Genomic DNA, 57671 nt, shown 5'->3' on the forward strand with positions numbered 1-57671 from the left:
AGACACAGACTCATCCCGACGGTCAGGGCCGCGACGACGCGGACCACCGGTTGACAGGATCTCGACACAAGCGCGGTCAAGGACATGGTTGTCTCCGTTCTTCTGGGTGGGTAGGGAAAGTCAGGCTTGCAGCAATATTATTAGAGATCTAATATTATCCGTATCCGCGTTTTCCCGTAGGGAGGAGATTTGTCATGACAATGCCCAAGAGCGACGACGAGCGCCTGCGCCTGAAGGTGGCGGACATCCGCGAGATCGCCCGGGACATCCACCTGATCGAGCTGCGGTCGCCCGACGACGCCCCGCTGCCACCCTTCACGGCGGGCTCGCATCTGGTCGTGGACACACCCGCGGGCGCGGTGCGGCGCTATTCGCTGTGCAATGATCCGGCCGAAGACGATCGCTACGTCATCGCCGTCAAGGTCGATGCCCAGGGCCGCGGCGGCTCGGTGAGCATGGCCGGGCTCAAGCCGGGCGACACGCTCAGCGTGTCGCCACCCGACAACGCCTTCGCGCTCAGCCCCAAGGCCAGGCGTTCATTGCTGATCGCCGGTGGCATCGGCATCACGCCGGTGCTCGCCATGGCGCGGCACCTGCATGCCAACGACGCCCCCTTCAAGCTCGTCTATTGCACCCGCGATGCGGCAGGCACGGCCTTCCTGGACGAATTGCGGCAATCGCCATTCAGCCAGAACGTGGTGATCCATCATGACGAGGGAAACCCGGATGCCGCCTTCGATTTCTGGCCGCTGCTGGAAACCCCCAAAGGGACGCACGTCTACTGCTGCGGGCCGCGCGGCCTCATGGAGGCCGTGCGAGACATGACCGGCCACTGGCCATCGGATGCGGTTCATTTCGAGAGCTTTGGCGTATCGGCCGAGCTCACCCGTACCAATGTGCCCTTCGACGTCGTCCTGCAGGCATCCGGCCAGCGGGTACACGTGGATGCCGACACCTCCATCCTGGAGGCGGTGCGGGCGGCCGGGGTGAGCGTGGCCAGTTCCTGCGAGAGCGGCACGTGCGGCTCCTGTCGCACGCGCCTCGTCGCCGGCGAGGTCGAACACCGCGACATGGTGTTGCTGGACGAGGAGAAGGCCGACAACATCATGATCTGCGTCTCGCGCTCCTGCGGCGGCGAACTCGTGCTGGGGCTTTGACATGGCGCCCGTGCCGCTTCGACTCGGCGTGGTGGGATTGGGCCGCGCGTTCAGCCTGCTCTTGCCCACCTTCCTGCAGGATCCCCGACTGCGCCTGGTGGCGGCCACAGATCCCAACCCTGCCGCCTGCGCGCGCTTTGCCGAGCAGTTCGGCGGACGCGTCCATGCAGACGTGGCGGCGCTGTGCACGGATCCTGAGGTCGAGGCCGTGTATATCGCCACCCCCCACCAGATGCACGCCGAGCATGTCTGCTGCGCCCTGCACCACGGCAAGCATGTGCTGGTGGAAAAGCCCATGGCGATCACGCTCGAGGCGTGCCTGGCCATGGCCGAGGCGGCCGAGGCTGCGCAGCGCGTGCTGATCGTCGGCCCCAGCCACAGTTTCGACGGCCCGGTGCTGCAGGCCTGGCAGCGCATCCGCAGCGGCACCTACGGCCGCGTGCGCATGATCCACGCCTTTAACTACACGGATTTCCTGTACCGGCCCCGTCGCCCGGAAGAGCTCGACACGGCCCAAGGCGGCGGCGTGGTGTTCAGCCAGGGGGCACACCAGATCGACATCGTCCGGTTGCTAGGCGGCGGGCGCGTGCGCTCGGTGCGCGCCCACACCGGCGCCTGGGACCCGGCCCGCCCCACGGAAGGGGCCTACAGCGCCCTCCTCCAGTTCGAGGGTGGCATCTTCGCCAGCATCACGTACAGCGGCTACGCGCACTATGACAGCGACACGCTGCACGACGGCATCGGCGAGATGGGGCAACGCAAGGCGGCCGACACCTACGGCGCCGCCCGGCGCCGGCTGGCGCACCGCCCCGCGCCCGAAGAGGAAGCCCGGCTCAAGGCCGAAGGCAATTACGGCGGGCACGCGCACCGCCTGCCGACCCCGCCCGATGCCCACGCGCACTTCGGACACTGTCTGGTCAGCTGCGACCGGGCAGACCTGGAGATCACGCCCCACGGCGTGATGGTGCATGACGACGCGCGTCGCTGGCTTGATCCGCTGCCGCTGCCCGACGTCCCCCGCGCGGAAGTGATCGACGAACTCTGGGGGGCTCTGCGCGAGGGCGCGCGCCCTTGCACGACGGGCGCTGGTCTGCGGCCACCACCGAGGTCTGCCTGGCCCTGCTGGCATCGGCCCGGGAGGAACGCGATATCATCCTGGAGCACCAGACGGCGCCCTCATCCGCATGAACCGGGGCGAGCCGTCCGCCGCACCCGCGCACTCGCCGGGCGCCGTCCCGCCACCCGAACGACCCCGCGCATGAAAGCCGACGATGACACCCGCGTTCTCCTGAAGCACTGGCACGAGGCCGTTCCTGAAGACCGTCTCGCCCACTTGGTCAAGGACGCCACGCGGGCGCTCGTGCGCGCGCTGCAGATCCGCCTGACGGAACACGCCGTATCCTTCGGGCACTGGACTTTCCTGCGCATCCTGTGGGAGCAAGACGGTGTCACGCAACGTGAGCTCAGCGCACAGGCGGGCGTCATGGAGCCCACCACGTTCGCTGCCATGAAGGCGATGGAAGCCCTGGGCTACGTGGAGCGCCGGCGCCGTCCGGACAACAAGAAGAACGTGTACGTCTACCTGACGCAGGCGGGGCGTGCGCTCAAGGACAAGCTGGTGCCGTTGGCCGAGGAAGTGAACCAGATCGCAGTGGATGGCACGACGGCACGCGACATCGCCACGACGCGCAAGGTACTGCTCGCGATCATCGAGAATCTGGCCCGCGACGAGGCCCGCTTCGAAGCGCTGGATCGGCGCATGCCATCGACTCAGCACGTGGCAAGGCTGGTGGCCGAGCCGCGCTGAGGGCGTTGACAAAGGCACGGGATTTGCTCTTGAGTGCCTCCTGCACCTGCGTTCGCCACAGGGTGCCTGCCTGGAGTCTGCCCCCATGAAAGTGCTTCTCACCGGTTCGACCGGCTTCATTGGTTCACGCCTGCTGCGCGCACTGAATGCCGCCGGGCATGAGGTCGTGTGTCCCGTGCGCCGCGCCAGCAAGCGGGAGACGCACGCACCAGGGATTCACCTCATCGAACTGGATTTCGCCAAGGCCACGCGAGCGGCCGATTGGCAGGCCGCGCTGGCTGGGGTCGACGTGGTGATCAACGCGGTCGGGATTCTTCAGGAGCGCGGCCCGCAGCAGTTCGAGACCCTGCACTATCTGGCGCCTTGCGCCCTTTTTCAGGCAGCGAAGGAAGCCGGCGTGCGCCGAGTGATCCAGATCTCGGCCCTTGGCGCCGATGCACAGGCCGAGAGCGCCTACCACCTGAGCAAGAAAGCCGCGGACGACTGCCTTGCCGGGCTGGACGTGGACGCGGCCATCGTGCAGCCCTCGCTGGTATTCGCGCCGGGCGGTGCCAGCGCACGGATGTTCACCTTCATGGCGGGCCTGCCCGTGATCCCGCTGCCAGGGCGTGGCGACCAGCGCGTACAACCCGTCCACCGGGAAGACCTCGCGGCCGGGGTCATGGCGCTGGTCGAGGGCGCGCCCGTGACGTCGTCCGACCGTCGCGTGCCATTCGTCGGCCCGGCTCCCATGACCCTGCGCGAATTCTATGGCCGCCTGCGTCTGGCGCTCGGCAAGGGCCGGGCGCGGTTTCTGTCCATCCCTGCCCCCATCATCGCGGCCAGCGCCTCGGCCGGCTCGCACGTCCCCGGCATCCTGCTCGACAAGGACACCTGGGGCATGCTGCAGCGGGGCAATACGGGCGATCCCACCGCGCTCACGGCGCTGATCGGGCATCCGCCTCGCGCTGTGGCAGCGTTCTTTGATTGACGAGATCGACACTGGGCGACTCCAACGTCGCTTGCGTGTGCTGCGCGCCAGCCTGGGCGCGCTATGGATCGGCACGGCCCTCGTCTCGTTCGGCCTGTACCCCGTCCAGGCGAGCTATGACCTCCTCGCGCGCGCAGGCGTGCCGCCCGAACTTCAAGGTGTCGCGCTGTACGGGGCCGCCACGCTGGATCTCGTGCTGGGTATCCTGACCTTCGTGCGTCGCGGACGATCCTGGGATTTCCTGCCTTCATCGCGTTTCCTGACCATTTTCTATCTGATGGTCTTTCGGTCCGCGTGAAGACGGTAAGTCGACGCGGACATGACGTCAGCGCGTGGAATTGCCGGTAGGCACGTCGGCTTGCTGCGCGTTGCCCGAGTTCGAGCCTGATGCGCCTGTTGCCGGACTCGTGGAATGGGCCTTGCCCCCGCTCGTGTCGGCGCTGTTGCCCGCGCGGCTGGCGTCGGCTTCGGTGGACCGCATGCCCTGATGCTGATCCCGGCCCTGCTCGCCGCCGGGTTGCGCGTGGCGACCCGCTGCCGCGCCCATCCCCTCACCGCCCTGCATGCCCGGTTGCGTGTCCGTGGAACCCGGCCCTGCTGGAGCCATGGCACCCGAGCCGCCCGTGGCGTCGTTCGCGGTGCCGGTCGCGGCAATGGCGATACCGCCCAGCAACACGGTGGCTGCCATGAGCGCTCCCCCGGCCCAGCGGCGGGCACGATGTGTATCTTGCGTTTGCGTCATCGATCCTCTCCTGTGGAAGGCTGGCGTTGCGCCAGCGCCGTTTGCGCCGCAACCCCTGTTCCACCCCGATCCGGCGTCATTCCTGGTGCCAATACGCCCGATTTGCCGTCAGGCTTGCAACGGCAGAGCAGGAATCGGTGCACAGGTGCGGTCAATTCGCGCCGTGGCCGGGCCCGTGCGCCTGCTGGCCAAGGAGATGTCGCTGGACGAAGTGCGACGCGTGCCCATCGCTGCGGCACTGGAATTTTGACGAAGCGGCGCACGAACCCTTAGTTTTGGCCGGAATTGCCGTTATAAATGGTGAGGTGCGCCCGTTGCACTTCCATTCACTGACCCCCATGGCACCCGACCGCGGCTTTCCCTCGGTACATCCCTCGTCGCCCACGGCGCTGCTGGCGGCACTGCATCAGACCATGGCCATGGCCGAGTTCCTGGCCGATGGCAGCCTGGTGATCGCCAATCCGCGGTATCTGGAACTTCTCGGCTACACGGCAGAGGCTGCGGCGCTTCTCACCCACGAGGATTTCTGCGACCCGGCTTTTGCCCGTTCGACCGCCTATCGCAGCTTCTGGGCGACGCTGATGTCCGGCCAACCGGTTTCCGGCGTGTGCGAACGACGGCGCCGTGATGGCGGCACGTGCTGGCTGCAGGCCACTTACTCGCCACTACGCAGCGCGCAGGGCGAGATCATCCGGGTGCTGGTCGTTGCCACCGACATCACCCAGCAGCGGCTGCGCCAAATGGCGCTGCTGGAACACACCCGCCGGCTCTCGCTCGTGGCCGACACCACCGATACCGCCGTCGTCATCGGCAGCGGCGGCTGGCGCATCGAGCACGTCAATCCCGGCTTCACGCGGCTTTTCGGCTGGCGCGCGGACGAGCTGCCCTACCCGGGCCCGCTCGGTCTGCCTGCGCCGCACGTGTCCCCCACGCAGTGGGATGCCGTACGTGCGGAACTCAAGGCGGGGCGACCCGTGCGCCATGAAGACATCCTGGTCGGCAAGAACGGGCAGCGCTACTGGGTCAATGCGATGACCAACCCCGTCATCGACGAGAGCGGGCAACTCATCAACACGGTCTCCGTGCTCACCGACGTGACCCAGACCAAGATGTACGAGGTGCTGCAGCACCGGGCGCTGGAAGCCATGGCGCGCGAACAGCCGCTCACGCAGGTGCTCGACACGGTATGCCGGGAAGTCGAGCGCATCGTGCCCGAGATCACCGCCTCCATCCTGAGCCTGGACGAGCATGGCTGCCTGCAGCCCCTGGCAGCCCCGGGCCTGCCCGAATCGTATTTGATCGCGGTGCGTGGCCTGGCCATCGGGCCAGCGGTAGGTGCATGTGGCACGGCGGCCTACCGCAACGCGCCCGTGCTATCCCGGGATATCGCCACTGATCCGTCATGGCCGGCAGACTTTCGGGCCATTCTGGTGCCCCTGGGCTTCGTGGCGTGCTGGTCCACCCCGATTCGCTCAAGCGAGGGCGGCGTGGTCGGCACGTTCGCCTTCTACTTTCGGGACGATGCGCGCCCCGACACTTTCCTGCGCAAAATCGTCAATGCCTGCGCGCATCTGTGCGGCCTTGCCCTGGAGCGCGAGCGCCAGCGTGTGCGCATCCGCCAGCTGGCGTTCTACGACACGCTGACGGGCCTGCCCAATCGAAGCCTGCTCTTTGCGCAGGCCGATCAGGCCGTGCGCGCGGCGCGCCATGCGAACGATTCGCTCGCCGTGCTCTTCCTGGATCTGGATCGCTTCAAGCAGGTCAACGATTCGCTCGGTCATCCGGCGGGAGACGCCCTGCTGCGTACAGTCGCCACCCGCCTGGGCGAGTTGCTGGGCGCGGCGGATTTCGCCGGCCGGCTCTCTGGCGATGAGTTCGTCATCGTGCTGCCGCAACGCACGGCGCCGCAAGCCGAAGCCATCGCCGCGCGCATCGTGGCCTTGTTGGGCGAACCCTCGGCCATTGCTGGCATATCGCTCGCCTGCTCCGGCAGCATCGGCATCGCCATGTTCCCCACCGACGGCGAGGACATGGAAACCCTGCTGCAATCCGCGGACATGGCCATGTACCAGGCCAAGTCGGCGGGACGCGGGCAGGTGGCGTTCTTCAGCCCTGGCATGAACGAGGCTGCGCAGGAACGCCTGGCACTGGAGACCGCCCTGCGCGAAGCGCTGGCTCAGCGCACGCTGGAGCTGCACTACCAGCCGCAGATCCTGATGGACGCCGGGACGCTGCATGGCGTGGAGGCGCTGGCCCGCTGGCCGCGCTCACGCTGGGGTAACGTGCCGCCATCGCGCTTCATCCCGCTCGCCGAAGACGCCGGCATCATGGGCGCCTTGAGTGCCTGGGTGCTGGACGAAGCCTGCCGGCAGCTGGCCGCGTGGCGCGCCGACGGGCTCGCGGTGCCTGCGATGTCGATCAATCTGTCGCCCACGAGCTTCCAAGACCTGGACCTGCCGGCCAGTATCCGCAACGCTCTCACGCGACATGGGTTGCAGGCTGCGGACCTCACGCTGGAGATCACCGAAGGCATCATGCTCAACGCGAACGCCAGCACGCTGCGCACCATGGCAGAGATCCGGGCCCTGGGGGTGCAGCTGTCGATGGATGACTTCGGCACGGGCTATTCGAGCCTGAGCTATCTGCGACGGCTACCCGTGAACGAACTCAAGCTGGATCGCAGCTTCGTGGCGGAGCTCGAGCAGGATGCCACCGCACGCACGCTGAGCGCGGGGATCCTGGGCCTGGCCCACAGCCTGGGGCTCAAGCTGGTGGCCGAGGGGGTAGAGACCCCCGCGCAACGCCGCGTGCTGCAATCGCAGGGCTACGCGGTGGCTCAGGGTGCGATCTACACGATGCCGCTGCCGGCAGCCGCGCTCGTCGCCTGGCTGCAGGCGCACGGCGTCTGCATGGCGCCCATGCGAACGGGGCGGGCGTCTGCACGCACCGCCCTGTCTTCGGATCACGGTCTGCCGGGTTGACGTCAGCGGGCGGCTGCGCCGCCTGCCGTGCCGTTCTCCTTGGTATCGCGGCCGGCTTCCATGCGATCGGCCGAGGAGGCACCGAGCTCGTCACGGCTCGGGGCGCTGCGCAGCGTCTCGGGCACGTCCGCCACGGCGCCGCTCCCCTCGGGCGCCTGGGTCGGGCCGTCACGGTGCGTGTCTTTCGCGTTGGGCAGGCGCGGTTGTTCGGCTTGGGCCGGCGTCGCAGCTGGCTCCTGGGAGGGATCCGTCGCCGTCGGCGTGGCCGCCATCGCAGCGCCTGCGCCCAGGACGAGGCTGGAGAAAGCGGCCAAGGCGATGCGCTGGACGGAAGTAGACGTGGTCATCAAAAAGCCTCCAGAGATATTCACAGGACGGGCCGGAGTTCAGCAACCGGCGTTCCCATGCGAGGCGTAGAATCGCCAGGGTTCACTGCCGTGCGTCTGTGCTTTTCCCCATGAACCTGCTCGCCCTCGTCGGCACGATGATCACCCTGGTGTCCGTCCTGGGCTATGTGAACCACCGTTTCATCGGCCTGCCCGATACCACCGGCATCGCCGCCATCGGGCTGGTGGCCTCGCTGCTCATCGGCACGCTGGGTCAGGGCACGCCGGTCATGGATGCCGCGCAGGCCTTGTTCGCCGGCATCGACTTCGCCGATCTCCTGCTGCATGGCATCCTGGGGCTCCTGCTCTTTGCGGGCGCACTGCACGCGAGCGTGGCGCAGATCCATCAAGAGCGCTGGCTCATCCTCATCCTGTCTACCGCCAGCGTGCTGATGTCCACGTGTCTGGCGGGCCTGGGCTTCTGGGCGGTGACGTGGCTGATCGGGCACCCGCAGCCCCTGCTCTACTGCCTGATCTTCGGCGCCCTGATCTCACCTACCGATCCCATCGCTGTGCTCGGCATCCTGCGCCGCGTGGGCGTGCCCCCCAGCCTGGAGGCTCGCATCACCGGCGAGAGCCTCTTCAACGACGGCACGGGCGTGGTCATCTTCCTCACGCTGCTGTCGCTGGCCATGGGCGGGCCCGTACCCAGCGCCACGGACGTGGCCTTGCTGCTGGTCAAGGAGATCGGAGGCGGCGTGCTGTTCGGCCTGGCGGCCGGCATGGCCGGCGTGTTCCTCATTCGTACGATCGATTCGTATGCCATCGAGACCCTGATCACGCTGGCGCTGGCCACGGGCGGCTACGCCGCAGCCGAAGCCTTGGGTGTGTCCGCGCCGATCGCGGTGGTGCTGATGGGGCTGATCGTCGGCATGCGCGGGCGCAACGACATCATGTCGGCGCACACGCAGACGCGGCTCTTTGGATTCTGGGAGGTGGTCGACGAACTGCTCAACCTGATGCTCTTCGGCCTGATCGGGCTGGAAGTCATCACGCTGGAACCAGGGCCCCGGGAGTTCATCATTGCAGCGCTGGCCGTGCCGGTGGTGCTGATCGCGCGGTACTTCAGCGTGGCGGTGCCGATCCTTGCCACGCCGAGACTGCGCCACTATGGCGGGCGCGTCGCGCTCGTCATGACCTGGGGCGGGCTGCGTGGGGGCGTGTCCATCGCCCTGGCATTGTCGTTGTCAGGCCGCCTGGAGAGCGAACTGCTGATCGCCGGCACCTATGGCGTCGTGATCTTCAGCATTCTCATCCAGGCGCTCACGCTCAAACCGGTGATTCGACGAGCGCTACCCGCTGCCGTGCTCACCGGCCCACCCGAGCCTCCGGGCAACGGCTGACCTTATCGGGGCGACGGGGGCGTGTTGGGGGCATCCTGCGCGCCTTCGCGCCCAGGGCGCGCGGGCGTCTGGTCCTTCTTGGCCCAGTCGGCGTTTTCCTTGGCATCCTGTCGAGCCTCGGCGCCCGAATGCCGTTGGGTCTGGCCGCCTTGCTCGCGCTCCACGGCCTGGCCCATGTCGCGGTTGCCGCCGGCCGTGTTGCCGGCTTCGCGCGGCACGGAGTCGAGCATGCCCTCACCCTTGCGCTCCGGCATCTCGCGGCGCCACACGGGCTCGTTGCTGCCGGATTTCGGGCCGTCCGGCGTCATTTGTACGCCGCTCGCGCCGCCGGCGGCGCCGCGTGTTTCGGCCGCCGACACGACGGCGCTCGCGCCCAGGGCCGTCAAAGCCATGATGCCTGCGTGGATCCAGGTTGCCTTTGCCATTTCATCACCTCCGCTGTGCATGGACGACATGCGCCAGGGCAACGCAACCGGCGTTCCCGCGCGCGCCGCAGCGCGCGCTGGGAGCGGGCCACTACTCGGGCTGAGCCTGTCGGGCGTTCGCGATGGCGTCGTACAACGATTCCAGCGACACAGGCTTGCTCACATGGGCATTGAAACCGGCAGCGAACGCGCGCTCCGCATCGCTCGGGCGTCCATAGCCCGTGAGCGCCACGGCAGGCGTCTGGCGATGCATCGGCAGCTCGCGCAACTGCTGCATCATCTCCAGCCCGTCCATGCCCGGCATGCCGATGTCAGACAGGATGAGATCGAAGGGCTCGTTGCGAGCGCGTGCCAGTGCTGCCATGCCGGAGTCCGCCTGCACCACCTCGGCACCTTCCGCACTCAGCAGCTCGGCGAACGCTTCCCGGGTCTCGGGTGTGTCCTCCACCAGCAGCAGACGGCAGCCCGCCAGGCCGACGGGGTCGCTGGCCGCGGCGGGCGCTTCGCTCTCGCCACCGGCGTGCAGCGGCAACCACACCGTGAAGGTGGCACCCCGGCCCTCGCCCTCGGAAGCCGCCTGCACCCAGCCGCCATGGGCTTCGGCCACCTGCCGCACGAGCGCGAGGCCAATGCCCAGCCCGCCTGTGCGCCGCGTGGTGCGGGAATCGGCCTGCCGGAACATGTCGAAAACGCGCGGCAGGAAATCCGAGGCGATGCCCTGCCCGGTATCCTGCACGCGCAGCAGGCAGTACCGGCCTTCCTGGATCACCGAGAACGACACCGAGCCTTCATTCGTGAACTTCAGGGCATTGCTGAGCAGGTTCCACGCGATCTGCTCGATGCGCACGGGATCGCAATACACCTCCAGATCGCCCGTCTCGATCTTGGCCTCGAGCGTGAGGCCGCGCTGCAAGGCCTCGGCCTGCGCGGCCTGGGCGATGGGCGTGAGCAGACGCGCGAGCGGCACGCGGCGCGGGTGCAGCGAGAACTTGCCGGTCTGCATGCGCGACAGATCCAGCAGATCGTCGATGATCTTCGCCTGGCCGGCCACCGTCTGGCAGATGGTGTCGGCCGCGCGCGCTACGGCCGGCACGGCACGCGCCTCGGGCAGACGACGCAGCAGCTCGGCGTTGACGTGGATGAGGTTGAGCGGGTGCTTCAACTCGTGCGACATCACCGCAAGGAACTCGTCCTTCATGTCGCGGGCGGCCTCGGCCGCATGGCGCACGCTCTGCTCATGGCGCAGCATGGCCTCGCGCGCGGCCTCGGCCTGCCGTGCCTGCGTGGCGTCCTGGCAGATCTTGGCGTAGCCCGCGGTGTCGTCCGTTTCCAGGCGCGTGGTGGCCACCGCACCCCAGAAGCCCACGCCGTCCTTGCGCACGCAGGCGTACTCGGCTTCCACGCGGCCCTGACGGCGCGCCTCGGCAAGCTCCCAGGCCGGGCGTCCGGCATCGCGCTCGTTGCCCGCGAACAAGGCGTCGTGGTGCATGCCCACCGCCTCGTCCTCGCGCCAGCCGTACACATTCACCGCCCCCGCATTCCAGCTGGTGATGATGCCGGCGTCGTCCAGCGTGATGATGGCGTAGCTGCGCGCGCTGTCGATCACCGCGCGCAAGAGCTTCTCGCTGCGCTGCACGCTCGCCTGCGCGGCACGGTGCTCGGTCACGTCGATGAACGTCATCACCGCGCCTTCGACCTGATTCTCCGTGGTGCGGTAGGGCAATGTTCGTACAAATAGGCAGCGTCCGTTCACCGTCGTGATGTCACGCTCCACCACGTGGCGCGCGGCCACGGCGGCGGTCACGTCCTCGGCCAGCGTCTCGTAGTTCAGGCGATGGGTGATGTCCAGCAGCGGGCGGCCCACGTCCTGCGGCAGCAGGTTGAACCAGTCCGTGGCGCGTGGCGTGAAGCGCTTGATGCACAAGGCGCGGTCCACGAAGATGGTCGGGATCTCGGTGGAGGCAATGAGATTCTGCAGATCGTCATTGATCTTGCTGATCTCCTCCACCTTGGTCTTCATCTCGTGGTTGACGGTGACGAGCTCCTCGTTGAGCGACTGGAGCTCTTCCTTGCTGGTTTCGAGCTCCTCGGAAGCGCTGCGTAGCTCCTCGTTGGCAGACTGCAGCTCTTCGTTGGACGCGCGAGTCTCTTCGTGGAAGGTCTCGGAGCGCTCCAGGGTTTCCTGCAGCTGCTGGCGCGTGCGCTGCAGTTCTTCCTCGAGCTGCGCAAGCACGCGGTCATGGCCATCCTGCCCGTCGTCCTGATCGCTCTCACGCGATACCGGATCGGCCTCCTCGAAGCTCACGAGCAGATAGCCCAGGCCCGTGGTCTCGTCACGGTAGGGCTGGGCCGCCACCGATACGGCACGGGCCGAACCTTCGATCTCCATGACGACGGCCGGCGCATGCGCGCGCTGGCCGGTACGCTCGGCCTGAAACAGCACGCTGCGCACGCCCGGGCGCAACGGCTCGGCCACGAGTTTCAGCAGCTCGTGCGAGGGCTCGCCGCTCGAGAGCCGCAGAAAGCGCCCCGCGCCGCGCGCGGTATGTACCAACATGCCGTTCTCGTCCACCAGCACACTGGGAGGCGAGCTCTGCTGCTGCGCATAGAGATGGATGTCGGCAAACGAGGGCCGGGGCGCGCTCACGCCCACGGGCTTGATGCCGCGCTCTGTGAGCGGCGCATCGCCCAGGCGCATCGAGGGCGCCGAGCGCGCCTTGGTGGTGGTCTTGACCGCCCGGTAGATGCGGTTCTTGCGATCGACCAGCGTGAAGCGGTGCGGCGCGGCATCCGCCGATTCGGAGGTGCCCAGGATCAGGTGCCCGCCCGGGCGCAACGAGAAGTGCAGCGTCTCCAGGATCTCGCGCTGGACGTCGCGCTCCAGGTAGATCAGCAGATTGCGGCAACTCACGATGTCCAGTCGCGAGAACGGGGCATCGCGCAGGATGTTGTGCGTGGCAAAGAGAATCTTGTCGCGCACGCCCTTGCGCACCTTGTAGTGCTCGTCCTCGCGCACGAAGAAACGGCTCAGCCGCCCAGGCGGCACGTCGGTCACGATGGATTCCGGATACAGGCCGGTGCGCGCGATGGCGATGCCGCGCTCGTCGATGTCCGTGCCGAAGACCTGAATGTTGGGCGGACGCGGATGACGATCGGCCTGCTCGCACAGCAGCATGGTGAGCGAATAGGCTTCCTCGCCGGTGGCGCAACCCGGCACCCACACCCGCACGGAATCCTCGGCCGTGGCGTTGCGGAACAGCGGCACGATGACGTCGCGCTCGATCGTCTCGAAGGCCTCACGATCCCGAAAGAAGTTCGTGACGCTGATCAGCATGTCCTGCAGGAGCGGCTGGGCTTCCGCGGTGTGGGCCGCGAGGTAATCCCGGTACGCCGCCAGATCGGCGGTGTTCGTCACCTGCATGCGCCGCTCGATCCGGCGCAGCACGGTGGCCCGCTTGTAATGGCGAAAATCGTTGCGGGTCTCGCGGAACAACATCTCCAGGATGTCTTCCAGCGCCTGCTCGGTACCGGCCGAGCGCTCAGGCGGCGGCGGATCGGGGTATTCCATCGGGTCCTCGCTCGCCTGCGGCATTTCCATGTCCTTGGCATTGCGCCAGATATCCATGACCTTGGCGGCGATCTGCGCCACCGGCAGCACGATGTCGACCAAGCCCGTGGCGATCGCCGCCTGGGGCATGCCGGCGTGTTCCGCCTCCTCGGGGGATTGGGCAATCGTCACCCCGCCTTGTTCCTTCACCCGCGCAATGCCGACCGAACCATCCGCGCCCGTCCCCGAGAGCACCACCGCGATCGCCCGCTCGCGATGCACCGTGCCCAGCGAGCGAAAGAACAAGTCCACGCTGGCATGCCGCTCGCCGTGCGCGCGCGCGAGCGGCGACAGGCGCAGATAGCTGTCGTTCATCGTCAGCATCTTGCTGGGCGGGATCACATACACGTGATCCGGCTCGACGATCACCGGCCGGGTCACCTGCAGCACCTTCATGTTCGTATGCCGCTGCAGGATCTCGGCCGCCTGGCTCACGTGCCGGGGCGACAGATGCAGGATCACCACGAACGCCATGCCGGTGTTGTCCGGGCAGTGCGCGAGGAACTGCGTGACCGCGCGCATGCCGCCTGCCGAGCCGCCCAGGCCCACCACGGGAAACCCGAGCCGACTCTGGATCAGCGTGGATTTCTCCTCCGGGTCCAGCGGCACTTCCGGGGATGTCGGGGGCAGGCGACTCATCAAGCGTCCTTCAAAGGATCCCGACGCGTGCGCGCCGAGGGAAGCGGGTCACAGCAATGCCCATACCTCGGGCGTTCTCTATAAGAAGTCTAGCCGCCCTCGATCAGGCGGGCGTAGGCCGGCAGACACACCTGGCGCAAGTCGTAATGCTCCACCACCGTCCGGCGGGCTTCTCGGCGCATGGCGTCGTAAGCCTCGGGTCGGGCAAGCATGTCGACGACCGCGTCTGCCAGGGCGTCGCGATCGAAGAAATCCACCAGTCGGCCATTCTCGCCATCGCGCACCACGTCAAGCACCGGCGCCGTACGCGAGGCCACCAGGGGCGCGCCTGCGCTCATGGCCTCCAGCATGGACCACGACAGCACGAAGGGATACGTCAAATAGACATGGCAGCGCGTGATCTGCATCATGCGCAGGAAGACTTGCCGCGAGACCTGACCCATGAAGTGCACGCGCGCGGGATCGAGTTCGCTTGCCACCTCTGACAGATAGCGCTGCCGAAAGCCGCCCTCGTCAGGTTTGGCCCCATAGCTCACGCCATCGCCGCCAATGATGAAGACGCGCACGTTGGGGCGCTCGCGCAGGATGCGCGGCAGCGTGCGCATGAAGACGTGATAGCCACGCACCGGCTCCAGATTGCGCGCCACGAAGGTCAGTACCTCGTCGCCCGGACGCATCGTGATGCCACGATCCGGCAGCCCGACCTGGGCGGCCGGATCCGGCGCCACTTCGTCGGTATCGATGCCTTCGTGCAACACCTGCGTCTTGGCCTGGGCCCACGCGGGCAGCCTGCTCGCCTGCCAGGGCGTGGCGGCAATGCCCACGTCCATGGCTTCCATGGCCAGCAGCAGATTGGCATTCTTGGCCTGCAGGCGGGCCTCGTCATCCAGCGAAGGCACCGGGAATTCCGGATCGAATCCCATCTCCTGGCCGCGCACCCGGTAGTAGTACTCCATCAGGCAGATCAGACGGGCGTCCGGGAACACCGCTTTCAGGTACATGGCCTCGCCCCAGCCCGGGTGACACACGATCACCCGCGGCGAGAAGCCCTGCTTCTGCAACTGCACCGCCGCCTGCGCGCAGGCTTCCCCGCGCAACACCTTGGATTCGAACTCGCGCGCGAGGGGATGCACGTCCTTGCCGTTACCGCGCTTGACGCCATACCAGAGAATCTTCACACCCGGCAGGGTCTCGTCCGTGCGGTTCATACCCAGCGCGACGACACGGTGCCCGCGCGCGGCCAGGAAGGGCGCCACGTGACGGAACTGACCCGGGAAATTCTGGTGAACGAACAACACATCCATGACGCGGCACTCAGACAGATTTCGGCCCGACCGGATGGGGCACTGACGGGCGATGGTAGCGCATCACCCTGCGGGGCTTGTGACGCGTTGATGCTGCACGCATTGACAAACACCGCTTCTACAAAAACGCAACCCAGGTTTACGCGATAGTTCCCGCATAGATGTAAATATACGCAACAACTGCAATGTGACGATCGTCACATGCGGTGAAGTTGATTGCCACTTTCTTGAGCAAATATCCGGCGATTAAATGACCGAATGTAACTTAACGTCTGCTAAAGTTGCATAAGCGGCCTAGATCTATCAAATAACTATCCACATCTCACGCCCTATTCACTAGTCTCGCCTTGTTGGCACTACACCCCTGGGCTAAGATTTGTCGCAGTCAGGGATGCCGCAATGCAAGTCTCCGCCGCATCTTTCCATCGAGTCTCCCCATGTCCACGTCCAAGTCCGATAACGCCGCCTATGCCAATCTGCGTCTGAACTCCCGAGTTCTCGCGTTGGAAGTGGGTATGTATATCGTCCGGTATGCCAGCGAGCTGCCGGCGGGCGAGGAAGTGGCCATCACCCTGCAGCAGGCGCCGCTGGGCAAAGGCTCGGTGGACTTGTTCCCCGCCGAAGGCGTCGCGCGTAACACGCTCTCCAAGCTGGGCGATTGCGTGATCATTCGCGTCAAGGGCGACACGGGCGCACTGCTGGTGACCGAATACCACATGGCCGGCCAGCGCCCGCGCGAGGTGAACCTGCGCGTGGATCGCATCGACACGAGCGAGAACCTGCTCAAGCGCGCCCCGGCCGAGCCGCCGCGCGTGCTGGTGGATTCGGCAAGCCCCGCCGTACCCGCACCCGTCATCGCGCCGGCTGCCGTGCGCACGTCGCCCCTGCAGAAGGCCGAGCCGCCCCGCCTGCCGCCCGAGCTTGCGCCGGCCGCCGCCGTGCCGCTCAGCCTGGAAGGCCACATCGAACGCCGTGGCGATGTCTCGGTGGATTCCGGCTGGCTCGGCAATCCGCAAGGCAACGCCCGCCTCGAAGGCTTCACCATTCACTGGCCCGGCAAGCCTGAGGGCGTGGATCTCGCCTACAGCGTGCGCGTACAGGGCCAGGGCAAGCAGCCCGCGGCGCTCTCCGGCCGCTTTGCCGGCACGCGCCAGAAGGCCGCCGGCATTACCGCTATCACATTCGGGCTCGTGGGTCCGAAGCAGAAACAGTTTCAGCTGGACGGACAGGTGGTGTTCTCGGGTGCTCCCCCGCAAACCATCCTGAACGGCCACGAAATCGCCAGCCCCACCGGGCTGGACCCTCTCGTCGCCATCTCGCTGGCCATCGTCCCCAAGTCCGAGGCAAACGCCCCCCGCTATCAGTCTCCTTGGGAAGACCCGGCCATCACCAAAATCTACAAGGCTCAGGGTTGATCTCCTGATGCCTTCCTGGAGCTAAATTCACATGCAATACGATCAACTCAATTCGGGTTCCGTTGTTACCCAGAGCCTGACCGCCAACGAGCGTATCAACGATGCCACGCTCGCTGCCATCACGTCGATCCTGAACATCAGCGAAGAGTCCCAAGTCACCGTTGGCGCCTGGAATGGCGTCGATGCCGTCAACGCGCCGGTCGGCACGGATCCCGAGCTCGTCGTCATCACCCCCGATGCCGACAGCACCGATCCGATCTCCTTCACCACGCTGCCTGACGCCGTGGACAACGCGCCCGTCACCGTGTTCGACACGGATCGTGACGTGACCGCGACGTTCGAAGCCTCCGTCGAGCGCGTCGTCGTGCTGGGCAACGGCAACGACCTCATCACGATCAACGGTGATGCCAACGCCACGGTGACTTCCGGTGCCGGCAACGACACCATCATCACGTCGGCTGGCGACGACCAGATCATCCTCACGCAGGGTGACAACTCGGTCGAAACCGGCGCTGGCGCTGACACCGTCTTCGGTGGCACCGGCTACGACGTCGTCAACGTGGGCGGTGCAGCCGAAGACTGGAACGTCGACATCGTCGACGGCCAGATCGTGATGACCCGCGTCGATGACGAAACGAACAGCCTGACGGCCAGCAACGTCAACTTCATCCAGCTGGACGACGGCGACTCCATCGCCATCGCCTACGCTTCGGACGAAGCCGAGACGCTGCGCCTGTACCAAGCCACCCTGGGCCGCGCTGCGGACCACGAAGGCGCCAAGTACTGGCTGGAAGACCTGAACGACCGCGGCTACTCGTCCACCGAGATCGCCAACGCGTTCCTGTTCACGGAAGAAGGCCAAGCGCTGGCCGCTCTGGACGACGATGCCTTCGTGGCCGCGCTCTACCAGAACGCCCTGGGCCGTGAAGGCGCCGAATCCGAACTCGCCTACTGGACGGACACGCTCGAGAACGGTGCAGACCGTGCCGACGTGATCGTCGCGATCGCGAATTCGAACGAAGGCGAAGAGTCGATCGTCAACGTGAAGTACATCGACGGCCTCGTGTAATCCACGGGTAGTCGATCCCCGGGCCGATACGGCCTGGGGGCATTTGGAAAGGGGCCGCAAGGCCCCTTTCCAAATGTGGAAGGCCCCCCGCAGGGCCTCTCTTCTGGTCCAGGGCCTGCCGCACCGCCCTGTCGCCCTGGCCGTGCCCTGCCCGCGGCCCGGGCGCCGATTCCAGGGCAGTCCGGCACGTTTCGCTATGGACGGCTCGCCCGACCTCCTCCAACGCTACACCCAGCAACGCGACGCCGGCGACACCGCCGGCGCCCGGGCCACGCTCGCCCTGGCCCTGCAGACGCCGCGCTACCGCGCTCCCGCTCTCGTCGAGCACGCGCTCCTGCAGTTGCGCGCCCAGCGGCCGCAGCCTGCGTTCCTGGCGCTGGCCGAGGCCATGCGCACGCTGCATGACGAGCCCAGCCTGGCCGCGCTACTGGGGCGCGCCGCGATGGATCAGCAACAGCCTGCGCTGGCCGCCCGCCTGCTCGACGCCGCCTGGGTGCGCCACGCCGGCCACCTGCAACTGCGCACCATCCAATGGGCGGCCCGCGTGGCGTCCCAGCCCCCGGTGCAGACCGCGCGGCAGATGCACGCGGCGTGGCCGCACATGCAGGCTGACGAACGCCGCTTCGTGAGCGAGCAGCTCCAACGCATGCGCGCGCCCTTGCCGGAGGAGCCCGCCGCCTCGCCCACGCCTAACGCGCCTGACACGCAGACCGAGACGCCCACGCGCACGCCCGGCACCTGGTCGCTCGCCCCGGCAGCACCGACCACGACCCGCCTCGCGCGCCCCGGGCATCGCGCCGCCCCGCCGCCCAGCACCGCACGGCCGGTGGACGTGCTCATCCCCGTCTACAACGGGGGCGAAGCCGTCATGGCCTGCCTGCGCACGGTGCTGCAGCACATCCGAGCCAACCGCACCCCGCACCGCGTGATCGTGCTGGACGACGCGAGCACCGACCGCGCGCTTCAGACCATGCTGCGCGACCTGGCGGCCAAGGGCCACATCGCGCACGTGCGCCAGCCGGAGAACCTGGGCTTCATCGGCAACATCAATCACGGCATGCAGCTGAACCCGGATCACGACGTGGTCTGGCTCAACGCCGACACGCGCGTACATGGCAATTGGCTGGACCGCCTGCGCGCAGCCGCCTACGCGAGCAAGGCCACCGCCACCGCCACGCCCTTTTCCAACAACGGCGAGCTGCTGAGCTTTCCGGTGATGCGCGAGCGTGCGGCCATGCCGAACGACGCCGAGCTTGCGCAATTGAACACCGCCGCCCAGACCCTGCCCGCCAAGCCCGTGCCCATCGAGGTGGGCTGCGGCTTCTGCTTCTTCATCAAGCGGGCCGCGCTCGATGCCGTGGGCCTGCTCGACGGCGAGCACCTGCAACGCGGCTACGGCGAAGAAACCGACTGGTGCCTGCGCGCCCGCGCGCTGGGCTGGCAACACGTCGCGGCCACGAATGTGTTCGTGACGCACGAGGGCGGCGTGTCGTTTGGGGATGAGAAGCCCCTGCGCGTGAAGCACAACAATGCCGTGCTGCGCCGCCGCTACCCCGAAGCCGAAGCGCGGTTCCACCGCTTTGTACGGCTGGATCCGCTGCACCCGGCCCGCCAGGCCTTGCAGCGCGCCCGGCTGAAAGCCGTGGCGGCCCGCCTGCGCGCCGGCCCTCCGGGCGATCGGCAGCTGTGCATTGCCGACCCGCGTCGCGCTTACCTGGGCCTGCCGGCAGAATCGGCACGCCTGCGCCTGGATTGGCGTCTTCAAGGTCAGACCGAGATCCGCGCCACCGTGCACGCCGAGTCAGGCACGCTACCTGTGCAGCTGGACTACACCCTGCCCGCCGACACCGAGGCACTGCGCCGCGATCTAAAGACACTGGGTGTGAACGGCATCACGTTCGCGCATTCCCAAGGCGCGCCCGCCCTGCTCGCGGGCCTTCCCGCCACGCTCAAGCTGCCGCAGGCGGTGCGGACAAGCGCGTGGCCCGCCGAGCCCATCGCCGCCACGCCGGCGGTGACGAACGCGATCACCGGTGCCGCCACTGCGGCAGACGCCGCCCCGCTCGCTCTCCTCGTGGCGGACGCGCCTGGTGACGCAGCGCTCGCCGAACGATGGCTGGCCCTGGCCCGGCAGTGGGCCCGACGCCCCGGCCCGAGCCCCTTGCTGCTCCTGCCCGCCACCTCTGCCTGGTGGCCTGCCCTGCAAGCCACGGGCATCGCCCGCGCCCTGCCGGAAGTGGAAGGCCTCATCTTGCCCGAGTGCCTGCAACTGTCGGGCTGCGTAGCCGCCCTGAGTCTGGAGCTTGCGCCAGACGCATACTGGATGGCCCCTCACCTATCCTCACACGCCGGCATCCCTTTGTATGCTCCCCCGTCAGCCACTGCGCAGGACGCAGGCGCCCACGGCCTTGCCGCCCTCGTTCCTCCTACCGGCTGGCCGCTCGCGGCCTGATCGCATCATGCCCCACCCGAGTTCCGCGGCGCCCGCCGCCCGCTTGTCATGCTGACTACCGTCACTCCCCCCACCGGCGTAGCCGGTGCCATCACCGGCCTGTATGAAGACGTCCTGCAAGGCTGGGCGCTAGACGCCACGCAGCCCGGCGTGCGCCTGGCCGTGGAGGTGTATATCGACGGCGCTTTCGTGGCGCTGGCCCGCGCCGACCGCGCCCAGCCCCACGATGCCGAGGACGACGGCGACGGCTTTCATGGCTTTGCCATCGAATTGCGCAAGACTTGGCTGGAAGACGCCCGCCACATCGCCGTGCGCGTAGCCAACCAGGGCCCCTGGCTGGAAGGCACGCTGGTGTTGCCCGCGCAAGCCCCCAAAGAGCCCCCCGTGGGGCATTCCCAGGTCTGGTACCCCGGCGGCCTGGCCGTAACCGGCTGGGCGTGGGATCCGGACGCACCCGAGCGGCACATCGACGTAGTAGCGCTGAAGGACGGCAAGGTCATCGCCCGCTCCACGGCCAATCGCCCCCACCCCGCCCTGATCCACCGCGACAGCGCCGAACACGGATTCCTGCTGGACTTGCCCTGGGCGCTCGCCGATGGCGAAGTGCATACCGTGGCCTTGCAGGACGACCAGGGCCGCCCGCTGGCCGGCAGCCCCATCACCGTGTGTACCCTGCCCGAAGGCATGCAGGCCCTGCTGCGCCGCCACTGGCCCGGCAAGCCCGATGACCCCGAACTGGCCCTGATGCTGCGCCTGGCCGAAGACCAGGACCGCCGCGCGCCGCGCACCATCGGCTTTGCGCACTATCACGAGTGGTTTGGCGTGCACCAGAAGCCCGCGCCCCTGCGCGACGGCCCAGGACGCGCCCTGAAGGCCGGCGTGCTGCTGTACGGCAGCGTCGAAGCAGGCGAACTGGATTCGGACGCCGCGCAAGCCCAGGCCAACGCCGCCGCCGAAGCCACCAGCCGCGCCAGCCTGGAGGCCCAGCGCCAGCCCGCCCACGCCATCGTGCGCGCCGAGCCCGGCCGCCTGCCCCAGGCCCTGCACCAGCTGCTGATGCAGGACGCCGACGCCGTCATCCCCCTGCACGTGGGCGATCACCTGCCGCCGCACGCCATCGACACCCTGCTAGCCGTACTGGCCGGTGATGCAGACGCCACCCAAGCCCTGGGCGTGCGCCTGCAACCCACACGCGGCGCAGCCCCCGACGGCTGGCACGAGCGCCACGAGACAGGCCAGACGTTCGATGCGCCCGCCTGGGCCTACGCCGACACCGATTGCGACAGCCCCGATGGCCGCCGTGCCCACCCGTGGCTCAAGCCCGCGTGGGACATCGACCTTTTCCTGGGCGCAGACATCGTCACGCCCGGCGCCATCTGGAGCGCGGACATCATCCGCCGTGTCTTCACGCTGGGCACGCACCCACCCGCGGGCGAGATCCACGACTTGGCCGCCGCCATCGCGCTAGCCACCACGCGCATCCAGGGCATCGTGGCCCACGTGCCGCGCGTGCTGCACCATCAGCGCGCCACGGCGCCCACCAGCCCCGAGCTGCACACCCCCAGCCCCGCCCGCCACGCCGCCATGCAATGGCTGGCCAGCGAGCTCGCGCCGGGCGCGGATGTGACGAGCAACCCCGATCACCCCGCCCTGCTGCAAACCTGGTGGCCCCTGCCCGCAGACGGCGAGCTGCCCAAAGTCAGCCTGATCGTGCCCACGCGCGATCACGTCAAGCTGCTGCGCGCGTGCGTAGAAGGCCTCCTGAACGAGACGGACTATCCCAACAAGGAAATTATCGTCGTCGACAACGACTCCACGTGCCCAGACACCCTGGCCTACATGGAAGAGATCCAGACCCGCGGCGTGGTGGTGCTGCGCTACCCCCACCCCTTCAACTATTCCGCCATCAACAACTTTGCCGTGGAGCACGCCACCGGCGAGATCCTGGGCCTCATCAACAACGACATCGAGGTGATCGAGCCGAATTGGCTACGCACCATGGTGGCGCAGTTGCTGCAGCCGGGTGTGGGAATCGTGGGGGCGAAGCTGCTGTGGCCGAATGGGATGGTGCAGCATGCGGGGGTGGTGGTGGGGGTGAATGGCCTCGCCGCCCACGCCGGCTACGGCTGGCGAGACGACGATGCCGGCTACCTGGCGCTGAACCACCTACATCGCCAGCAAGCTGCCGTCACAGCGGCATGTCTGCTGACGCGCAAGTCGCACTACGCCCAGAGCGGCGGCCTGGATGCCGACCGATTCGTCGTCGCGTTCAACGATGTGGACTTTTGCCTGCGCACCGGCAGAGACCAGACCATCGTGTGGAACTCCACCGCCAAACTCATCCATGCCGAATCCGCCACCCGTGGCAAGGACAACGAAGCGATGAAGCGCGCCCGAGCGAACCGGGAACACATGACAGCAAGGACGAGATTCCATTCTCTGATACCCACAACCCAATACCATCGAGCACTCAACCATGACTGGGGTGGCGCACCTTATGCAGGCGTGAACATATCGCCCGTCAGTGCCGTACGGCAAAAATCGCAATGAGAACGACCTACAACGATTTGGCACCAATTGTGCCGATGCTGCGCGAACGCGGCACGAAGACCCTACTGCATGTGGGCTGCGGCAGCGCACCTCGCTCTCGGCTTCCCAAGTGTTTTCAGGCCCCCGACTGGCGAGAGGTACGTCTCGATATAGATAGGAGGGTGAAGCCTGACATCGTGGCAACACTTACGGACCTTAGTGTTGTCGACGCAGACAGCGTTCATGCCGTGTGGTCATCTCACAATATCGAACATTTGGAAGGGTACGAGGTAGCAACAGCGCTAAAAGAATTCCACCGGGTGCTCCGTCCCGGCGGCTTTGTTTTGATCACGCTCCCGGATCTATTCCAAATCGCACAGATGATCGTAGATGGCAAGGCCGGTCAAGTTATCTACACGTCCCCCGCTGGCCCTATCACTCCACTCGATATGCTGTTCGGTCACCAAGCATCCATAGCCAGAGGTGAACATTACATGGCACATCGGACAGGCTTCACTGCAAATCGCCTCCATCAAGAACTTGTAAATGAAGGCTTTGCAGATGTAAGAGTGATGCGAGGGGAGTCTTACGACCTCTGGGGCGTCGCTATAAAACAGTAAAGTTACTTGAGACATTTAGCTCAAAGTCCGCGTTTCCGGGGACCCATGACCACTTACCGTGTACAGCTGCACAGCGACCCATAGTCAATGAGCACAGCATTTCGCCCCCCCGAACGCTCACGCATACTCACTGAGACCCATCGACGCGAATGATCAATTTGAACCAGAGACCGCCCAAACGTGTGTGCCTAGTCACCCAAGAACTTCCAGGCGTAGGTCCATCTGGAGGCATCGGCACAGCTTTCCAAGAGCTCGCCATAGTCCTCGCTGAAAATGGCTACAAGGTAGACGTCCTATATGCTGGTGAGGCGAGCAGTCCAATTCCGCAAATCTATGCCCAGAATGGGATATCAGTCAATTTCGTGGAGTTCAGTGCATACACTTGGTCGAGCACCCCCCTAAGTCGATCCTACGCAATTTACCAAACCTTACGAAATAAAGTTGGGCAATACTTCGCCATTCACTTTCACGAATATGGCGGCCTGGCATTCTACGCACTTAAAGCAAAAAAGCTCCTGAACTTGTTTCGTGATACGGCGCTAATAGTGCAGACGCATGGCCCAACGCGATGGGCGTTAGCATCTAATATGTCGCCTATTCGCCACCCCGATCAGCTCTTGATCGACTACATGGAAAAGAGGTCCGTGGGAGAAGCGGACCTGGTGGTTAGCCCAAGCCAGTATTTACTCGACTGGATGACGGAGAATGGCTTTCCGAAACCTCGGACGGCAACGGTCATTCCAAATATCTCAACACCTGTTCAAACCAAAGGCGAGCACGCTCGAGAGCATAGAGAAGTAAAAGAAATTATTTTTTTCGGAAGGCATGAATTTAGAAAAGGAATCTCTACATTTACCGAGGCCGTGACCAAAATACGCGAAGAAATCGGAGAAAAAAAGGTCATCGTCACATTCCTAGGCCAACCCAGCGAAATCAACGGGTCGCCCTCCGAAATTTGGCTCACTGAGCGTACGCGGCTGTGGGATTTCCCTATCCGACTTCTGACGAATATGTCACGTGATGACGCTACACAATACATTGCCGAAAGACCGAGTGCACTCGTTATCGTCCCGTCTACACAAGAAAACTCACCTTACACAGTGTTGGAAAACCTTGTTCAGGGGACACCGTTAATAACGTCGAGCCGAGGGGGAGCGATCGAGTTAATACCCGAAGAGCTACGCGAGAGCATGACTTTCGACGGGTCTGCCAATGACCTAGCGATAAAAATTTCGTCGGCATTGACCACCGGAATCCAGACGAGCGCACCGGCTATGTCGGTCGACTCCGTGCGTAAACGCTGGTTAGACGCTCATACGCGGGTGCAAAAAAATCCCGAGAATATCTCTAAGAGCCTTCAGTCGAAAATCCAGCCAAAAGTCGTCTTAGGAATTACGCACTATGAGCGACCTCAGAAATTGCTTCAAGCTGTCTATAGTGTGCTGAACCAAACATACGACAACATCAGCATATTTGTTCTAGACGATGGCTCGAGTTCCAACGAAGCTAACGCTACCCTTGATCGAATACAACGAATCATCGCTCCCTATGGCGGGCGAGTGATCCGCCAGAGCAACAAGTATCTAGGCGCAGCAAGAAATCGAATTGCAAAGGAAAGTGCGTCGGAGTACTTAATATTTCTTGACGACGACGACCTTGCTTTGCCCAGCATGGTTGAGACCCTAGTCACCGCCGCGCAGAACTCGCCCGGCTCCATCATCGCGCCCCTAAATCTATCGATGGAAGAATCTCGACGTGGAGCCGCGCTTGTCCACCCAGAGGGATTCCAACAGAAAGTGAGTCATTTTGTATCTGGGGGCCCAATTTCCACAGTTCCATATGCGAACTATCTAAGCTCGGCCACCGCGCTGTTCCCTCGAGAGGTGTTCGATCGGTTGGGGGGATATTCCGAACTTCAAGGAGTGGGCTTTGAAGACTTTGAACTATTCGCGCGCGCGCTTCAGTGTCGAGTACCCATCGAGGTGATTCCCGAAGCGTTATATCTATATGAAACAGACCGTCCCAGCATGATCTCTTCAACTCCTGCTATGGCCAATTTGTCTCGGGTTCTGGGCGTAATTGACATCCAGGCCTTCCCCAGTGAGTGGATGGACCTCCTGGGGTGCGTGGGAGCAGAGCACATTGATGAAAGCGTGAAAGGAAGAGCTTCGTGGCTGGAGCAGGTTTCTCCGAATCGCTCTGAACTTGCGCGTATCAGACATGCTGAGCCAAACTCAGAAGAACGGTTTAGAGCTTTAGCGGATTACGCACACAAGATAGGCGCATTCCGCATGTCTTCCGCCTGGAAGATTGCCAACGTTACACCCAAAGATAAAGTGGCATACGCGCTGGGCGTGGATTTCCAGAATAAGCAGCCGCAAGCAGAACGCGAGATGAAAATTCCGGCGCGAGCTTATCAACCCACGGCATACTCACTATCGGCCTGCTTCGACTCCCATGCCACCGCTGACGTGCACTGGGCTATCTCCGAAAGAAAGGGAGCTACGCTAATCGTGTCGACAGTCCAGAATAGCACGTGGTTGAGCCTGGAATGCATATTCGATACTGCTGATTTATTAGAACAGGGCGTCGTAGAGATAGATATAGACACTTCCTCCGCATCCGCTTTCGAAGGAGTGTCGCTGTTGCGCCGTCAACGAGACACCATTATGGAAGATTCTGAGCTCGTCGCATATTCAGTCCAAGGTGAGCAAAAGTTAAGCTTTACCTTTCGAGCGAACCGGACGGTACCAGACGCAGCCGCGAGCTCTTACCGATTCATCATGTTCTTACCGATTAGGGCCCTATCGCTGACTGTTTTCGGCGTGCAATGTAACGTCCGCGCAGCTCCGCACTCTGCTGCTAGTTCTCTCGAGACATCCCAAAGTAGTTTCAAACAGGTGGCGTAGAACTGGGAAGAGCCGTATTAGACCTAAAGGCGCAGCTCAACCATCAGCAACCATCAACATACCAATATTCCATATATCCTTCTTCATCAACGATGCATAGAATCATTAAATTGAAAGAGTGGGGAGTTAACGTCGACGAACAACGCGTACCCACGCCTGAGTACTTGGCGCACACTGATGGCTCTATTGGCGCGGGCCCCTATCGTCTGCGTACTGACTCAGATGGATTTATACACGACGGCCGCGACAAGCCCAACGAGAATACGCCGTCAATCATTTTTCTAGGATCCAGCATTACCGAGTGCATGTTTTTACCCGAAGGACACAGATTATCTGACTGCGTTCAGGCGGAACTCAACGCCATGGGGACGCCATTTAGTGTACGTAACGGGGGAGTCTCAGGAACAACCTTGTTGCATGCTTTTCTGTCGCTCTTGGCCAAGGTCGTTCCTCTCAAGCCAGCAGCAGTCATAATCATGACTGGAATACTCGATATCGAGTGCGCGGAGGACAAACGAGGCTTTTGGACTGACCAACTATTCGCCTCGCCGCTGCGCACCACGCCAGAAACTCCGCCGACGTCCAGAGTAACCGTTCCCATAGACTTTTCTGATAGAACGCGGCTCTTGAGAGCGATCGATCAGGTTGGGCTGCAGTTTGGAATCACCATCATACACACGACCTTCGCCCACCGGGGTATAGATCAGTTTTCGTCAAGGAACCTGTCTTATTTTCAGGAATCTGCTAGAAAAAGATCCTTGGTTAACGAGAATACGCGGCAACACTGTTACGAGACGGATGCGAAGCTCATCGATCTAGAAGCTGAATTTTCAAACCAGTGCGAAATCTTTTACGATGACTTTCACTTGAATGAACTTGGCGCTCAAACAATGGGACGCGCTATAGCGAAAGAAATTAAAAAAATCCTTGCCGAGACATGCTCTTAAACGAGTGACTCACTCAAAGTCTAAACTTGCAGCTCGAGACTTTACTCTTGCTGCTAAAGAAATAAAGATTCGGATCATTAATGACTATACTTGTTACCGGCGGGGCGGGCTTTATCGGAACGCATACCTTAGTAGAACTTGACGCCGCTGATCACTCGTTTGTCGTGGTAGACAACTTTTCGAACAGCAGCCAGAAAGCCCTGACCGCAGTCGAAAAAATCACAAATAAACCGATTTGTTTTTTTGATGTGGATGTGCGTAACGAAGAGGCTCTGCAGCAAATCTTCGAAAATCAAGCGGCAGCTGGGCGCCCGATAACGACAGTAATCCACTTCGCCGCCCTCAAGTCCGTATCAGAGTCTGTATCACATGCGGTGCGATACTACGACAACAATATTGGCGGATTACTAAAGCTACTCGGGGCGATGACCAAAAGCAATGTTAATAACATTGTCTTTAGCTCCTCGGCAACCGTCTACGGAGACCCAGAAGCGCTTCCGTTCGAAGAAAATCACCCAGTACGCCCGAAGAATCCATATGGACATACAAAGGCCATGGCGGAACAGATCTTGGACGATTGGGCGAAACAAGACAAAAAAAATAAGGCGATTGCATTAAGATATTTTAACCCAATCGGAGCTCATCCCAGCGGCATCATCGGAGAGGATCCGAACGGAGTTCCAAATAACATTTTCCCTTATATCACTCGAGTGGCACTTGGACACCTGCCATGGCTTAACATATTCGGCAACGACTACAGTACGGTAGACGGAACGGGAGTCCGAGATTACCTACATGTCGTAGATCTGGCAAAGGCGCATGAGTTATCCGTCCGATATCTCGAAAAATCTAGTGAAGGGTTCTTCAAAGCAGTTAACCTCGGCACAGGCACTGGAACCTCAGTATTTCAGCTAGTCCAGTCTTTTGAGCTACAGTGCGGTGTGAGCATTCCTTACCAGATCGCTACTCGGAGAAACGGGGACGTGTCCAGCGCCTGGGCGAATCCTCAACTAGCGAAAAACCTTATTGGGTGGACTGCAAAGCTTTCAATCGCCGATATGTGTCGCGACGGATGGAACTGGCAATATAAAAATCCGCGCGGGTACAACTGACTTTAATCGTCTCGCTCTCGATTTTTACGCCTCGGCATCCCAGCTGACTATTTTTACGCTCCGGCCCCGAAAGATTTTAGCAGTCGCACCAGAAACTCAGCATCGTTCGGGGTTGAAGCTGAACGAATTTGCGCTGTCTGCCGCGCAATTTTACTGGCTAGCGCTGCGAAACGACGATAATCTGGCCAATCAGAAGCACGCTCTAGCCGTCCATGAAGGGAGAAATGATGTAAGGCACTTTCAAAAACGCCTGTGCGTATAGCTTCTTGCACGTCCGCCCTAGCCCTCAGATAAATTAGCTCTGCTTCCTCTACCGCACGAACTACGAACGGCAAGGCCAGATTTAAAAAGGAACGACCGACCAATGCGGCAGAAACTTCAAGATTGCGACCGACGCTAGCGTTGCAAGTGCTCGCTACTAGCTTCACGAAATCGGCGGAGATCAACTTCGAAAGGATCGGCTCGTTTCCGATTTGAACGAGCGTGGAGTACAACCGCACGCCCATGGCTCCATCAGTCGCCATCCATTCGCTCAACGTGCCGAACATATTCTCAACGGCGTTTTTGTCTGTAAAGCCAGGTGGATCAGTGATCGCGCAAACTATGCTCAGAAGATCGTGAAGGACGTTGCTCCCGTCGCCAGCGGATTGTACTCGCCGTTGTAAGAACCTGCGCGCAATTTCCGGCTGCTTGAGCGACAGCAAATGCATTACGAGTTCTACCGCTGCCTGACTAGAATTTGGGTCCGCAGAGGTTAGTTGGTATGGTAAGTCTACTGACTTTTCGCTCTGTTGTTGGCTTAGACTGGGATGTGCACTAAATGTCAACACCGCAAGTTCGCCGACCCCCGCGGGAAGATGTTCTAGAAATGGCCGGAACGAGCGCATCATGTTAGCTCGACGATTAGTCGTTGAAAGCATAGAAACTTGGTTTCGCCGGTAGTAGAACAAGGGCTCTGGGCACACGACGAACTTCGCGCCAGATAATACGGCTCTAAGATAGAGCTCAAAATCCTCATGTCCCACACCATAATCTTCGCTAAAGCCGCCTATCTCGGCGAAAGTTGATCGCCTAACGAGCGAGTTCGCGTCCCCAATCGCATTCGAGAAAATAGAAAAGGAAACTATATCGCCTAGCGGGAGAAATCGTTCTATTGCCACGTCAGTAGCATTTGGGGGAGAATCACCGCTAAACACATCAAACGCCGCCGTCACGACATCTGCGTTGGAACTCAGAGCGGCATTGACAAAGTAGCTCAGCATCTGTGGCTTTGCAACATTGTCGTCATCCATGAACAACAAGTATTGACCTGCAGCTACACCAGCCGCGTTGTTGCGAGCCTTTCCCAGGTAAGAGTTAGTCTGCTGACGTATTTTCCATCCCCGCTCGACAAACAAAGGCTTCAAAGTGAATAGCGCTTCCTGAGCTTCTGCACTGGTGCTTCCGTCATCTACTAAAATAACCTCAAAGTTGGGATAGTCCTGTCTGATGAGTGACTCTACCGCCTGCATCAAGTATTGCGGGCGGTTGTAGTGGACTAAACACACAGATACGAGCGGGAATTGATCGTGAAGCGGAAGTCTCGTTTTGATTCCTGGCGTGCGCTTGCTTCTAATAAATTGAAGCTCAGAGATCCACAACTCTTCGTTTCTATCCAATGAGAATGATAACCGGGGAGCTTCCGAGCGTTCTGATAAGGCTCTAATTATCTGAGCAGCGAGATCGCGAGGATTATCGTTAAATAGTGCGGCATCTCGGTCGGCAGCATTAACAAGTTCTGATACGCCGCCGACATCACGAGCTAGGAAGGGCACTTTTGCAGTAAGACACTCATACACAGTGTAAGGCGAGTTGTCGCTGACAGAAGGCATTACCGCCAAACGAGAGCCACTCCTCAAGTATTCTACCGCGTCATTCTGATCGAGTTCAGTAAGAAATTCCACGCGGCATTTCCATTTGACAGAACGCTCCGCGATATACACACCAGAATGCACTCCGCCCAGCGAAGAAAATTTGCCTAAAAACGTTATGGTGCTCGGCGTTTGTCCAAGGTCGGCTAATATGTCGATCGCATCACAGAATTGGATAAGACCCTTTCTGTGCTCTAGGCGACCAAAAAACACTATCTCTTCTATCAGCCCATTTTGCCTGATTGCGCGGCTCTTCTCTAACTTTCGATTTATTAGGTTAGGCAGCACATGACATGCTGGCGGTAGACGGTAACCGTGTTGACGCATCCAATTCAGCATGTATCGGCTTGGGCTGACTACCACATCCGCCAACTCAACGGACTTACGTTCGATAAAGTAAGTGATAGCTTGGAGCGGCGAAGAGCTTAGATCTGCGTTATGTATGTCATGCCACAACGACGGACTATGCGTTTGCACAACAAAAGTGGTTTTTTCAAACGCCTGCCCTGCCGCTTTTGCATTCATCGCATAGAAGCCGTGGCCTTGCCATTCCATAAAGAACACGGCGTCATACGACCTGACCTTCAGCCAGTAATATACGAAGTGAGACATCCTCAGGGCAGGGTGATCAGGGAACGTCGGCGTGTCCCAAGAGTATTCTTCTCGCATGGCAATAACGACATTGATACCGTGAGATGAGTAGGCTGAGATCCAGTCAGCCGAACGATCTGGGTCGTATCCGACCTGTGAAAAAAGTATAGTGACGTCACAGCCAGAGTGCTTGAGAAATCTAGCTAATGATGTGCAAGCGGTTCCAATACCTCCGTTCCGGACTGGCCCCAGAATGTCTGGACTGACCAAGCATATGTTCATTGTCTATAATCCCCTACACGGAAACTGAGCTGCCCTAACAGTTATTCGAGCATAACACTGCTAACAGCGCACCGCGAGCACCTCAGTTCAGATACGCCAGGTCAGAGATCATGCGCTGCGATAACGCCAACCTTCTAGCACTTAAAACAGCTCTTTTCCGCAACGTGTACACCTGACAATAGCATATAGCAATATCAAGCTATTTTGTACCGCCTCGGGTTAGTAGAATTTCTTAATGCTGTCTTCTACGCGACGCTGCATACCTCTCAAGTTTCATCGATCTGAAATGAACTGCTCCCTACGAGTATAATCAGTGCACACACGATACCAAAAGGAAACGGAGAGTTTTTTGGAAAATGATCTAAGAGCTTTGCATTGGGATGAATACTATTCTCATCTCAAGGCCCCAAGTTACCCTTCACAATTTGCGGCATTCGTTCTTGGGGAACTCGATCCTTGTTGGATTGCAGATGTGGGTTGCGGTAACGGCCGGGACACTATTTTTTTTGCTAGTCAAGGAGTGCCAGCAGTGGGCATTGATCAAAGCGCTGCAGCTATTGAGGTGGGTAGGAGTCGGGCTAAAGACCTACCAGTGAGCTTCCAGCACACCGATTTGTCCGACGTCGAACTTACCGAGTTATTTCCTGTGTCGTCGCAATTCTCCCATCGACCATTAGTTTACGGCCGCTTCTTTCTTCATGCTATTGATGAGTGCGAGGAGTTCGCTTTCCTAAAAAATTGCAGGAATTTCCTTGCCGCGTTTGGAGGAAACTTGGCTCTTGAATTTCGCACTGAACGTGACCGAGACTTGACGAAGATTACGCCAAGCCATTTTCGTCGCTTTGTGGACCCAGTTCAGCTATTGACTAGAGCTGAGCAGTTCGGTTTGCAGCCGCTATATTTCATTGAGGGGAATGGAATGGCGAAGTATGGGTCAGACGACGCCCACGTTGCAAGGATCGTATTCAATCTGGAGTAGCATCTTGAACGCGTTGAATTCTTACCGAACTGTAGTGAAGGCCGCGCTCGCGTCAGTCCTGCAAAGCGGTTTCGACAGTGTGTCACGAGAGAGGGCTGCAGCACAGTTAGAGACCAACCTCTGGCTCTCGTCTGAGTTCTTTTCTGACTCTGCATGTAGGCTCTATATGGAGACCGCAGTTGAGCTACTGAGGTCAGACAACGTTGACGTCCCGAAGCTTCTGGGCAAAGCGAACCAGTTAGCTCTTACTGCGACGTCGATGAATATGGTGCTGCTTTCATTAAACCAGGACATTGCGTGGAGCACCAATCGAGAGATAACGTCTCACGGCCTTTTTAAGTCATTTCGTTTTTGGTCTATAGAGGAAAGAAAGAAGTATTTGGAGAGCGCTAATGACTTGCTGAACGTGATTAAGGAGCGTTTTCCCCTTGTTGTGTTCGGTTATGGCATCGCCTTAGGCTTTCAGCGGAGCGGTGATCTTATTCCTCATGACGACGACGTTGATATTTTGGTAGTCGTTGAAGCCGAGGCGTACGCGTCCTTAACCGAGGCATTAGCCGAACTATCCGCACATTTGGCGAGCAGAGGGTATTTCTTATATGGGAAATGGCCCGGCCACCGTAAAGCGGCGCGCTCTCGTGAGATAAAGGATGTCGACGTTTTCGTGGGGATTAAGGAAGGTGACTTCTTATCTTTCATACCAGGGCCCAGGAAAAAAATCAAATATTCCGACGTGTTCCCGGCAGTCGTTAGGACAGTTTCTGAAACTCCGATTCCGTTGCCATCCAATATCGAGGGTTACCTGGGCGCGGTTTACGGAATTGATTGGAGAGAGCCCCAGCCTGGTTGGCAACACAATTGGTCATTAGCTGAATATACCGACGTGCTCAGTCCCACTTTGCCGGATTTTCCGTTTCAAGCCGACCGACTGATGTCCCGAGGCTATCAATGGGTGGTTCTAGACGAGAACAATTCGATTCTCTCCTTGCATACCGATAAACCTGACCACACCGGAGCGGTCGAGTTGAGAAAACTGAGGGATGAAGAGGTTGAGGTCGGACTAATCCGGCCGTAGGGTCTTCTGGACTTGACGGTACTGGCCTTTTAAGCGGCAGCATTCGTCATCTCGTCGAATGGTTTGGATGGCACGTCATCTTTAATTCGGTTAGAACCCCATTCTGACTTCACTATGCGTTATCTTCTTAGAACGCGATTGAGCCTCTGGAAAACCTTCCGGGCCGTCGCTGACTCGGAGTCGGGCTCAGCGTTTTATCAGCATGCGTAAAATGCGAACGCAGAAGCGAGTAATATGGCCAGCCATTCACCCAGCGCGCTTCACCAACCGCCTAAAGTATTGAAACGAACCGCTCAGCGACTTGCTGCCGATAACAATTGCCTGACTTCCGGCGACGGCTTGACTATCGCTCATGCCATTCTCTTGCTGTAGATGGGTCAGATTTACTTCTCCTTCACGCTGGCTTGAACAGGGAAGTGGGCCTATCGAATTGACTACGAGCGCTGGTGAACCAGGAATTGAAGTAATGCTTCGTATTAACGGGGCCAAGCTGCAGACGAGTTTGTGGTGCCGTTAGATCACTTGTGCCGCAGATTCGATGTCCCGCGCCGAGCCTCGTACTACCGATACGCAAAATCACCGAGTTCGGTCGATAGTCCGCCGCGACATTCGAGAGGGGGCATTTAAGGGTCGTCGTCCTTTGGCTACCAGTGCCTCGCACAATGACTCGGCTTAAACGAGGGTACCGCGCTGCGGAAATATGTCAGATCATAGAGTGACTCCATGTTGTAAGAGCCCTATCGGCTTTCGACCGTTCACCCTAGCGCTGTCTTCAGTTCGATCATACCTGGTGAGCGCTGATTAACAGACCTCTGTGGTGTCCGCGCAGACGATGATTGCTTGTCACGCTGGGCATGTTAGTCGTCGGCGACACGCGAGTATTGCTGGATTGGCATCTCGCGCAGTTGCTAGACTCGCACGGCGCACAGAACTTTGTCGCAGGTCTTGGCTCGTCGATTCAATATGGTCGGCCGGGTGCATGGACCACGCTTGATCCGGCCTGCCGGCGGCCGGTGGTTACGGCGCGTGGCTACGCCGCGCGGGTACGCGGTTGCTGCTTCCGACAAGACTCCACTACAACAAGCCGGCTGCTGCCATTCCGCGTGGTCAGATGTGGATGCGCACGCCGAGACAGCAATGCATGTACGACAACCGATTTGAGACGCCGTAACACGCCAACGGCGTGTTCTGCGGCTGGATCAGCGTACAACTACCGAGAAACGCACCAATCCCTCTGGATGGGGTCCCCGCTAAGGAATTTGGCGTAGCAGCAAAATCCTAAGTATGTTTCGCAGACTCAATGCATATGTTGGAGGCATCGTGCGGCCTCATGTAGCTAGGCACGTGTTCTGCCTACAAGCGTCTGTGGCAGGCAATCGGCTGCGCCGCGTGACACGACGCCGCAACATTCGATCTCCATAGTTGCCTCCGCTACCATTTACGGGGCTGCTATGCGCATTGCCATTGCTGGGCTCGGGTACGTTGGGTTGTCGAACGCCGCGCTCTTGGCGCGGAAACATCATGTTGTTGCGTTAGATCCTCAGTGCGAGAGAGTGCAGTCAGTGAACGCTCGCCGATGTCCTATCGATGATCCTCAACTATCGGATTTCCTGCTGTCGGCGCCGCTCCACCTTGAAGCTACAGTAGAGCATGAACACGCCTTCGGACGAGCAGAACTTATCGTCGTGGCGACCCCCACTGACTACGATGCCCGAACGCATCGATTCGACACGCGCACTGTCGAGTCTGTGATCGCCAAAGCGCTGGCAGTGAATTCAAGTGCCCTGATAGTTGTCAAGTCGACCATTCCGGTAGGCTATACGCGCGAGCTCCGTACACGCTTCGACTACGACCGGATTATCTTCTCGCCGGAGTTCCTGCGCGAAGGTCATGCGCTTGAAGACAATCTGAGACCTTCGCGTATTGTTGTGGGCCACACAGGCGATTGGGGTCGACTTTTTGCCAATCTTATGAAGGACGCCAGCAGCGCCCCCGATACTCCTGTGTTGCTCACAGGCTCCACCGAAGCCGAGGCCATCAAGCTCTTCTCAAACACCTACCTCGCGATGCGGGTCGCCTACTTCAACGAGCTCGACACCTATGCCGAGGTCCATGGCCTGGATTCGCACCAGATCATCGAAGGCGTGGGCCTCGACCCCCGCATCGGCACGCACTACCGCAACCCGTCCTTCGGTTACGGCGGCTACTGCCTGCCTAAGGACACCAAGCAACTCCTCGCCAATTACGACAAGGTGCCGAACAACCTGATTCGCGCCATCGTGGATGCCAACACCACCCGCAAGGATTTCATCGCGGATTCCATCCTGCGTCGGAATCCGAGAGTCGTGGGCATCTACCGTCTCATCATGAAGGCTGGGTCAGACAACTTCCGCACCTCGTCCATTCAAGGCGTGATGAAGCGGCTCAAGGCCAAGGGTGTGGAAGTGGTGGTGTACGAGCCTACCCTGGCGGCTGAAACCTTTTTCAATTCGCGGGTGGAGAAGGATCTGGCGCGGTTCAAGGAGGTGTCGGACGTGATCGTGGCGAACCGGCGCTCGCCGGAGATCGATGACGTGGTGGAGAAGGTGTATACGCGGGATTTGTTCGGCCAGGACTGACGTTAAGCTCGGCGGCATGGGTATCGGTTGGGGTAGCGTGCTCGACCCTTGCCGGTGACGCGTCGAGCAAGGCATGCCCGACCATTGGAAAGCCGGCACGCCTCTCGGCAGTCCGCATTGTCGATGGCTGGCTGGAGATGTCGTCCCGTGGCCGCTCTCCAGCTCATGCGGGCGCGGTGACCTCAGGCGTTGGCGAAGGCACGGTGCTTGACCTGCGGTACTCAGGTCTACCTTCGCCTCTGCTCTCGGGATCGCCATGATCGCCCTCGTCACCGGCGGCGCCGGCTTCATCGGCACGCATACGCTTGTTCAGCTGTATCAGGCAGGGGTGCCGTACGTCGTCATCGACAACCTCTGCAATAGCTGCCCGCAGGCGCTCGCGGCGGTCTCGCGTATCACGGGCGAGGTGGTGCCCTTCATCCGGGGGGACATCAAGAACAGCGAGCTGATGCTGCCGTTGCTGAAGTCACTCCAGGCGCACGACAAGGTGGTGACGGTGCTGCACTTTGCGGCGCTCAAGTCGGTAGCGGAATCCGTGTCGGATCCCATGCGCTATTACGACAACAATATTGCCGGCACGATCAGCTTGCTGCAGTCGATGACGGCGGCGGGAGTCCATCAGCTCATCTTCAGTTCGTCGGCCACGGTGTATGGCGAGCCGCGCCGGTTGCCCTTTGACGAGTCGCACACCATCGCGCCCACGAGCCCCTATGGGCACACCAAGGCCATTGCCGAGCAGATGCTCGCCCACTGGGCGGCATCCGATCCGCGCAACAAGGTGCTGTCGCTGCGTTACTTCAATCCGGTGGGGCGCACCCCAGTGGGCTCATCGGCGAGGATCCGCACGGCATGCCCAACAATCTCTTTCCCTGCATCACGCGCGTGGCGCGCGGATGGCTGAGTCACCTAACGGTGTACGGGGATGACTACCCCACGGCAGACGGCACGGGCGTGCGCGATTACCTGCATGTGGATGACCTGGCGCGAGCACACGTGCAGGCCATGGACTACGTCACCCACCAGCCGCCGGGCTTTCAGGCGATGAACTTGGGCACGGGCAGAGGCACGTCCGTGCTGGAGCTCGTTCAGGCTTTCGAGCAGGCTAGTGGGGTGAAGGTGCCCGTGAAGGTGGCACCGCGCCGAGCGGGTGACGTGGCCAGCATGTGGGCGGATCCGTCGTTGGCGCACCGGGTGCTGCGCTGGAAGGCAGAACGATCGCTGACGGCGATGTGCGAGGATGGGTGGCGATGGCAGGTGCGGAATCCGGAGGGGTTCCAGGGACGGATATAGGGCGCAGTTCGAATCGGGACGACGTGAAGCCCTTAGCGGGCCAGGAACGACAGCACCATTCGATTGAATTTCTCCGCATGCTCCCATTGCGCCCAATGGCCGCAGCGCCCGAACACGTGAAGGTCTGCCCGCTGCAGACCGCTCACGAGCCGCAATCCGGTATCGAGCGGTACGAACCGGTCATCTCGCCCGCAGATCACAGCCTTTCGGCCGAGATTTCTACCACTTGGCGCCCGACATCCGGGAACTGCCTGGGGTTGGCCTGCATGCTTTTGACGAAGTTCTCCACGGAACTGCCACCGCAGCCCCAGGCTTGAGTGACGACAATGTCTCTGTTTACCGGGCAGATTATTGCCGTGTCCTGGGGAGCGCCACTCTCCTTCGTGGCGCTGCGCTACATGCACGCTCCAGCGCCTGCGACCATTCCCAGCGGGTTCGTTGCCATGCTGCTGGTGCGTCCCTGCTGATGCGCATGAGGAAGCGGCGCGATGGGAGGTGGAGATACCCGTGAGAACAAAGCAGTTAGTGAAACAGGAGGCACGACACGCAGACGTTGCCCCGCAAGTTGACTTTGGCCGTCCCCGCGCTCCTGACGCCATGATCCAGCTGCTTCGACGCAGGCGCTCAGCGAAAGTGATCCTCACCCCAGACAGCGCGCGGCACGCAAATCGTCGCTAGACCTTGAACTGTCAGTTGGATTTAGCATGATACCTACAGTGACCTAGGGGTGAGGCGTGGCAAGCCTGGGACAGATCAGGGGCGCTTTGTTGGAAGAGGCCGTCCTCCACTTGCTGGGGAAAGTCGGCTATGACGTCTACGATCCGCACGCCATGCCGGCAACCGCGCATATGAGGATGGGCAAGTCCGGCCTCGAGGTACGCGGCAGAGGCAGCTGGCACCAGATTGATGCGTTCGCCACCTGGAGACACTCCCCGGCTTTCATGTATCCGCTGAACCTAATGGTTGAGGCGAAGTGTTATGCGAAGCGCAACCCAATAGGCATCGAGGTGCCGCGCAACTGCGTTGGTGTTTTGAAAGACATCTCCGAGAACTACTTCAGCACGGTGACGAGAAGCGGAGCAACACTACAGTCCGCTCGCTATAACTACACCGCTGCCATTTTTTCGACATCGGGTTACACGAAGGGGGCAGTCGAGTACGCAGTCGCGCATCAGGTCTTCCTGATTCAGTACGAAAACATCCCAACAATCCAGCCGCTGATTGACGCCATCTACGAGTTCGGCGACGACTGCATAAGTCCGCGACACTCAGCAGCGTCGAAAGACACGATAGGCAAGGTGCGGCGGTACTATAGGGAGCGCCTTGCAGGAGCCCTCCTGGGGAACGACGACACTGCGGATGTTCTCACCGACCGCGGCAAGGCCCTGTTGAGAGGCCCCGCCACACTGTACTGTCGCAGGATTCAAGGCTCTTACTTTGGCATGCTCAATGGGCGGTGGCCTTTGCATCTTCTGCGTCGCCAGCCGCTTCCCGCGTCAGCGTTCAAGAACGACACCCTGCCATGCCGCGTCTTGCAAGGCACCAAAGGTCAATGGAAGTTCGTTCCCACGGCCGTGGAGAAGAACAGCGCAAGATGGTTCGAACTGGAGTTTAGCCTACCCTCCGTGATTGCAGAGCTAGTGCAGGAAAGCCAGTTTGATGAAGAGAGAATGGCAGCGCTGCAGAAGCGCTACTTCTCGTTCATCGACCTAAGCGGAATCATTGGGGGCATCCGAAGAAACATCCGCTTGATGATGGAGCCTGGATGGGTGGATAGATACGTTGAGCGCGAACGCCAACGTTGAGACCACGTGATGGCGTAGGCAAACACAATCACACGCCGTTGCAAGGCCACCGTGACGTGCGCCACTTCTGGCAATTGAAGAGGATTGGGATTGCCAACACCCGACGCATTCAACCGTCGTCGGCGCTATTCTCCAATCTTTGCAAGATACCCATTAAGGTTTTGGCCGTTTCGGTTTCGCCTGCTTCCACCGCGGCGACGATCTGCTTGCGTAGGGCAGCAATCTCCACCTCATTAGCCTGCGAAAGCCCCGCGCGCACTGCATGCCTTGTCGCCTCGTCGATTCCAGCATGACGGATGATCTTCGCATCTTCTCGCTGCTGGTTCGCCCTGCGCAGATGTTCTATCTTCTCGCTACTTTTTCCACGCGCCCAACGTGCAGCCTGCCAAAGCGTTACAACAATAAGAATTCCGCCAACGAAAAGCACGAAAAAGCTAACGATTAGTTCGTTCTGTTTTTCGCGAATTTGAGCTTGCGCTATACGTTTCGCAACATTCTTCAAACGACCGATTTCTTCAGCAAACCGGAGAAGATTGAATTTTCCGGCCTGGCTCTCGCTAATTTTGCCGTCAAAAACCGACACCGTGTGTCTGTATAGAGTGACAGCAAGTGCATCCTCAACGGCCGATGCTTTTCTGGAAAAATCAGAGGTTTGCCATGCATAGCGCGTCGATGGCAACCGCTCTCCCTCGTACTCCAGCGTGTATTGCGCTCCGCCTCGCGCCGACAGAGAGACGCGCGGCTCGGGACAAGCAAGGCCGCTCGGCCAACCCATAAACTTTGAGATCGACGCCGGCCTGCATTCGGCAGATAACCCTACCGCAACGTCAGGGGTCAGCTTCCATCGAGTGTGATCAACGGACACGTCGGGTTCCACGGCTACTAACCCATGTTTAGACGCAGTACGGTCACTGGCCACGGCCCCATTGCAGACACCGGCGGCCGAAGCAACGACGATTGCGAGAAATGATCTAAAGAGGTGCATCAAAACAAGTCTAGAAAAGGAAACCCCGATTGGGTCTGTAGTAACAAGGGCTCAGCAACGCTGCTGGTAGAGCCGCCACCGGAACCCAGCGGCAGCCGTAAACCTGAGAATTAAGGCCGGGCGCGGCCCGCTAAGCTAGGCTTGTGCCTCTACGCGGGACGTACAACGGCCAGCAACTGCCCCAGGCGACGTGTCCGCTCACTCCATCCCGCGCACGGCCTGAGCCAGCTGATCCGAGACGTCCCTCAGGCAAGACGAGAATCTTTCTGTATGGTGCCAGCGACAGGGAGCAGCTCCGCCGGCCAGGGGTGCGGAATGATAACCGTGAAGCCCGGCGACGTTGACTCAGTCTGCGTCAACGCGCTTCGTTCGTTTACTCCGCTCTTGGATGTTCGCACTCCGGTACTATGGCGTTGCCCGCCGTCAGCAAAACGCAGAAGCACCGACATCACAGGCCCACCACATGTTTCGCATCAACCACGCGTCCAATCGCATCACCAAGCTCAAGGAAGTGCGCTTTTCTGAGCTGGGCTTTACGGAAAGACATCACCTCCAAGAATGGCTTGCCAATCAGCCCGACGCGTTAGGCGAAGAACTGCTGATCATCCAGAAAGAGTTCGACGGCTTCGACGACACACGCGAGCGGCTCGATCTGCTTGCTATCGACAAAGACGGCAACCTGGTCATCATCGAGAACAAGCTGGACGATTCGGGCAAGGATGTGGTTTGGCAAGCGTTGAAGTACGCCTCCTACTGCTCCACCCTATCTAAATCGCAGATCGCAGAGATCTTCCAGAAGTACCTGGACAAGGCGAACCCAGGTCAAGATGCGAAGGCGCTGATCTGCGAGTTTCTGCAGGAGGAAGCCTTCGCCGACGTCGTGCTGAATCCCGGTAACGACCAACGACTGATTCTAGTTGCAGCACAGTTCCGTAAGGAAGTGACGTCCACCGTGTTGTGGCTGCTCAAACACCGGGTTTTTGTGAAATGCTTCCGAGCCACGCCCTTCCAGGACGGTCAGGACCTTTTCCTTACCGTCGAGCAAGTGATTCCACTGCCCGAAGCCGAAGAACTGATGATTGGCATCTCTGAGAAAGAGGACGAAGAGCACTCGGCAGAGCGCGGGCTGGCGACACGGCATCAGCTTCGCGCAGAGTTCTGGCACGCTGCGCTCGAGGCACTGCGTGCCCGAGGAGTGACGCTGTACAGCAACGTCAGCCCTGGTCGCGACCACTGGCTTAATGCTGGTTCCGGAATGAGCGGAGTGCACTACTCCATGGTTTTCAATCGCGACGAGGCCCGTGTGGATTTTGCGCTGAGCGCTCGACCCAAGGAAGCCAACAAGGCCATGTTCGACTATCTCATTTCGCGCCGAGCCGAACTAGAGGCTGCATTCGGAGGGCCACTGATATGGCGCCGTATGGATGACAAGAAGGTGTCGCTGATTGAGTGCGCAGCACCATTCGCTGGCCACGACCGACAAAGCTGGCCTGCGATGATCGACTGGCTCGTCGAGCACGTGCGGCGCATGGAGCAGGCTTTCGACCCTGAGGTGCCGGCATTGCGGCAACTGGTGCGGACGCGGTTCGCGAGGGATGTAGCGACAGACGAGCCGGGAGGCTTGGAGAACGGTTGAGGGCATCGCAGACTACTTCGCCAGAACCGCAAACATGGATTGCATCCTATGGATCACGACAAGCTCGTCAGACGGCTGAACTCAGTGGGCAAGCAGGCCTTCGTCGACTACTACGAACTCTTCGAAAAGCACTCACAAGGCAGGTTTTCCAAGGACGAGGTGATCAACGAGCTTGAGCGGTGCGGGGTCAGCAATCCCGCCGGCGCCGCGATCAGGGCAGGCAGCGCAAAAGCGATATTTGACGCCGGTCTGGAACTCGCCGCGCTGGCCATCGTGGTGCAGTCCAGGCGAGTGCCTGCGTCGACCTCGGAGGCAGCGAGACGACTTCTACGTCTACGCGAATAGCCGGGCTTTGTCGTGCGTTGCGCCCGTCGGCGATCAATACCCAGGGGTACCTGCTTCAGGACGGCTTCCTTGATCAACGCGAGGCTGGGCATTAACCCATGCTTTTGGCTGCTCCTGTCACGCATTCCGTGTTCATGCATACGTCTCGAAGCGGTCGGTGTCCCGACTGAGCAATTGCATCAGCTTGGGATGTATGAAGAGCTTTTCCTTTCCAAGCGGCATTTCGCGCAACACACCCAGGTCGGCCAAATCGTGTAGATAGCGCGAAGCGGCCTGACGTTGAGCAATGCCCTTGTCCACCAGGTTTCCGATGCGGCAGTAGGGCTGCTCGAAGATGACATCAACCAACTCGCGTGTGTAGATCTTCGGCAGGCGCGTGCGCACATACTCGGTGGTGTGCTCGGCCAGCTTGCGAATGGCCGCGATCTTTCCCGTGGTCCATTTCGACGTATCGGCCACGCCTTGCAGCATGAAAAGTAGCCAGGGCTCCCAGGCACCGTCGCGCGTCACACCAAGCAGCAGTCTGTAGTAGTCGGCCTTCTGAGCGATGACATGGCGGCTCAGGTAAAGGATCGGCAGGTTCAACAACCCTTCCTGTATGAGGTATAGGATGTTGAGCACGCGGCCGGTGCGGCCGTTGCCATCAGTGAACGGGTGTATGGCCTCGAATTGGTAGTGGCCAACGGCCATACGGATCAACGGATCCAGATCGGTCTGGTTGTGCAGAAAGCGCTCCCAGTTGGCCAGCAACTCACGCGGTAACGCAAAGCTTCTTTAGTGGCAGGGTCGGCGTTGTCGCCGCCCTGCGCATACTGGAACTGTTGATCGGTCGTCGTGACGATGTTCTCGATTTCCGAGCTGTCTTTGGCCTCCAGTAGCGGAAGGGTGTTGATCAGCATCGCCTGGTTGGGAATCAGCTCGGCTGCCTGTTTTCAGCTTATGTCGTCGCCAGCGACACTTCAACGACTCATGTCTTCATTTAGCCGAAACGGCGACATGTGGCGGGGTTGATCGGGGTGACGGGCGAGTTCATGCACCACTATGGCACATGAATTGCTGTCTAGCATGACGGCGTTTTGCCGTCGCGCCCTTGTTCTCTCTGGGCCGCCATGTGTGCAGGCCGCCTTCACGCACGACGCGCGCCGGGTTCAAGGGCAATTTTTACAAGTTGCTCATGACACCAGCTCCACTCACCCTGTCCGTCAATGGCCAGGAGCACCGCGTCACCGCACGCGCCGATGCGCCCCTTCTCTACATCCTCCGCAACGATCTGGGCCTGAACGGGCCCAAGTACGGTTGCGGTCAGGGCGAGTGTGGCGCCTGCATGGTCACTATCGATGGCAAGGCGGCGCGCTCCTGTAGCGTGCCTGCCGGCGCAATCACGGGCCGGCCGGTGGTCACATTGGAAGGGCTGGCGCAGGGCGACGCGCTGCATGCCGTGCAACAAGCCTTCATCGACGAGCAGGCCGCGCAGTGCGGCTACTGCATCAACGGCATGATCATGACGACGGTGGCGCTGCTCGCGCGCAATCCGCGTCCGGATGACGCCACCATTCGCCAGGCGCTTGCCCACAACCTGTGCCGGTGCGGCACGCACATCGAGATTCTGCGGGCGGTGCGCCGCGCGGCGGGCCGCCCTGCCGATGGCTCGGATGAGGGAGCCCCGGCATGAAGACCACGCGACGCGGGTTTCTCAAGGGCATGGGCTATGTGCTGGTGGCCTACGCCGCCCCGCTGCCTCTCATGAAGGATGCGTACGCCGCTGCGGGGCCTGGCGGTGACACGGGTGTGAAGCTCGTGCCGGGCGACCGGGTGGAGTCGTTCATCGCGGTGACGGCCGAAGGCAACGTCATTGGGCACAACGGCCATGTGGACCTCGGCACCGGGCTTCGCACGGCCTATGCGCAGATCGTGGCCGAGGAGCTGGACGTGCCGCTCGCGCGCGTCAGCATGGTCCTGGGCGATAGCGACCGTACGCCCAACCAGGGCCCGACGATTGCCAGCGCCTCGATTCAGACGGCGGCCGTGCCCATGCGGCGTGCGGCTGCCCAGGCCCGCGCGTATCTGGTGAATGCCGCTGCCACCCGCTGGGGCGTGGACGCCGCCACCCTGACGGTGGGCGACGGCCAGATCCGCAATCCGGCCACGGGCGCCACGCTGGATTACGCCGAGCTGCTCGAAGGCCGTCAGGTGGAGATGGCGCTGGATGAGGATGCGCCCATCAAGGATCCCGCTACCTATCGCATCGTGGGTCAATCGATTCCGCGCGTGGACATCCCGGCCAAGGTCACGGGCGGCGACATCTACGTACACGACGTGCGTCTGCCCGACATGCTGCACGCCCGGCTCATTCACCCGCCGTACCCGGGGCGCGACGCCGGCGATTTCGTGGGCGGCGTGCTGCGGTCGTACGACGCGGATTCCCTGGGCGACTTGAAGCCCGCCGTGCGCATCGTGCGTCTGGGTGACGTGCTGGGGGTGCTGGCAGAACGCGAAGAGGATGCGATTCTGGCGTCGCGGCGGCTTGCCGTGACGTGGGCGGACGTGCCTGCCTTGCGCGACATGAGCGACCTGGCCACGGTGCTGGACAAGAATCCGGATTCGCTGCGCGAGCTGGCCGATGAAGGCGACGTGCAGGCCGCCTTGAACGGTGATGGCATCATCCAGCGCGCCACCTATGTCTGGCCCTATCAGATGCATGGTTCGATCGGGCCGTCGTGTTCGGTGGCGCACTGGGAAGACGATGGCGTCACCATCTGGACGGGATCGCAGAATCCGCACAATCTGCACGAGGATCTGACCAAGCTGCTGGGTCTGCCGCCGGAGCGCATTCGTCTGCGCCGGTTGGAAGCGGCCGGCTGCTATGGCCGCAATTGCGCTGACGACGTCAGTGCGGAGGCCGCGCTGCTGGCACGCGAGGCGGGCCGCCCCGTGCGCCTGCAATACATGCGCGAAGACGAGCACCAGTGGGAGCCCAAGGGTACGGCGCAGCTGATGCAGGTGCACGGCGGGCTGACGGCAGCGGGCACGCTGGCCTACGATTTCCGGGTGAGCTACCCCTCCAATGGCGCGCCGCTCATGGCCTCGCTCTACACGGGCCAGGCCGATGCGGACCCGCTCGTCTTCGAGATGGGCGACCGCACGGCCATCCCGCAATACCGCGTGCAGGACAAGCGCATCGTGGCCCGCGACATGCCGCCCATCGTGCGGGCCTCGTGGCTGCGCGGCGTGGCGGCACTGCCGAACGTGTTCGCGCATGAATCCTTCATGGATGAGCTCGCGGTGGCCGCGGGCGAGGACCCGATCGCCTTCCGCCTTCGGTTCATGGAAGACCCCCGGCCCATCGCCCTGACGAAGGCCGTGGCCGAGCGGGCCGGCTGGCAGCCACGCGCGCGCCCGAACCCGCAGGCACGTCGCGCGGATGGCCTGCTGGCGGGCCGTGGCTTCTCGCAGCATCAATACGTGCATGGCGCGTTTCCCGGCACGGGTGCGGCCTGGTGCGCCTGGGTGGCGGACGTGCTGGTGGATCCTGCCACGGGCTACGTGCGGGTCGAGCGCGTGACCGTGGCGCACGATTGTGGCGAGATGATCAACCCGGCCGGCGTGCGCCATCAGGTGCACGGCAATGTGGTGCAGACGGTGAGCCGATCCTTGAAGGAGCACGTGCACTTCGATGCGCACGGGGTGACGGATCGCAGCTGGGGCGGCTATCCGATCCTGACCTTCCCTGAGGTGCCGCAGATCGACGCGGTGCTGATGCCGGGCAACGGCAATCCGCCGCTGGGCGCGGGGGAATCGGCCTCGGTGCCGGGCCCCGCCGCCATTGCCAACGCCATCTTCGATGCCACCGGCGTGCGGCTGCGCGAGGCGCCGTTCTTGCCCGAACGGGTCAAGGCAGGCATGGACGCGCTGCAAGCGCAGAAGAATGACCAGGATCAGGCCGGGAGGACCGCATGAGCCGGCTTCGCAAGTACACCCTCATCGTCGTGCTGCTGATCGTGCTGGGCATCGGCGGCTTCGTGGCTTACGCCTGGCGCGCCGCCATTGCGCCCATCGCGCCGCCGCAGGCCGACAGCTTCGATACCACGCTGGTGGAGCAGGGCCGCCTGGTGGCCGCCGCCGGCAACTGCATGGAGTGCCATACCGCCAGCGGCGGCACGCCTTACGCGGGCGGCCACGTGATGAAGACGCCCTTCGGCGAGATCATCTCCACCAACATCACGCCCGATCCGGAACACGGCATTGGCCAGTGGTCGCTGGCGGCCTTCACACGCGCCATGCGCGAAGGCGTGGCGCGCGACGGCAGCCATCTCTACCCGGCGTTTCCGTACACCGCCTTCACGAAGATGTCGGACGAGGACATCCACGCCGTCTACGCGTACCTCATGTCGCGCCCGGCCGAGCCCGTCTCGCCGCCTGAGACTGACCTGCCCTTCCCCTTCAACCAGCGCGCGCTGGTGGCCGGCTGGAATCTGCTCTTCCTGGACAAGGGCGTGTACCAGCCCGACCCCGCCCAGGATGCCGAGTGGAACCGCGGCGCCTACCTGGTGCACGGCGCGGCCCACTGCATGGCCTGCCATTCGCCGCGCAACGCGCTGGGCGCGGAAAAGGACGGCAAGCACTTCCTGGCCGGTGGCGACGTGGACGGCTGGCATGCGCCTGCGCTCAACGCCGACGCGCCGGCTGCCGTGCCCTCGACGCAAGAGGCCTTGTTCCAGTACCTGCGCCATGGCCACACCGCTGACCAAGGCACGGCCAATGGCTCGATGGCCCCGGTGATTGCGCACGGCACCTCGGTGATCCCGGAATCCGATGTGCGCGCCATTGCTCGGTACATTGCCTCGTACACGGGCGAGGCATCGCCCCAAGCCGTGGAAGACGCGCGCAAGGCTGCCAACGACAGGGCGGCCGAAGCCACGCGTGGCCTGGACACCGATGGCGCGCGCATCTACGCGATGACCTGCGTCGCCTGCCATGAAGCCGCCCCTCAGGGCGAACGCTTCGGCGCGCAGCAGCCCCTGTGGTTGGGCTCCACGCTGTATCTGGACAAGCCGGACAATCTGCTTCGCTTCGTGCTGGAAGGCGTGCAGGCACCCGCCGATCCCTCGCTAGGCTTCATGCCGCCGTTCAAGGATTATCTGAGTGATGCGCAGTTGAAGTCGCTCACGCAGTATCTGCGCACGGAACTGGCCGGGCAGCCGGCGTGGGAAGGGATGGATGAGGCGATTGAGCGGGTGCGGAAGGGGGAGGCGAATCCGATGTGGCTAGCGACAGGGGCGTCAAACACCTGAGGCCGCACAAGACGCCCCTGCATCACTCTGCTTTGCGAAGTGCGCAAATGCGTTGTCGCGAAGTCTCCGATAGACTGCGACATCAAGTAACATTCAGCGCCACTGAACGCATACCATGATGGTAAGATCAGTCGTATCAGAGTATTGTGACGCACCTCCCATAGAGGGCGTGTTGAAAATCGCGGGGCCGCTATACGATCTGGGTAGAGTCAAGGCACTTGCCAGCTCTGTTCAAGCCCTGACTATCGTTACTCGAAAATGTCGACGTGACATTGCGAATCTTTTTGGGTCAAACCATCAGGATGTTGCAGACCTGATTTGCTCGCTGAACCAGTCGGATTATCACGACTCCGAATGGTGTGAAGTGAGTCCTAAGTCTTTGGCGGCATGCGATGCCTACAGAGTCAAACGGCGTGAGTACGATTTGCGTACGGACCAGACCTTGTCGATCAATTACTACGTGAAGTTTGCCATCGGGCGCGGTGGCAAACTATTGCTGCTCGTGTCCACGCACCTGTCATCTTGAGATAACCATGACTCATTCTTCCGTATGTGAAATCTGCGGACAGGGTCACATTGTTGAGCAATGCGACCCACTTGATGTGACCTACAAGGGCGTGACGTCAGCAGTCCCGCAGTACTTTCTGGTCTGCGATGCTTGCGAGATCGAACAAAGCGGATCTGAGCAGGGAAAAAAAAACCGCCGTGCGGTCACGGCATTTCGAAAAAGTGTCGACGGCTTGCTATCTGGCACGGAAATTAAGGCGTTGCTTGAACAGTATCACCTGACTCAGGCTGACGCTGCCCAGCTGTTCGGTGGCGGGCCAGTGGCATTCAGCAAGTATGTCAACGACGAGGTTGCTCAGTCTGAGTCGATGGACACTTTGTTGAGACTGGTGCGAAGAAGCCCCTCGGTTCTCGCCGAATTGGCGGCGATGAAAGGGATATCTGTGATGACGGCAAGCAAAATATCTCATCAAAAGAAAACGCATTCCGAGACCATGAGAATCGTGCGACGGCGATTTGCTTTCAAGATCGACCATGTTGAATACGCTAATAGTGACGAGCGATCTATGGACATCAGATCTTCTAGAGGACCGGTTGCTGGAAGAACAAGACCTGTGCGTTCGACTCGTTCATTCGAGCAGTACCCCAGCTCTTGATTGAATGGGCACGAGGAACATAATGTGATGGCGAAACTTGACGTGCATCCCCGGCTGGCTGGTTGGCGCGTGGTGACATTCCAGGGTCACGTAGATCCTGACGACTGGCCTGACACTTCAAACCCCGTGTCGATGGAGGTCGACCGGAAAATAGAGGTGTCTCTCGCCATACCCGAGGCAGATGACGCTCCCCCTATTGCTTTGGTCGACGTGTGGCTAGTGGGCTCGACAGCCGGTGATGAAGAAAGCCTTATCGTATGTGAAGCACGTTATCAGTTCCAATTTGCGTATCCAGAACCTGTGCGTGCGGGTACCGTTGCATCGCACTTCGAGGACGACACGCTTCAATATAGTTTGGTGTCTCAAGCCCATCCAGTGGCTTGGTGTCATTTCCAACAAGCTATCCTGCCGTTCGGGATGAGGGCCCCAGACTTACCCATGGGTGTTTAGCATGTGAGCATGGCGCGGCGTCCTCGCATTCTTCGCCGCCAGTGCGCCACCCACTGAGCCTCACCCTGCGACCAAGTCCCGCACCTTGAGCGCGAACGCCTCCAGATCGAACGGCTTGGTCATGATGTTCATGCCGTGTTCCAGGTGGCCGTGGTTCAGGACGGCGTTCTCGGCGTAGCCCGTGACGAACAGGATGGGAAGGCCGGGACGCAGCTTGCGCGCTGCGTCGACCAGTTGCCGGCCGTTCATGCCATTGGGTAAGCCCACGTCGGTGATGAGCAGATCAATACGGGCGTCCGAATCCAGCACCGCCAGACCGGACTGCCCATCCCCAGCTTCGATCACCGTGTAGCCAAGCTCTTCAAGCACGTCCATGGCCAGCATGCGCACCAGCGGTTCGTCGTCGACGACGAGGATGGTCTGCCCGGCGCGGGCCTTGGCCAGGGCTTCCGTGGTGGCCGGCGATTCGCTTGGCGCGTCGCCCAGGTGCCGCGGCAGGTAGATGCAGACCGTCGTGCCCTTGCCCAGTTCGGAGTAGATGTGCACCTGGCCGCCGGATTGGCGCGCGAAGCCGTAGATCATCGACAGGCCCAGGCCCGTGCCCACGCCGATCGGCTTGGTGGTGAAGAAAGGATCGAACGCCTTGCCCACCGTCTCGCGCGACATGCCCTCGCCATTGTCCGTCACGCACATCGACACGTATTGCCCGGGCGGCAGGTCACGCTCCCGGGCAGCGCGCTCGTGCAGCCACCGATTGGCCGTCTCGATCGTGATGCGTCCGCCATGCGGCATGGCGTCGCGCGCGTTGATGCACAGGTTGAGCAGCGCATTCTCGAGCTGGTTGGAATCGACGAGCACGTTCCAGATGCCGCCCCCGGCCACGCTTTCGACGTGGATGGCCGGGCCTACCGTGCGCCGGATCAACTCCTCCATCCCCATGATGAGCGAATTGATGACGGTGGGCTTGGGCTCGAGCGTTTGCCGCCGCGAGAACGCCAGCAGACGATGCGTGAGCGCGGCCGCCCGGCGCGATGCCCCCTGTGCCGCCACCAGGTAGCGATCAAGCTCGGTGACGCGGCCTTGCGTGATGCGCGACTTCATCAGCTCGAGCGAGCCTGAGATGCCGGCCAGGAGGTTGTTGAAGTCGTGGGCGAGGCCGCCGGTGAGCTGGCCGACCGCCTCCATCTTCTGCGACTGGCGCAGCGCGTCCTCCATGTGGCGCTGGTCCGTCACGTCACGGGCCACGCAATACAGCAGCCCGTTCTCCGGCACCGCCGTCCAGTTGAGCGTGCGGTAGCTGTCGTCCTTGGTGCGGATGCGGTTCTCGAAATCGAACGTGGTGCGCCCGTCGGCCAGGTTGCCGATCTCCGAGCGCGTCTTCATGATGTCGTCCGGGTGCTCCATCCACTCGGAGGTGCGTCCGACGATCTCCTCGGCGTCCCAGCCCAGCACCCGCGTCCAGGCCGGATTGACCGACAGCCAGACGCCGCGGTCGTCAGCCACGCCGATCAGGTCCTGGCTCACCGCCCACATCCGGTCCCGCTCCCGCGTGCGTTGCGCGACGGTCTGCGTGAGGGTTTCGTTGTCCCGGCCCAGGCGCAGCGCGGTTTCGCGGCGCAGTCGGGCCAACCGCAACGCGCCTTCGACGCGCGCCAGCAGCTCGCGCGAGCTGAACGGCTTGACGAGATAATCGTCCGCCCCGGCTTCGATGCCCTGGATCGCCGCCTCCTGCCCGCCCGCGCCGAGAGCAGGATGATGGGCAGCTCGGCGGTGCGCGCATCGGCGCGCAGCGCCTGGATCACGCCGAAGCCGTCGAGATTCGGCATCATCACATCGGACAGGATCAGCTCGGGTGGGTCATCCAGCGCCGCCTGCACGGCCTGGATCCCGTCCTCGACCGCCTGGACGCGGTAGCCGCTCGCCTGCAGCAGACGCGCGACATAGCCGCGCATGTCGCTGTTGTCGTCGGCAAGCAGGATCCGCTCGCCCTGACCTTGCTCGCGTTCGGTTTCGGGTTCTGGCGTGAGGTCGACCACGGGCGTCTCGGTGCCAGCATCCGGCAGCCAGCGCAGCGCTTCTGCCACGAAGGTCTCGGCACCGATCGCCGTCGACGACAGGGCAGGCTCGGCGCGTGCCCCATCCCCTGCGGGCGCCGTGCCGAAAGGCAGCGTCACCGTGAAGACGGACCCGACGCCGACCTGGCTTTGGACGTCGACCGTGGCGTCATGCAGCGCCGCCAGATCCTTGACCAGGGCCAGCCCGATGCCCGTACCTTCATGCGTGCGGCCCACCTGCCCTTCGATCCGGTGGAACCGATCGAAGACGCGCGGCAGCTCCTCCGGCGGAATCCCCACGCCCGAGTCTTCGACCTGCAGCAGGACGGCACCCACGCGCTCGGTGAGGCGCACCTCGATATGGCCCGACAACGTGTACTTGAAGGCGTTCGACAGCAGATTGAGAACGATCTTCTCCCACATCTGCCGATCGACCATGACGGGACGCGACAAGGGCTCGCACACCACACGGAACGTGAGGCCGGCGCGCTCCATGGCCATCTCGAAACTGCGCGCGAGCTCGATCGTGCAGGCGCTCAGGTCCACCGGCTCGACGTTCGCGCGCACGCTGCCCGCTTCGATGCGGGAGAAGTCCAGCAGCGTATTGACCAGACGAAGCAGGCGCTGGCCGTTGCGCCCGACGAGTTCGATGTCCTCGCGGGGCACGCGCAAGTCGCCCGATGCGTCGGGATCCCGCGCCAGCATGTCCTCCAGCGGCCCGAGCATCAGGGTCAGCGGGGTGCGGAATTCATGGCTGGCGTTCGAGAAGAACACCGTTTTGGCGCGATCGAGCTCAGCCAGCTGTTCGGCCCGCCGGCGCTCTGCCTCGTAGACCTCGGCATTGTTGATGGCTGTCGAGACGTGCGCGGCAGCCCGCTCGAGCAGTGTGCCGTAGGCCGCGTCATAGCGCCGTCGGGCGCTGATGCCAAATACCAGAAACCCATGGGGCTCGCCTGCCCTGGCGCTCTGGATCGGCACGATCGCGGCTTCCTCGATCGGCTCGGGCCAGGGCGCGCGTGGCAAGCTGTCCGGATACCGCGGCGCGAGCCCACCCATCGGCGTCGCGCGCGCCGTGCTCAGCATGGTCTGCAACGGCCAGGGCGCGGCAGCGCCCGAGCCGTCTACCTGCACCGGCGCGAGATCGCTTCCGGCAGCCACCCCTGCCGACGCCACGAGCCGATAGCCGCTCGGGCCCTCGCGTAGATACGCCAGGCAGACGGGCGCCTCTTCCGGCATCGTCGTCAGCGCGTTGACCGCGGCCGTGCAGGCCTCCTGCGCGGTGCGTGCCTGCGACGTCTGCTCCGAGACTTCACGCAGCAGGCGCTCGCGCCGCTCCGAGAGCACCCGAAGCGTCGTCTCCGTCACCGCCGTGAAAATGCCCTCCACATCGCCATTCTCGCCGCGCACCGGCGAGTAGCTGTAGTAGAAGTAGCATTCCTCGACATAGCCGTACCGGTTCAATGGCAGCAACTGATCCTCAGACCAAGTGGCCTCGCCCGTGGACATGACGTGATCGAACATGGGCCCGATGATGTCCCAGATCTCCGCCCATACCTCGGCCGCAGGACGGCCCAGCGCCCAGGGATGCTTGCGCCCAGGCACTGGCGACCACGCATCGTTGTAGATGAGCGCGCGGGCTTCACCCCAGTAGAGCACCATGGGAAAGCGCGAACCCAGACATATCGAGACGGCCGAGCGCAACGCGGACGACCACCCCTGAACCGGACCCAGCGGCGTATCCGCCCAGTCCTTCTCGCGCATGAGCCGCGCCATCTCGCCCGGCACGTCGAGAAACGCGAGCCGGGAATCTTTCTGCGTAGTCAAAGGGGGCACCATCTGGGCGTCGAATCACCCGGTCGTCGCGGGCAAGGATCGCCCGCCGCGGATGCGGCGATGATACCTGCGAAGAACGCCGATGCGGTTGCGCTCGAACGCCTACATGCCAGCCGCGATGGCTAAGGCGGCCTGACCAGGCCGACGGGTGAGAATTCACGCGGGTAGCCAGCGAATGAAATGCTGTTGGCAAAAGGAGGCGAGGCTGATCAGCTCACAGTCAACAAACTGTAGCTTGTAAAATCAGATAACAAACTATAATTTGTTTATTGGATTGAGTGCCTGACGAATCACAACCTATAATTTGTTTAAGTGAAATACAACGCAAGGCTTGTATGGCCGACTTCACCGTCCGAACCGCTCAGCAGCTTCCCGCCCTCCTGCACGCGCTTCGCAAAGACTCGGGGCTCACGCAGGCTGCCGTTGCCACGCGCCTGGGCATTACCCAGCAGGCCTACTCCGCGATGGAGCGCAATGCCGACACGGTCGGCTTCGACCGCCTCCTGCAGCTGCTGAGCATTCTTGGTGCAGAGCTAGTCCTGCGACAAGGTGGTAAGCCTGCGTCGAGCACGGTATCCACAGGGCCGAATTGGTAAGCCATGGCTCGCAGTTCACTTCATCGAACGCTGCGCCTGTGGATGAACGGCACCTGCGTGGGCACATGGAGCATTCACCCATCAGGCGATGTGCTTCAGTATGACGAGACCTGGGTAGCATCGGATCAGGGCCGTCCGTTATCGCTGTCATTGCCTTTTCTCCCGGGCAACAAGCCGCATCGAGGTACTGTCGTTCGAAACTACTTCGAGAATCTGCTTCCAGATAGCAAGGAAATTCGAGAGCGCGTTGCGCGCAGGTTTCAGGCTGGCTCGATAGACGCCTTTTCGCTGCTGGCCGAGATAGGCCGCGATTGCGTGGGCGCACTGCAAATCCTGCCCGAGGCAACGACGCCTGACAATATACGGACAATACAAGGGACGCGGCTGACCGAATCCGACGTCGCACAGCTACTGCGCAGCACCCTGAAGCCGGCACCGCTGCGAGGCAGAGATCGTGAGGACGACGACTTTCGCATCTCGATCGCCGGCGCGCAGGAAAAGACCGCCCTGCTCCACGTGGAGGGCCAGTGGTGTCTGCCTCATGGCGCGACGCCCACCACGCATATTCTCAAGCTGCCGCTAGGCCAGGTGGGTGGCATGAACGCAGACATGAGCGATTCCGTCGAGAACGAGTGGCTGTGCTCAGAGATCCTTCGCGCCTATGGTCTGCCCGTCGCCCGAACCACGCCACTTCGGTTCGAAGACATGAAAGTGTTGGCGGTCGAGCGGTTTGATCGACGGTGGTGGCACGATCCGAACGGCGAACGCTGGCTTATCCGGTTGCCTCAGGAGGATATATGCCAGGCAACCGGCACTGCGCCTCACCTCAAATACGAGGCTGACGGCGGACCTGGCATGCGCGCCATCCTGAAGCTGCTCGCCACGGCACAAGAACCGGAACGCGACAGGTCGTGCTTCTTTCAAGCTCAAGTGCTGTTCTGGATGCTCAGGGCCCCCGATGGACACGCCAAGAACTTCAGCATCGCGCTGCGTCCCGGCGGTGCGTACGCCCTGACGCCGCTCTACGACGTACTCTCCGCCTACCCCGTGCTGGGTACTGGCGCGGGCCAGATATCACCCTTCAAGGTGAAGATGGCCATGGCCATGGCCTTGCGGTCAAAGAACGCGCATTATCGAATGGCAGCGATCCAACGCAGGCATTGGTTGACCATGGGCGCCGAACAAGGCGTGGTCTCGCCTGACGGCCGTGGCGCCGAGGCACTCATCGATGATCTGGTGCGGCGCACACCTGAAGTCATCCAGACAGTCAGCGCGCTATTGCCGACTGAATTCCCCCGCGCGGTGGCCGAAAGTATTTTTGAAGGATTGGCGACAGCCGCAACTGCATTGAGCGACCGCGTAAGCTCCTGACTCGACGACACCGCAGCCGATGTTGAATCGGATGCGCCAAGAACTCGCCAGAGTTTCCCCACAGGCCGACGGCGCGCGCTGCCGGCTGTGCGTAGGTCCCGAGCGCCGCCTGGATCTCGTTCGTGCCAGCGGCCTAGTCGACAGGCTTTCCCGGATGGAACCGTTCGGTTACCCGGGTATCAGGGGCATCCTGAGCAAACGCCGTCGACACAGCGTCGATGATCTCGGTCCATATCCCGTCGCGCTGCAGAATGGGGATTTCCTTGGCAAGCACGCCACTCAGCTTTCCGCCATTCTGATGGATGGAGCGCAGGACGCGGTCAGCTTGAAGATCTGGCATCTCCACGACTTCCTTCAAGGCCGACCGCGCACGCATGTGGCTGCGCAGGTAGCGCGACTGCTCCCGCATCTGTTCAGTCAGGCAGCGCCGATAGCATCGGCGGGCCGCTCTGCAATACGCGAGTCGCCAGGCAACGTGGACTCCCCGTGCTTAAAAATGATTTTGAACGCCGCCCACTCCACCCTATCGGATTAGCGGTGCATAAATTCGATTAGAAAGCACGAGTTTTGCATGAAATCAATTTCGACGGTGCATAGCCGCCAGAAGGCGGCTACCCCCTTAAACACGAGGTGCGGTGATGCGCTTTTACAACCCCAGCGCAGCAATCCCTGCCTTGGCGATCTCGACGTCTTCCGTCGACTTCACGCCTGACACGCCCACGGCGCCCACCACGTGGCCTTCGGCGATCACCGGCACGCCGCCCTCAAGAAGACCTTCCAGGCCAGGGGCCGACAGGAACGCGTAGCGGCCGCCGTTGATCATCGTCTCGAAGCCCGCGGATTCGCGCTTGCCCATGGCCGAGGTGTGCGCCTTGGCTGGGGCCATCTTGGCGGACGACGGCGGCGCGCCGTCCAGGCGGACCATGCCCAGCAGGTGGCCGCCATCATCGACGACCGCGATCGACACGGCCCATTGATTGGCGAGGGCGTGCACCTCGGCGGCCTGCAGGATCTGCTTGACGTCGGCGGCGGTGAGCATGGGCTTGGACTTCACGGAAACGGCTCCTTGAAAACAGGGATGACCTCGGGACACTCAGCGACGCTTGTGCTCGCCCGAGACCAGGAGCCCCCATGGTAACCCTGGCCGTCCTGACAGGGGCGGCATGGGCGCTCGGCAGGGCACTCCCCCGAGAAGGCATCTCCCGGGCGCGAGCAAGACGAGACAAGTGAGCGTATGTGATTGTGCAAAAATCTCACAAAATCTGATAATCTGAAATGTAAGTTACATTAACTTTCAGAGACCGCCCATGACGTCGCCAGTTGACTCGCTGCTCAACGCCAGCCCCGCTCCTCTTGCCTCTCGGCTGTTGCTCGACACCTTCGACGCGCCCACGATCAACGAGGCGCCGATCATCTACGGTATCGACGGCGACCTGACCCTCTTCACGCCGGGGGTGCCGGAGTACATCGACTCGATCGAGACATCCCCCGGGGCCAGCTTCGCCGACTTGGACAACGTCCACTTTGCCGGCGGCTACCTGCTCATCACGCAGACCACGGGCACGGCAAATGGCGTGTTCTCGATGGATCCGTCGAGCGACTTTTCCTTCGGCACCTCCGAGCAGGCCACGAGCGCCAACATCCGCGCGGGCGACACCGTGTTCGTGACGTACGGGGGCCAGCGCATCGCCATCGGCACGGTCGACACAGCTCTGGACGGACAGGATGGCCGGGCGCTGCGTATCGATTTCAACGCCTCGGCGGTGAGCAGCACGGCCGACTACAACCTGGCAGGCCTGATCGGCTTCATGCAATACACCGCGCCCACGGCAGGCGCACGCAGCTTCGAGATGGTGTTCAATGACGGCGAGCTGGACTCCGCACCGGTGACGTTTGGCATGCGGGGCCTGGGCGTGACGTCCGTGAGTGCGAACCCGGCCAGCGGCACGTACGACGTGGGCGACACCATCAGTATCACCGTGACGTTCACCGATGTGGTGGACGTGTTTGGTACGCCCTCCCTGGCACTGCAGACCGGTTCGCCGTCGGCCAACGCGGTGTACGTGAGCGGCTCAGGGACCAACACACTGACGTTCGAGTACGTCGTGCAGGACGGCGATTCGACCCAGGACCTGGACTACCTTGGCACGATGGCACTGTCACTGAACGACAATGGCGGAATCGTGAACGGTATGTACGACGCCTCGCTGGTGCTTCCCACCCCCGGCAGCGCCGACTCGCTCGCCGGCAATGCGGCCATCGTGATCGGAGAGCCGGTGGTGAACGAGGCGCCGACCTTCGCGCCTCCCACGGGCGGCACGTCGTCCATTCGCGCGGATGGGTTCGGCCGTGTCGAGGACATGACGATCCAGCCGGATGGCGACATCGTTGTCGTCGGGTATGAGGCAAGTTTCGGTGGCACCGTCACGGGCGTGCGGCGCATGGACGCCGACGGCATCTGGGACACGGCTTTTGCCACCACCAGCGCTGCGGCGTTGAGCAGCCTTGGCTGGGGGCTGGGTTTCCAGATTCGCAGTGTCCTGGCGCAGGAAGACGGCAAGATCGTGCTGGCGGGCAGGATCAGCACGGGCAACAGCAACGAATTCGCCGCCGTGCGCCTGAATGATGACGGCACGCTGGATACGAGCTTCAACGGCACCGGGCTGCAACGCGTGACGCTGGATGGCGGCAATGCCTACGGCCAGGAAGCCTTGCTGCTGGCCGACGGCAAGATCCTGCTCGGCGGCCACGTCCAACAAAACGGCAGCTATCACTACGCTGCGGTGCGGCTGGACACGGACGGCACCGTCGATACCACCTACGGTATCAACGGCTGGGGCCTGGTGGGACAGTCGACAAGCGACATGTTCCACTTTTCCATGGCACTCGAAGCCGATGGCGGGGTGCTGCTCTCCGGCCAAGTGGGCACCTCTGCCGGGCAGCAGGCGTCGATCTTCGGCATTGCGCGGCTGTCGGCCGATGG

44 protein-coding genes and 2 pseudogenes (2 of these 46 cut by a window edge) are annotated in these 57671 nt (G+C 61.9%); 31 read left to right on the forward strand and 15 right to left on the reverse strand.

All coding sequences use genetic code 11. The features are described from left to right. Window positions 1-86 carry the beginning of a Bug family tripartite tricarboxylate transporter substrate binding protein gene (locus tag IMZ29_RS03750; RefSeq protein ID WP_253206764.1) on the reverse strand. It extends 940 nt beyond the left edge of the window, so the window shows 86 of its 1026 coding nt (coding positions 1-86); its start codon is at window positions 84-86; its stop codon lies beyond the left edge, outside the window. A gap of 108 nt (window positions 87-194) precedes the next feature. Between IMZ29_RS03750 and IMZ29_RS03755 the strand changes: the two genes are divergently transcribed. The 5 genes and pseudogenes from IMZ29_RS03755 (at window position 195) to IMZ29_RS03775 (ending at window position 4232) form a co-directional block, all read left to right on the forward strand. Continuing rightward, the gene (locus IMZ29_RS03755; protein WP_216180665.1) at window positions 195-1157 is read left to right on the forward strand and encodes a PDR/VanB family oxidoreductase; all 963 of its coding nucleotides are present in this window, start codon (window positions 195-197) and stop codon (window positions 1155-1157) included. 1 nt (window position 1158) lies between these two features. Beyond that, window positions 1159-2345, forward strand: a pseudogene (locus IMZ29_RS23470) (Gfo/Idh/MocA family protein). A gap of 70 nt (window positions 2346-2415) precedes the next feature. Next, the gene (locus IMZ29_RS03765; protein ID WP_216180669.1) at window positions 2416-2964 is read left to right on the forward strand and encodes a MarR family winged helix-turn-helix transcriptional regulator; all 549 of its coding nucleotides are present in this window, start codon (window positions 2416-2418) and stop codon (window positions 2962-2964) included. 85 nt (window positions 2965-3049) lie between these two features. After that, window positions 3050-3934, forward strand: coding sequence for an NAD(P)H-binding protein (locus tag IMZ29_RS03770; protein ID WP_216180672.1), 885 nt, complete (start codon window positions 3050-3052; stop codon window positions 3932-3934). Next, a complete protein-coding gene (locus IMZ29_RS03775; protein ID WP_216180675.1) occupies window positions 3927-4232 on the forward strand; it encodes a DoxX-like family protein in 306 nt (101 codons plus the stop codon). The genes IMZ29_RS03770 and IMZ29_RS03775 overlap by 8 nt, the downstream gene beginning before the upstream one ends. Before the next feature lie 27 nt (window positions 4233-4259). Here the strand turns inward: IMZ29_RS03775 and IMZ29_RS03780 are convergent, their stop codons facing one another. Next, entirely contained in the window at window positions 4260-4676 is a 417-nt protein-coding gene (locus IMZ29_RS03780; protein WP_216180678.1) for a hypothetical protein, read from the reverse strand. A gap of 338 nt (window positions 4677-5014) precedes the next feature. Here IMZ29_RS03780 and IMZ29_RS03785 point away from each other — a divergent pair, with 338 nt between their 5' ends. Then, a complete protein-coding gene (locus IMZ29_RS03785) occupies window positions 5015-7657 on the forward strand; it encodes a bifunctional diguanylate cyclase/phosphodiesterase (protein WP_216180680.1) in 2643 nt (880 codons plus the stop codon). A 2-nt stretch (window positions 7658-7659) separates the two neighbouring features. Here IMZ29_RS03785 and IMZ29_RS03790 read toward each other — a convergent pair whose 3' ends face one another. Beyond that, complete coding sequence (locus IMZ29_RS03790; RefSeq protein WP_216180682.1) at window positions 7660-8004, reverse strand: hypothetical protein; 345 nt, start codon at window positions 8002-8004, stop codon at window positions 7660-7662. A 110-nt stretch (window positions 8005-8114) separates the two neighbouring features. Here IMZ29_RS03790 and IMZ29_RS03795 point away from each other — a divergent pair, with 110 nt between their 5' ends. Further along, the gene (locus tag IMZ29_RS03795; protein ID WP_216180684.1) at window positions 8115-9386 is read left to right on the forward strand and encodes a cation:proton antiporter; all 1272 of its coding nucleotides are present in this window, start codon (window positions 8115-8117) and stop codon (window positions 9384-9386) included. A gap of 2 nt (window positions 9387-9388) precedes the next feature. On the opposite strand, the gene IMZ29_RS03800 is transcribed toward IMZ29_RS03795, so the two are convergent. The 3 genes from IMZ29_RS03800 to IMZ29_RS03810 all read right to left on the reverse strand — a co-directional run bounded on the left by IMZ29_RS03800 (window position 9389) and on the right by IMZ29_RS03810 (window position 15361). Further along, window positions 9389-9811: a hypothetical protein gene (locus tag IMZ29_RS03800; protein ID WP_216180687.1), complete on the reverse strand. Its 423-nt coding sequence runs from the start codon at window positions 9809-9811 to the stop codon at window positions 9389-9391. Window positions 9812-9902: 91 nt separating this feature from the next. After that, window positions 9903-14057 (reverse strand): chemotaxis protein CheB, encoded by a 4155-nt coding sequence (locus tag IMZ29_RS03805; protein ID WP_216180690.1) that lies wholly within the window; start codon window positions 14055-14057, stop codon window positions 9903-9905. 89 nt (window positions 14058-14146) lie between these two features. Then, window positions 14147-15361, reverse strand: a complete 1215-nt coding sequence (locus IMZ29_RS03810; protein ID WP_216180693.1) for a glycosyltransferase — start codon at window positions 15359-15361, stop codon at window positions 14147-14149. 437 nt (window positions 15362-15798) lie between these two features. On the opposite strand from IMZ29_RS03810, the gene IMZ29_RS03815 reads away from it, so the two are divergent. The 8 genes from IMZ29_RS03815 (at window position 15799) to galE (ending at window position 28414) form a co-directional block, all read left to right on the forward strand. Continuing rightward, window positions 15799-16776: a hypothetical protein gene (locus IMZ29_RS03815; protein ID WP_216180696.1), complete on the forward strand. Its 978-nt coding sequence runs from the start codon at window positions 15799-15801 to the stop codon at window positions 16774-16776. Window positions 16777-16807: 31 nt separating this feature from the next. Then, complete coding sequence (locus tag IMZ29_RS03820; RefSeq protein WP_216180698.1) at window positions 16808-17845, forward strand: DUF4214 domain-containing protein; 1038 nt, start codon at window positions 16808-16810, stop codon at window positions 17843-17845. A 196-nt stretch (window positions 17846-18041) separates the two neighbouring features. Further along, window positions 18042-20297, forward strand: coding sequence for a glycosyltransferase family 2 protein (locus IMZ29_RS03825; protein WP_216180701.1), 2256 nt, complete (start codon window positions 18042-18044; stop codon window positions 20295-20297). A 48-nt stretch (window positions 20298-20345) separates the two neighbouring features. Further along, complete coding sequence (locus IMZ29_RS03830) at window positions 20346-22847, forward strand: glycosyltransferase family 2 protein (protein ID WP_216180704.1); 2502 nt, start codon at window positions 20346-20348, stop codon at window positions 22845-22847. Continuing rightward, a complete protein-coding gene (locus IMZ29_RS03835; RefSeq protein WP_216180707.1) occupies window positions 22844-23446 on the forward strand; it encodes a class I SAM-dependent methyltransferase in 603 nt (200 codons plus the stop codon). The genes IMZ29_RS03830 and IMZ29_RS03835 overlap by 4 nt, the downstream gene beginning before the upstream one ends. Window positions 23447-23595: 149 nt before the next feature. Beyond that, window positions 23596-26355: a glycosyltransferase gene (locus IMZ29_RS03840; protein WP_216180710.1), complete on the forward strand. Its 2760-nt coding sequence runs from the start codon at window positions 23596-23598 to the stop codon at window positions 26353-26355. A 92-nt stretch (window positions 26356-26447) separates the two neighbouring features. Next, on the forward strand, window positions 26448-27302 hold the full coding sequence (locus IMZ29_RS03845) for an SGNH/GDSL hydrolase family protein (protein WP_216180713.1): 855 nt from the start codon (window positions 26448-26450) through the stop codon (window positions 27300-27302). 80 nt (window positions 27303-27382) lie between these two features. Beyond that, the gene (galE, locus tag IMZ29_RS03850; RefSeq protein ID WP_216180716.1) at window positions 27383-28414 is read left to right on the forward strand and encodes a UDP-glucose 4-epimerase GalE; all 1032 of its coding nucleotides are present in this window, start codon (window positions 27383-27385) and stop codon (window positions 28412-28414) included. A gap of 53 nt (window positions 28415-28467) precedes the next feature. On the opposite strand, the gene IMZ29_RS03855 is transcribed toward galE, so the two are convergent. Further along, on the reverse strand, window positions 28468-31197 hold the full coding sequence (locus IMZ29_RS03855; protein ID WP_253206766.1) for a glycosyltransferase: 2730 nt from the start codon (window positions 31195-31197) through the stop codon (window positions 28468-28470). A gap of 349 nt (window positions 31198-31546) precedes the next feature. Between IMZ29_RS03855 and IMZ29_RS03860 the strand changes: the two genes are divergently transcribed. From IMZ29_RS03860 to IMZ29_RS23185, 5 genes are all read left to right on the forward strand, one after another. Next, window positions 31547-32176: a class I SAM-dependent methyltransferase gene (locus IMZ29_RS03860; protein WP_216180722.1), complete on the forward strand. Its 630-nt coding sequence runs from the start codon at window positions 31547-31549 to the stop codon at window positions 32174-32176. A gap of 4 nt (window positions 32177-32180) precedes the next feature. Next, complete coding sequence (locus IMZ29_RS03865) at window positions 32181-33251, forward strand: LicD family protein (RefSeq protein WP_216180725.1); 1071 nt, start codon at window positions 32181-32183, stop codon at window positions 33249-33251. 1451 nt (window positions 33252-34702) lie between these two features. Further along, window positions 34703-35869, forward strand: a complete 1167-nt coding sequence (locus IMZ29_RS03870; protein ID WP_216180728.1) for a nucleotide sugar dehydrogenase — start codon at window positions 34703-34705, stop codon at window positions 35867-35869. A 256-nt stretch (window positions 35870-36125) separates the two neighbouring features. Beyond that, complete coding sequence (locus IMZ29_RS23180; protein ID WP_371820102.1) at window positions 36126-36770, forward strand: NAD-dependent epimerase/dehydratase family protein; 645 nt, start codon at window positions 36126-36128, stop codon at window positions 36768-36770. Then, window positions 36719-37159 carry a GDP-mannose 4,6-dehydratase gene (locus IMZ29_RS23185; protein WP_371820103.1) on the forward strand — a complete coding sequence of 147 codons (441 nt, stop codon included), beginning with the start codon at window positions 36719-36721 and terminating at the stop codon, window positions 37157-37159. The genes IMZ29_RS23180 and IMZ29_RS23185 overlap by 52 nt, the downstream gene beginning before the upstream one ends. A 32-nt stretch (window positions 37160-37191) precedes the next feature. On the opposite strand, the pseudogene IMZ29_RS22560 reads toward IMZ29_RS23185, so the two are convergent. Then, window positions 37192-37448: pseudogene (locus tag IMZ29_RS22560) on the reverse strand (2-hydroxy-6-oxo-6-phenylhexa-2,4-dienoate hydrolase); the annotation flags it as partial. A gap of 37 nt (window positions 37449-37485) precedes the next feature. Between IMZ29_RS22560 and IMZ29_RS03880 the strand changes: the two are divergent. Both IMZ29_RS03880 and IMZ29_RS03885 read left to right on the forward strand, forming a co-directional pair. Then, window positions 37486-37626, forward strand: a complete 141-nt coding sequence (locus IMZ29_RS03880) for a hypothetical protein (protein WP_216180731.1) — start codon at window positions 37486-37488, stop codon at window positions 37624-37626. 267 nt (window positions 37627-37893) lie between these two features. Then, complete coding sequence (locus IMZ29_RS03885; RefSeq protein ID WP_216180733.1) at window positions 37894-38964, forward strand: hypothetical protein; 1071 nt, start codon at window positions 37894-37896, stop codon at window positions 38962-38964. 109 nt (window positions 38965-39073) lie between these two features. On the opposite strand, the gene IMZ29_RS03890 is transcribed toward IMZ29_RS03885, so the two are convergent. Then, a complete protein-coding gene (locus IMZ29_RS03890) occupies window positions 39074-39829 on the reverse strand; it encodes a hypothetical protein (protein WP_216180736.1) in 756 nt (251 codons plus the stop codon). 583 nt (window positions 39830-40412) lie between these two features. Between IMZ29_RS03890 and IMZ29_RS03895 the strand changes: the two genes are divergently transcribed. Beyond that, on the forward strand, window positions 40413-41585 hold the full coding sequence (locus tag IMZ29_RS03895) for a DUF4268 domain-containing protein (protein WP_216180739.1): 1173 nt from the start codon (window positions 40413-40415) through the stop codon (window positions 41583-41585). 48 nt (window positions 41586-41633) lie between these two features. Beyond that, window positions 41634-41930 carry a hypothetical protein gene (locus IMZ29_RS03900; protein ID WP_216180741.1) on the forward strand — a complete coding sequence of 99 codons (297 nt, stop codon included), beginning with the start codon at window positions 41634-41636 and terminating at the stop codon, window positions 41928-41930. Window positions 41931-42062: 132 nt separating this feature from the next. Here the strand turns inward: IMZ29_RS03900 and IMZ29_RS03905 are convergent, their stop codons facing one another. Together IMZ29_RS03905 and IMZ29_RS23475 are read right to left on the reverse strand one after the other, a co-directional pair. Beyond that, window positions 42063-42680: a Fic family protein gene (locus IMZ29_RS03905; protein ID WP_305852506.1), complete on the reverse strand. Its 618-nt coding sequence runs from the start codon at window positions 42678-42680 to the stop codon at window positions 42063-42065. Beyond that, window positions 42626-42829 (reverse strand): Fic/DOC family N-terminal domain-containing protein, encoded by a 204-nt coding sequence (locus tag IMZ29_RS23475; RefSeq protein ID WP_305852507.1) that lies wholly within the window; start codon window positions 42827-42829, stop codon window positions 42626-42628. The genes IMZ29_RS03905 and IMZ29_RS23475 overlap by 55 nt, the downstream gene beginning before the upstream one ends. A gap of 275 nt (window positions 42830-43104) precedes the next feature. Here IMZ29_RS23475 and IMZ29_RS03910 point away from each other — a divergent pair, with 275 nt between their 5' ends. From IMZ29_RS03910 to IMZ29_RS03930, 4 genes are all read left to right on the forward strand, one after another. Further along, window positions 43105-43602, forward strand: coding sequence for a (2Fe-2S)-binding protein (locus IMZ29_RS03910; protein ID WP_216180744.1), 498 nt, complete (start codon window positions 43105-43107; stop codon window positions 43600-43602). Then, on the forward strand, window positions 43599-45887 hold the full coding sequence (locus IMZ29_RS03915) for a xanthine dehydrogenase family protein molybdopterin-binding subunit (RefSeq protein WP_216180746.1): 2289 nt from the start codon (window positions 43599-43601) through the stop codon (window positions 45885-45887). Before IMZ29_RS03910 ends, IMZ29_RS03915 begins: the two co-directional genes overlap by 4 nt. Next, window positions 45884-47221, forward strand: a complete 1338-nt coding sequence (locus IMZ29_RS03920) for a c-type cytochrome (RefSeq protein WP_216180748.1) — start codon at window positions 45884-45886, stop codon at window positions 47219-47221. Before IMZ29_RS03915 ends, IMZ29_RS03920 begins: the two co-directional genes overlap by 4 nt. Window positions 47222-47754: 533 nt before the next feature. Then, window positions 47755-48384 carry a type II toxin-antitoxin system MqsA family antitoxin gene (locus IMZ29_RS03930; RefSeq protein WP_216180751.1) on the forward strand — a complete coding sequence of 210 codons (630 nt, stop codon included), beginning with the start codon at window positions 47755-47757 and terminating at the stop codon, window positions 48382-48384. A gap of 510 nt (window positions 48385-48894) precedes the next feature. Here the strand turns inward: IMZ29_RS03930 and IMZ29_RS03935 are convergent. Together IMZ29_RS03935 and IMZ29_RS03940 are read right to left on the reverse strand one after the other, a co-directional pair. Beyond that, window positions 48895-50358 (reverse strand): ATP-binding protein, encoded by a 1464-nt coding sequence (locus IMZ29_RS03935; RefSeq protein ID WP_443083791.1) that lies wholly within the window; start codon window positions 50356-50358, stop codon window positions 48895-48897. After that, complete coding sequence (locus IMZ29_RS03940) at window positions 50355-52712, reverse strand: ATP-binding protein (protein WP_216180753.1); 2358 nt, start codon at window positions 52710-52712, stop codon at window positions 50355-50357. Before IMZ29_RS03940 ends, IMZ29_RS03935 begins: the two co-directional genes overlap by 4 nt. Window positions 52713-53056: 344 nt before the next feature. Here IMZ29_RS03940 and IMZ29_RS03945 point away from each other — a divergent pair, with 344 nt between their 5' ends. Beyond that, window positions 53057-53317: a helix-turn-helix domain-containing protein gene (locus tag IMZ29_RS03945; RefSeq protein WP_216180754.1), complete on the forward strand. Its 261-nt coding sequence runs from the start codon at window positions 53057-53059 to the stop codon at window positions 53315-53317. Window positions 53318-53320: 3 nt separating this feature from the next. Then, entirely contained in the window at window positions 53321-54688 is a 1368-nt protein-coding gene (locus IMZ29_RS03950) for a type II toxin-antitoxin system HipA family toxin (RefSeq protein ID WP_253206768.1), read from the forward strand. Window positions 54689-54821: 133 nt separating this feature from the next. Here IMZ29_RS03950 and IMZ29_RS03955 read toward each other — a convergent pair whose 3' ends face one another. Continuing rightward, a complete protein-coding gene (locus IMZ29_RS03955) occupies window positions 54822-55097 on the reverse strand; it encodes a hypothetical protein (RefSeq protein ID WP_216180756.1) in 276 nt (91 codons plus the stop codon). 237 nt (window positions 55098-55334) lie between these two features. Further along, the gene (locus tag IMZ29_RS03960) at window positions 55335-55742 is read right to left on the reverse strand and encodes a GlcG/HbpS family heme-binding protein (protein WP_216180759.1); all 408 of its coding nucleotides are present in this window, start codon (window positions 55740-55742) and stop codon (window positions 55335-55337) included. Between the two features lie 253 nt (window positions 55743-55995). Between IMZ29_RS03960 and IMZ29_RS03965 the strand changes: the two genes are divergently transcribed. After that, window positions 55996-57671, forward strand: partial view of a choice-of-anchor U domain-containing protein gene (locus IMZ29_RS03965; protein WP_216180762.1) — the 5' portion only. The gene runs 3571 nt beyond the window's last position; only the first 1676 of its 5247 coding nucleotides appear in the window; its start codon is at window positions 55996-55998; the stop codon falls past the right edge of the window.

The sequence above is a fragment of the Verticiella alkaliphila genome (genome assembly GCF_018904615.1).
GTDB classification, from domain to species: Bacteria; Pseudomonadota; Gammaproteobacteria; order Burkholderiales; family Burkholderiaceae_B; genus Verticiella; species Verticiella alkaliphila.

Bases quoted from the DNA above. Each gene is read 5' to 3' on its own strand.
- IMZ29_RS03755 (WP_216180665.1), top strand. From the start codon at position 195: ATGACAATGCCCAAGAGCGACGACGAGCGCCTGCGCCTGAAGGTGGCG.
- IMZ29_RS03765 (WP_216180669.1), top strand. From the start codon at position 2,416: ATGAAAGCCGACGATGACACCCGCGTTCTCCTGAAGCACTGGCACGAG.
- IMZ29_RS03770 (WP_216180672.1), top strand. From the start codon at position 3,050: ATGAAAGTGCTTCTCACCGGTTCGACCGGCTTCATTGGTTCACGCCTG.
- IMZ29_RS03780 (WP_216180678.1), bottom strand. From the start codon at position 4,676: ATGACGCAAACGCAAGATACACATCGTGCCCGCCGCTGGGCCGGGGGA.
- IMZ29_RS03785 (WP_216180680.1), top strand. From the start codon at position 5,015: ATGGCACCCGACCGCGGCTTTCCCTCGGTACATCCCTCGTCGCCCACG.
- IMZ29_RS03790 (WP_216180682.1), bottom strand. From the start codon at position 8,004: ATGACCACGTCTACTTCCGTCCAGCGCATCGCCTTGGCCGCTTTCTCC.
- IMZ29_RS03795 (WP_216180684.1), top strand. From the start codon at position 8,115: ATGAACCTGCTCGCCCTCGTCGGCACGATGATCACCCTGGTGTCCGTC.
- IMZ29_RS03800 (WP_216180687.1), bottom strand. From the start codon at position 9,811: ATGGCAAAGGCAACCTGGATCCACGCAGGCATCATGGCTTTGACGGCC.
- IMZ29_RS03805 (WP_216180690.1), bottom strand. From the start codon at position 14,057: ATGAGTCGCCTGCCCCCGACATCCCCGGAAGTGCCGCTGGACCCGGAG.
- IMZ29_RS03810 (WP_216180693.1), bottom strand. From the start codon at position 15,361: ATGGATGTGTTGTTCGTTCACCAGAATTTCCCGGGTCAGTTCCGTCAC.
- IMZ29_RS03815 (WP_216180696.1), top strand. From the start codon at position 15,799: ATGTCCACGTCCAAGTCCGATAACGCCGCCTATGCCAATCTGCGTCTG.
- IMZ29_RS03820 (WP_216180698.1), top strand. From the start codon at position 16,808: ATGCAATACGATCAACTCAATTCGGGTTCCGTTGTTACCCAGAGCCTG.
- IMZ29_RS03825 (WP_216180701.1), top strand. From the start codon at position 18,042: ATGGACGGCTCGCCCGACCTCCTCCAACGCTACACCCAGCAACGCGAC.
- IMZ29_RS03830 (WP_216180704.1), top strand. From the start codon at position 20,346: ATGCTGACTACCGTCACTCCCCCCACCGGCGTAGCCGGTGCCATCACC.
- IMZ29_RS03835 (WP_216180707.1), top strand. From the start codon at position 22,844: ATGAGAACGACCTACAACGATTTGGCACCAATTGTGCCGATGCTGCGC.
- IMZ29_RS03840 (WP_216180710.1), top strand. From the start codon at position 23,596: ATGATCAATTTGAACCAGAGACCGCCCAAACGTGTGTGCCTAGTCACC.
- IMZ29_RS03845 (WP_216180713.1), top strand. From the start codon at position 26,448: ATGCATAGAATCATTAAATTGAAAGAGTGGGGAGTTAACGTCGACGAA.
- galE (WP_216180716.1), top strand. From the start codon at position 27,383: ATGACTATACTTGTTACCGGCGGGGCGGGCTTTATCGGAACGCATACC.
- IMZ29_RS03855 (WP_253206766.1), bottom strand. From the start codon at position 31,197: ATGAACATATGCTTGGTCAGTCCAGACATTCTGGGGCCAGTCCGGAAC.
- IMZ29_RS03870 (WP_216180728.1), top strand. From the start codon at position 34,703: ATGCGCATTGCCATTGCTGGGCTCGGGTACGTTGGGTTGTCGAACGCC.
- IMZ29_RS23180 (WP_371820102.1), top strand. From the start codon at position 36,126: ATGATCGCCCTCGTCACCGGCGGCGCCGGCTTCATCGGCACGCATACG.
- IMZ29_RS23185 (WP_371820103.1), top strand. From the start codon at position 36,719: ATGCCCAACAATCTCTTTCCCTGCATCACGCGCGTGGCGCGCGGATGG.
- IMZ29_RS03880 (WP_216180731.1), top strand. From the start codon at position 37,486: ATGTCTCTGTTTACCGGGCAGATTATTGCCGTGTCCTGGGGAGCGCCA.
- IMZ29_RS03895 (WP_216180739.1), top strand. From the start codon at position 40,413: ATGTTTCGCATCAACCACGCGTCCAATCGCATCACCAAGCTCAAGGAA.
- IMZ29_RS03900 (WP_216180741.1), top strand. From the start codon at position 41,634: ATGGATCACGACAAGCTCGTCAGACGGCTGAACTCAGTGGGCAAGCAG.
- IMZ29_RS23475 (WP_305852507.1), bottom strand. From the start codon at position 42,829: ATGCTGATCAACACCCTTCCGCTACTGGAGGCCAAAGACAGCTCGGAA.
- IMZ29_RS03910 (WP_216180744.1), top strand. From the start codon at position 43,105: ATGACACCAGCTCCACTCACCCTGTCCGTCAATGGCCAGGAGCACCGC.
- IMZ29_RS03915 (WP_216180746.1), top strand. From the start codon at position 43,599: ATGAAGACCACGCGACGCGGGTTTCTCAAGGGCATGGGCTATGTGCTG.
- IMZ29_RS03920 (WP_216180748.1), top strand. From the start codon at position 45,884: ATGAGCCGGCTTCGCAAGTACACCCTCATCGTCGTGCTGCTGATCGTG.
- IMZ29_RS03930 (WP_216180751.1), top strand. From the start codon at position 47,755: ATGACTCATTCTTCCGTATGTGAAATCTGCGGACAGGGTCACATTGTT.
- IMZ29_RS03945 (WP_216180754.1), top strand. From the start codon at position 53,057: ATGGCCGACTTCACCGTCCGAACCGCTCAGCAGCTTCCCGCCCTCCTG.
- IMZ29_RS03950 (WP_253206768.1), top strand. From the start codon at position 53,321: ATGGCTCGCAGTTCACTTCATCGAACGCTGCGCCTGTGGATGAACGGC.
- IMZ29_RS03955 (WP_216180756.1), bottom strand. From the start codon at position 55,097: ATGCGGGAGCAGTCGCGCTACCTGCGCAGCCACATGCGTGCGCGGTCG.